59 protein-coding genes (2 of these 59 only partly in view) are annotated in these 56,233 nt (G+C 46.4%); 22 read left to right on the top strand and 37 right to left on the bottom strand.

Annotation, left to right across the window (positions count from 1 at the left end; translation table 11 throughout):
• Together ndhK and ndhC are read right to left on the bottom strand one after the other, a co-directional pair.
• Positions 1 to 492, bottom strand: partial view of a photosynthetic/respiratory NAD(P)H-quinone oxidoreductase subunit K gene (gene ndhK, locus J0L70_RS08860; protein WP_026148872.1) — the 5' portion only. 237 nt of this gene lie to the left of the window's left edge; the window shows 492 of its 729 coding nt (coding positions 1-492); its start codon is at positions 490 to 492; the stop codon falls past the left edge of the window.
• Positions 483 to 845: a photosynthetic/respiratory NAD(P)H-quinone oxidoreductase subunit C gene (gene ndhC, locus J0L70_RS08855; RefSeq protein ID WP_026148871.1), complete on the bottom strand. Its 363-nt coding sequence runs from the start codon at positions 843 to 845 to the stop codon at positions 483 to 485. Before ndhC ends, ndhK begins: the two co-directional genes overlap by 10 nt.
• 285 nt (positions 846 to 1,130) lie before the next feature.
• Here ndhC and J0L70_RS08850 point away from each other — a divergent pair, with 285 nt between their 5' ends.
• The 6 genes from J0L70_RS08850 to J0L70_RS08825 all read left to right on the top strand — a co-directional run bounded on the left by J0L70_RS08850 (position 1,131) and on the right by J0L70_RS08825 (position 3,438).
• Positions 1,131 to 1,505 (top strand): rubredoxin, encoded by a 375-nt coding sequence (locus J0L70_RS08850; RefSeq protein WP_017290026.1) that lies wholly within the window; start codon positions 1,131 to 1,133, stop codon positions 1,503 to 1,505.
• Positions 1,492 to 2,535, top strand: a complete 1,044-nt coding sequence (locus J0L70_RS08845) for a photosynthesis system II assembly factor Ycf48 (protein WP_017290025.1) — start codon at positions 1,492 to 1,494, stop codon at positions 2,533 to 2,535. The genes J0L70_RS08850 and J0L70_RS08845 overlap by 14 nt, the downstream gene beginning before the upstream one ends.
• Before the next feature lie 177 nt (positions 2,536 to 2,712).
• On the top strand, positions 2,713 to 2,973 hold the full coding sequence (gene psbE, locus J0L70_RS08840; RefSeq protein ID WP_017290024.1) for a cytochrome b559 subunit alpha: 261 nt from the start codon (positions 2,713 to 2,715) through the stop codon (positions 2,971 to 2,973).
• 27 nt (positions 2,974 to 3,000) lie between these two features.
• Positions 3,001 to 3,135: a cytochrome b559 subunit beta gene (gene psbF, locus J0L70_RS08835; protein ID WP_017290023.1), complete on the top strand. Its 135-nt coding sequence runs from the start codon at positions 3,001 to 3,003 to the stop codon at positions 3,133 to 3,135.
• A gap of 11 nt (positions 3,136 to 3,146) precedes the next feature.
• A complete protein-coding gene (psbL, locus tag J0L70_RS08830) occupies positions 3,147 to 3,275 on the top strand; it encodes a photosystem II reaction center protein PsbL (RefSeq protein WP_431191177.1) in 129 nt (42 codons plus the stop codon).
• Positions 3,276 to 3,318: 43 nt separating this feature from the next.
• Positions 3,319 to 3,438: a photosystem II reaction center protein J gene (locus J0L70_RS08825; protein WP_071596184.1), complete on the top strand. Its 120-nt coding sequence runs from the start codon at positions 3,319 to 3,321 to the stop codon at positions 3,436 to 3,438.
• Positions 3,439 to 3,513: 75 nt separating this feature from the next.
• On the opposite strand, the gene J0L70_RS08820 is transcribed toward J0L70_RS08825, so the two are convergent.
• From J0L70_RS08820 to J0L70_RS08795, 6 genes are all read right to left on the bottom strand, one after another.
• Positions 3,514 to 3,642, bottom strand: coding sequence for a photosystem I reaction center subunit VIII (locus J0L70_RS08820; RefSeq protein ID WP_017290022.1), 129 nt, complete (start codon positions 3,640 to 3,642; stop codon positions 3,514 to 3,516).
• Positions 3,643 to 3,812: 170 nt separating this feature from the next.
• Positions 3,813 to 5,762, bottom strand: coding sequence for a hypothetical protein (locus J0L70_RS08815; protein ID WP_287454110.1), 1,950 nt, complete (start codon positions 5,760 to 5,762; stop codon positions 3,813 to 3,815).
• 234 nt (positions 5,763 to 5,996) lie between these two features.
• Positions 5,997 to 6,467, bottom strand: coding sequence for a photosystem I reaction center protein subunit XI (locus tag J0L70_RS08810; protein ID WP_017290020.1), 471 nt, complete (start codon positions 6,465 to 6,467; stop codon positions 5,997 to 5,999).
• Between the two features lie 101 nt (positions 6,468 to 6,568).
• Entirely contained in the window at positions 6,569 to 8,335 is a 1,767-nt protein-coding gene (locus J0L70_RS08805) for a DUF885 domain-containing protein (RefSeq protein WP_287454109.1), read from the bottom strand.
• 32 nt (positions 8,336 to 8,367) lie between these two features.
• A complete protein-coding gene (locus J0L70_RS08800; RefSeq protein ID WP_287454108.1) occupies positions 8,368 to 8,982 on the bottom strand; it encodes a hypothetical protein in 615 nt (204 codons plus the stop codon).
• 5 nt (positions 8,983 to 8,987) lie between these two features.
• Positions 8,988 to 11,399, bottom strand: a complete 2,412-nt coding sequence (locus J0L70_RS08795) for an HAD-IC family P-type ATPase (protein WP_287454107.1) — start codon at positions 11,397 to 11,399, stop codon at positions 8,988 to 8,990.
• 186 nt (positions 11,400 to 11,585) lie between these two features.
• Between J0L70_RS08795 and J0L70_RS08790 the strand changes: the two genes are divergently transcribed.
• From J0L70_RS08790 to J0L70_RS08780, 3 genes are all read left to right on the top strand, one after another.
• Positions 11,586 to 11,768 carry a hypothetical protein gene (locus J0L70_RS08790; protein ID WP_287454106.1) on the top strand — a complete coding sequence of 61 codons (183 nt, stop codon included), beginning with the start codon at positions 11,586 to 11,588 and terminating at the stop codon, positions 11,766 to 11,768.
• A 370-nt stretch (positions 11,769 to 12,138) separates the two neighbouring features.
• Positions 12,139 to 12,744: a J domain-containing protein gene (locus J0L70_RS08785; protein ID WP_287454105.1), complete on the top strand. Its 606-nt coding sequence runs from the start codon at positions 12,139 to 12,141 to the stop codon at positions 12,742 to 12,744.
• A 2-nt stretch (positions 12,745 to 12,746) separates the two neighbouring features.
• On the top strand, positions 12,747 to 13,769 hold the full coding sequence (locus J0L70_RS08780; protein ID WP_287454104.1) for a hypothetical protein: 1,023 nt from the start codon (positions 12,747 to 12,749) through the stop codon (positions 13,767 to 13,769).
• Positions 13,770 to 13,837: 68 nt separating this feature from the next.
• Here J0L70_RS08780 and J0L70_RS08775 read toward each other — a convergent pair whose 3' ends face one another.
• The 6 genes from J0L70_RS08775 to J0L70_RS08750 form a co-directional block, all read right to left on the bottom strand.
• Positions 13,838 to 14,746 (bottom strand): AAA family ATPase, encoded by a 909-nt coding sequence (locus J0L70_RS08775; RefSeq protein WP_017290016.1) that lies wholly within the window; start codon positions 14,744 to 14,746, stop codon positions 13,838 to 13,840.
• 65 nt (positions 14,747 to 14,811) lie between these two features.
• Positions 14,812 to 15,213, bottom strand: a complete 402-nt coding sequence (locus tag J0L70_RS08770) for a ribosomal maturation YjgA family protein (RefSeq protein WP_287454103.1) — start codon at positions 15,211 to 15,213, stop codon at positions 14,812 to 14,814.
• Positions 15,214 to 15,218: 5 nt separating this feature from the next.
• A complete protein-coding gene (locus tag J0L70_RS08765) occupies positions 15,219 to 16,589 on the bottom strand; it encodes a cytochrome c biogenesis protein (RefSeq protein WP_287454102.1) in 1,371 nt (456 codons plus the stop codon).
• 3 nt (positions 16,590 to 16,592) lie between these two features.
• Positions 16,593 to 17,324, bottom strand: a complete 732-nt coding sequence (locus J0L70_RS08760; RefSeq protein ID WP_017290013.1) for a cytochrome c biogenesis protein CcdA — start codon at positions 17,322 to 17,324, stop codon at positions 16,593 to 16,595.
• 38 nt (positions 17,325 to 17,362) lie between these two features.
• Positions 17,363 to 18,568: an FtsW/RodA/SpoVE family cell cycle protein gene (locus tag J0L70_RS08755; RefSeq protein ID WP_287454099.1), complete on the bottom strand. Its 1,206-nt coding sequence runs from the start codon at positions 18,566 to 18,568 to the stop codon at positions 17,363 to 17,365.
• Complete coding sequence (locus J0L70_RS08750; protein ID WP_242044745.1) at positions 18,565 to 19,143, bottom strand: hypothetical protein; 579 nt, start codon at positions 19,141 to 19,143, stop codon at positions 18,565 to 18,567. The genes J0L70_RS08755 and J0L70_RS08750 overlap by 4 nt, the downstream gene beginning before the upstream one ends.
• Before the next feature lie 154 nt (positions 19,144 to 19,297).
• Here J0L70_RS08750 and J0L70_RS08745 point away from each other — a divergent pair, with 154 nt between their 5' ends.
• Positions 19,298 to 19,576 (top strand): hypothetical protein, encoded by a 279-nt coding sequence (locus tag J0L70_RS08745; RefSeq protein WP_287454098.1) that lies wholly within the window; start codon positions 19,298 to 19,300, stop codon positions 19,574 to 19,576.
• Positions 19,566 to 19,934: a type II toxin-antitoxin system PemK/MazF family toxin gene (locus tag J0L70_RS08740; protein ID WP_287454097.1), complete on the top strand. Its 369-nt coding sequence runs from the start codon at positions 19,566 to 19,568 to the stop codon at positions 19,932 to 19,934. Before J0L70_RS08745 ends, J0L70_RS08740 begins: the two co-directional genes overlap by 11 nt.
• Here J0L70_RS08740 and J0L70_RS08735 read toward each other — a convergent pair.
• Positions 19,923 to 21,179 (bottom strand): metallophosphoesterase family protein, encoded by a 1,257-nt coding sequence (locus tag J0L70_RS08735; protein WP_353736627.1) that lies wholly within the window; start codon positions 21,177 to 21,179, stop codon positions 19,923 to 19,925. The genes J0L70_RS08740 and J0L70_RS08735 overlap by 12 nt on opposite strands.
• 255 nt (positions 21,180 to 21,434) lie before the next feature.
• On the opposite strand from J0L70_RS08735, the gene J0L70_RS08730 reads away from it, so the two are divergent.
• Together J0L70_RS08730 and J0L70_RS08725 are read left to right on the top strand one after the other, a co-directional pair.
• Complete coding sequence (locus J0L70_RS08730) at positions 21,435 to 22,148, top strand: J domain-containing protein (RefSeq protein ID WP_017290007.1); 714 nt, start codon at positions 21,435 to 21,437, stop codon at positions 22,146 to 22,148.
• 267 nt (positions 22,149 to 22,415) lie between these two features.
• The gene (locus tag J0L70_RS08725) at positions 22,416 to 22,676 is read left to right on the top strand and encodes a DUF7219 family protein (RefSeq protein WP_017290006.1); all 261 of its coding nucleotides are present in this window, start codon (positions 22,416 to 22,418) and stop codon (positions 22,674 to 22,676) included.
• A gap of 68 nt (positions 22,677 to 22,744) precedes the next feature.
• Here J0L70_RS08725 and J0L70_RS08720 read toward each other — a convergent pair whose 3' ends face one another.
• The 3 genes from J0L70_RS08720 to J0L70_RS08710 all read right to left on the bottom strand — a co-directional run bounded on the left by J0L70_RS08720 (position 22,745) and on the right by J0L70_RS08710 (position 24,368).
• Positions 22,745 to 22,939, bottom strand: a complete 195-nt coding sequence (locus J0L70_RS08720) for a hypothetical protein (protein ID WP_017290005.1) — start codon at positions 22,937 to 22,939, stop codon at positions 22,745 to 22,747.
• A gap of 92 nt (positions 22,940 to 23,031) precedes the next feature.
• The gene (locus tag J0L70_RS08715) at positions 23,032 to 23,853 is read right to left on the bottom strand and encodes a creatininase family protein (protein ID WP_287454094.1); all 822 of its coding nucleotides are present in this window, start codon (positions 23,851 to 23,853) and stop codon (positions 23,032 to 23,034) included.
• On the bottom strand, positions 23,853 to 24,368 hold the full coding sequence (locus J0L70_RS08710; RefSeq protein ID WP_017290003.1) for a hypothetical protein: 516 nt from the start codon (positions 24,366 to 24,368) through the stop codon (positions 23,853 to 23,855). The genes J0L70_RS08715 and J0L70_RS08710 overlap by 1 nt, the downstream gene beginning before the upstream one ends.
• Positions 24,369 to 24,521: 153 nt before the next feature.
• Between J0L70_RS08710 and J0L70_RS08705 the strand changes: the two genes are divergently transcribed.
• Positions 24,522 to 25,301, top strand: a complete 780-nt coding sequence (locus J0L70_RS08705) for a photosystem II electron transport protein, Sll1252 family (protein WP_287454093.1) — start codon at positions 24,522 to 24,524, stop codon at positions 25,299 to 25,301.
• Here J0L70_RS08705 and J0L70_RS08700 read toward each other — a convergent pair.
• Both J0L70_RS08700 and J0L70_RS08695 read right to left on the bottom strand, forming a co-directional pair.
• Entirely contained in the window at positions 25,298 to 27,883 is a 2,586-nt protein-coding gene (locus J0L70_RS08700; RefSeq protein WP_268181143.1) for a chloride channel protein, read from the bottom strand. The two genes, J0L70_RS08705 and J0L70_RS08700, sit on opposite strands and share 4 nt — an antisense overlap.
• A gap of 15 nt (positions 27,884 to 27,898) precedes the next feature.
• Entirely contained in the window at positions 27,899 to 28,288 is a 390-nt protein-coding gene (locus J0L70_RS08695; RefSeq protein ID WP_017290000.1) for a Fur family transcriptional regulator, read from the bottom strand.
• A 102-nt stretch (positions 28,289 to 28,390) separates the two neighbouring features.
• Here J0L70_RS08695 and purS point away from each other — a divergent pair, with 102 nt between their 5' ends.
• The 4 genes from purS (at position 28,391) to J0L70_RS08675 (ending at position 32,567) form a co-directional block, all read left to right on the top strand.
• A complete protein-coding gene (purS, locus tag J0L70_RS08690) occupies positions 28,391 to 28,657 on the top strand; it encodes a phosphoribosylformylglycinamidine synthase subunit PurS (RefSeq protein ID WP_026148867.1) in 267 nt (88 codons plus the stop codon).
• Between the two features lie 9 nt (positions 28,658 to 28,666).
• The gene (purQ, locus tag J0L70_RS08685) at positions 28,667 to 29,365 is read left to right on the top strand and encodes a phosphoribosylformylglycinamidine synthase subunit PurQ (RefSeq protein WP_017289998.1); all 699 of its coding nucleotides are present in this window, start codon (positions 28,667 to 28,669) and stop codon (positions 29,363 to 29,365) included.
• Between the two features lie 479 nt (positions 29,366 to 29,844).
• Positions 29,845 to 30,927, top strand: coding sequence for a photosystem II q(b) protein (psbA, locus tag J0L70_RS08680; RefSeq protein ID WP_017289997.1), 1,083 nt, complete (start codon positions 29,845 to 29,847; stop codon positions 30,925 to 30,927).
• A 224-nt stretch (positions 30,928 to 31,151) separates the two neighbouring features.
• On the top strand, positions 31,152 to 32,567 hold the full coding sequence (locus J0L70_RS08675; protein ID WP_353736626.1) for an MFS transporter: 1,416 nt from the start codon (positions 31,152 to 31,154) through the stop codon (positions 32,565 to 32,567).
• A gap of 142 nt (positions 32,568 to 32,709) precedes the next feature.
• On the opposite strand, the gene J0L70_RS08670 is transcribed toward J0L70_RS08675, so the two are convergent.
• The 6 genes from J0L70_RS08670 to patD all read right to left on the bottom strand — a co-directional run bounded on the left by J0L70_RS08670 (position 32,710) and on the right by patD (position 43,641).
• Complete coding sequence (locus tag J0L70_RS08670) at positions 32,710 to 33,432, bottom strand: biotin--[acetyl-CoA-carboxylase] ligase (protein ID WP_287454092.1); 723 nt, start codon at positions 33,430 to 33,432, stop codon at positions 32,710 to 32,712.
• Positions 33,433 to 33,489: 57 nt separating this feature from the next.
• A complete protein-coding gene (locus J0L70_RS08665) occupies positions 33,490 to 34,830 on the bottom strand; it encodes a hybrid sensor histidine kinase/response regulator (RefSeq protein ID WP_190652156.1) in 1,341 nt (446 codons plus the stop codon).
• Positions 34,827 to 37,487: a hybrid sensor histidine kinase/response regulator gene (locus J0L70_RS08660; RefSeq protein WP_190652155.1), complete on the bottom strand. Its 2,661-nt coding sequence runs from the start codon at positions 37,485 to 37,487 to the stop codon at positions 34,827 to 34,829. Before J0L70_RS08660 ends, J0L70_RS08665 begins: the two co-directional genes overlap by 4 nt.
• 72 nt (positions 37,488 to 37,559) lie before the next feature.
• Entirely contained in the window at positions 37,560 to 41,783 is a 4,224-nt protein-coding gene (locus J0L70_RS08655) for a non-ribosomal peptide synthetase family protein (RefSeq protein WP_287454089.1), read from the bottom strand.
• 901 nt (positions 41,784 to 42,684) lie between these two features.
• The gene (locus tag J0L70_RS08650; RefSeq protein ID WP_287454088.1) at positions 42,685 to 43,281 is read right to left on the bottom strand and encodes a TFIIB-type zinc ribbon-containing protein; all 597 of its coding nucleotides are present in this window, start codon (positions 43,279 to 43,281) and stop codon (positions 42,685 to 42,687) included.
• Between the two features lie 9 nt (positions 43,282 to 43,290).
• Positions 43,291 to 43,641: a heterocyst frequency control protein PatD gene (gene patD, locus J0L70_RS08645; RefSeq protein WP_287454087.1), complete on the bottom strand. Its 351-nt coding sequence runs from the start codon at positions 43,639 to 43,641 to the stop codon at positions 43,291 to 43,293.
• 505 nt (positions 43,642 to 44,146) lie between these two features.
• Here patD and J0L70_RS08640 point away from each other — a divergent pair.
• Positions 44,147 to 46,393, top strand: a complete 2,247-nt coding sequence (locus J0L70_RS08640) for a RelA/SpoT family protein (RefSeq protein WP_017289989.1) — start codon at positions 44,147 to 44,149, stop codon at positions 46,391 to 46,393.
• A 52-nt stretch (positions 46,394 to 46,445) separates the two neighbouring features.
• On the opposite strand, the gene J0L70_RS08635 is transcribed toward J0L70_RS08640, so the two are convergent.
• From J0L70_RS08635 to J0L70_RS08610, 6 genes are all read right to left on the bottom strand, one after another.
• Positions 46,446 to 47,288 (bottom strand): shikimate dehydrogenase, encoded by an 843-nt coding sequence (locus J0L70_RS08635; RefSeq protein ID WP_287454086.1) that lies wholly within the window; start codon positions 47,286 to 47,288, stop codon positions 46,446 to 46,448.
• Entirely contained in the window at positions 47,269 to 47,664 is a 396-nt protein-coding gene (gene minE, locus J0L70_RS08630) for a cell division topological specificity factor MinE (RefSeq protein ID WP_017289987.1), read from the bottom strand. Before minE ends, J0L70_RS08635 begins: the two co-directional genes overlap by 20 nt.
• Before the next feature lie 53 nt (positions 47,665 to 47,717).
• Positions 47,718 to 48,518, bottom strand: a complete 801-nt coding sequence (minD, locus tag J0L70_RS08625; protein WP_017289986.1) for a septum site-determining protein MinD — start codon at positions 48,516 to 48,518, stop codon at positions 47,718 to 47,720.
• 204 nt (positions 48,519 to 48,722) lie between these two features.
• Complete coding sequence (locus J0L70_RS08620) at positions 48,723 to 49,580, bottom strand: DNA-formamidopyrimidine glycosylase (protein ID WP_287454085.1); 858 nt, start codon at positions 49,578 to 49,580, stop codon at positions 48,723 to 48,725.
• A gap of 103 nt (positions 49,581 to 49,683) precedes the next feature.
• Positions 49,684 to 49,926, bottom strand: coding sequence for a photosystem I reaction center subunit IV (locus J0L70_RS08615; protein WP_017289984.1), 243 nt, complete (start codon positions 49,924 to 49,926; stop codon positions 49,684 to 49,686).
• A gap of 165 nt (positions 49,927 to 50,091) precedes the next feature.
• Positions 50,092 to 50,802 (bottom strand): hypothetical protein, encoded by a 711-nt coding sequence (locus tag J0L70_RS08610; protein ID WP_287454083.1) that lies wholly within the window; start codon positions 50,800 to 50,802, stop codon positions 50,092 to 50,094.
• 215 nt (positions 50,803 to 51,017) lie between these two features.
• On the opposite strand from J0L70_RS08610, the gene J0L70_RS08605 reads away from it, so the two are divergent.
• Entirely contained in the window at positions 51,018 to 51,695 is a 678-nt protein-coding gene (locus J0L70_RS08605) for a GvpL/GvpF family gas vesicle protein (protein WP_051077820.1), read from the top strand.
• Between the two features lie 5 nt (positions 51,696 to 51,700).
• Here J0L70_RS08605 and J0L70_RS08600 read toward each other — a convergent pair whose 3' ends face one another.
• Both J0L70_RS08600 and J0L70_RS08595 read right to left on the bottom strand, forming a co-directional pair.
• A complete protein-coding gene (locus J0L70_RS08600; protein WP_287454081.1) occupies positions 51,701 to 52,051 on the bottom strand; it encodes a zinc ribbon domain-containing protein in 351 nt (116 codons plus the stop codon).
• 14 nt (positions 52,052 to 52,065) lie between these two features.
• The gene (locus J0L70_RS08595) at positions 52,066 to 52,383 is read right to left on the bottom strand and encodes a TIGR03792 family protein (RefSeq protein ID WP_287454080.1); all 318 of its coding nucleotides are present in this window, start codon (positions 52,381 to 52,383) and stop codon (positions 52,066 to 52,068) included.
• A gap of 75 nt (positions 52,384 to 52,458) precedes the next feature.
• Between J0L70_RS08595 and J0L70_RS08590 the strand changes: the two genes are divergently transcribed.
• Both J0L70_RS08590 and J0L70_RS08585 read left to right on the top strand, forming a co-directional pair.
• On the top strand, positions 52,459 to 53,328 hold the full coding sequence (locus tag J0L70_RS08590; RefSeq protein WP_287454078.1) for a TIGR02587 family membrane protein: 870 nt from the start codon (positions 52,459 to 52,461) through the stop codon (positions 53,326 to 53,328).
• Between the two features lie 9 nt (positions 53,329 to 53,337).
• On the top strand, positions 53,338 to 53,727 hold the full coding sequence (locus tag J0L70_RS08585) for a TIGR02588 family protein (RefSeq protein ID WP_268181168.1): 390 nt from the start codon (positions 53,338 to 53,340) through the stop codon (positions 53,725 to 53,727).
• 28 nt (positions 53,728 to 53,755) lie between these two features.
• Here the strand turns inward: J0L70_RS08585 and J0L70_RS08580 are convergent, their stop codons facing one another.
• From J0L70_RS08580 to J0L70_RS08570, 3 genes are all read right to left on the bottom strand, one after another.
• The gene (locus J0L70_RS08580; protein ID WP_287454076.1) at positions 53,756 to 54,781 is read right to left on the bottom strand and encodes a fatty acid desaturase family protein; all 1,026 of its coding nucleotides are present in this window, start codon (positions 54,779 to 54,781) and stop codon (positions 53,756 to 53,758) included.
• 69 nt (positions 54,782 to 54,850) lie between these two features.
• Positions 54,851 to 55,786 (bottom strand): cysteine synthase A, encoded by a 936-nt coding sequence (gene cysK / locus J0L70_RS08575; protein WP_287454074.1) that lies wholly within the window; start codon positions 55,784 to 55,786, stop codon positions 54,851 to 54,853.
• A 131-nt stretch (positions 55,787 to 55,917) separates the two neighbouring features.
• Positions 55,918 to 56,233 carry the 3' portion of a HupE/UreJ family protein gene (locus J0L70_RS08570; RefSeq protein ID WP_190652145.1) on the bottom strand. 374 nt of this gene lie beyond the right edge of the window, so only the last 316 of its 690 coding nucleotides appear in the window; its start codon lies off the right edge, out of view; it ends in the stop codon at positions 55,918 to 55,920.

Here is a 56,233-nt window from a genome sequence, read left to right as displayed (position 1 = left end):
CGCATCCACGATCGCTTCAGGACGAGGAGGACAACCGGGTAAATAAATATCTACCGGAATCAGTTTGTCAACGCCTCGCACTGCGGTCGGTGAGTCTACACTGAACATTCCACCCGTGATTGTGCAAGCGCCCATTGCGATCACATATTTCGGTTCAGGCATTTGTTCATAAAGACGAACGAGCGCCGGAGCCATTTTCATCGTGATCGTGCCAGCCGTAATAATCAAATCAGCTTGGCGGGGGGTCGATCGCGGAACCAATCCAAAGCGATCGAAGTCAAATCTTGAACCAATCAAAGCTGCAAATTCGATAAAGCAGCAAGCGGTTCCAAACAACAAAGGCCACAGACTCGAAAGTCTTGCCCAGTTATACAAATCGTCTACCGTCGTCAAAATGACATTTTCCGACAATTCTTGCGTCACACTAGGACGCTCGATCGGATTAATAATCGACCCGCCATTGAGCGAAGCCGCTTCTGGATTCATGACCATTCCAATGCTCCTTTGCGCCAAGCGTAGACGAGTCCAACAACTAGAATTGCAATGAAAATTAGGGCTTCAATAAACGCTAACAAGCCTAAACGATTGAAAGCGACCGCCCAGGGATACAAAAACACCGTTTCCACGTCGAAGATCACAAAGACCAAGGCAAACATGTAATAACGGATATTAAACTGAATCCAGGCTCCGCCCATTGGCTCCATTCCGGATTCGTACGTCGTACGGCGTTCAGGACCTCGACGGCTAGGGCGAACTAGCTTAGAAGCCAGAAGAGCCAGAACCGGAACTAAGCTGCAAATCAGCAAAAAGCCTAAAAGATATTCATAACCACTTAGGACATACACAGGTATTCGCCGCCTCTCGTTCTACAAAAATGGACTTCGCGCTTTACACTCTCATTATTATAGTGTGCTGCAATTTCTCATGGTGCGCTGAAATACTTACTAAATCAAGAACTTTCAGAGATCGCTTCTAAATCGAAGCCATCAAGAAAAATCTATCAGAATCAGATTCAACTCCCAGATCAGTATATGTGATACGCAATCCCTCGATCGACGTTCAGAATGATCGCAAAATGTCATAATAATTAACGTACATTTTAAGGTTTGGGTAACTCCCTGACGTTTGCCATGAGTACCGAATCTGTTGAACCCCAAGAGAATGCCGTCGAAACGCCTGCACCGCTTGAGCCAAAAGATATGGATCAACATGAGTGTGCGGCTTGTGGATATATCTATCAGCCGACCAAAGGCGACGATCGCTCAGGCATCGCTGCAGGTGTTGCATTTGAGGAATTGCCAATTACCTGGAAATGCCCAGTCTGTGGCGCTCCTAAGAAACGCTTTCAGAATATTGGTCCGCTCAATGCTCCGTCTGGATTTAAGCAAAATTTGGGATATGGGTTTGGGGTGAATACCTTAACACCGGGGCAGAAAAACCTGCTAATTTTCGGTGCGCTGATTGTTGGATTTATTTTCTTTTTAAGTCTTTATGGCTTACAGTAACGAACCCTTTTATTTATTGAGATCAAGTGCAATGTATCGGATTTTGAGAGCCTGGAAACAGTTTGTAATATTATTGGCAGTTGTCTTCCTGGCGACTGGATGTAAAGGGTTTTTGCCAGCGGTTGTGAATAATCCCTGGCAGGTGGTTCCGTTACCGATCGAAGAAAATATGCTCGATATTAGCTTCACCGGTGACAAGCAGCATGGCTGGATGGTCGGCACCAATACGGCATTGCTCGAAACTACAAATGGCGGAAAATCCTGGAAGCAAAAGATTCTGAATTTAGGTGAGCAGTCCTATCGTCTGACTTCAGTAAATTTTTCTGGAGATGATGGTTGGATTGCTGGACAGCCTTCGATTCTGCTGCATACGGGTGATGGCGGTAAGTCTTGGGCACGTCTGCCATTGAGCAGCAAGCTTCCTGGCTCTCCTGAGAAGATCGTTGCATTGGGCAAAGATACGGCTGAGATGACCACGGACGTTGGAGCAGTGTATCGCACAACGGACGGTGGTAAAAACTGGAAAGCTTTGGTGAAAGAAGCGTTTGGGGTGATGCGGAGTATCGATCGCACTCCCGACGGAAAATACCTTGCAGTATCTTCGACCGGAAACTTCTTCTCAACTTGGGAACCCGGTCAAGACATTTGGCAGCCTTTCAACCGGAATAGCTCACGCAAATTACAAAATATGGGATTTGCGCCAGATGGTCGGCTGTGGATGTTGGCAAGAGGCGGGCAGATTCAATTCACAAATTCAGCGAGTCCTGAAGACTGGTCAGAAGCACAGAATCCTGAATTCTCAACCAGTTGGGGTTTATTGGATCTCGGCTATCGCACACCGAATGAACTCTGGGTCGTCGGTGGCAGTGGCAACCTGTTAGCTAGCTTCGATGGCGGTAAATCTTGGCAAAAGGATCGCGATGTTGAGAACATTCCAGCGAACCTCTACAGGATTATGTTCTTTGACTCGAAGACAGGTTTCATTATGGGACAACGCGGCACGTTGTTGAAATATGAGCCGGTGGCTTAGAAATTAGGGGAATAGGGGAAGGAGTGAAGGGTGACTATTTTATAAACTCCCCCACTCCCTATCTCCCCAATTATGAGAAACACGGGATCAAATTTTAACGATCGACTTGTGAGGGCATCTCCCGTCCCGTATGATACAGATAAGGCTTTTGTTCGTTGACTTCTGGAGAGAGCAAACATGGCAGGTACTACTGGTGAGCGCCCGTTTGGCGACATTGTAACTAGCATTCGCTACTGGATTATTCACAGCATCACGATTCCGGCATTGTTCATTGCGGGATGGTTGTTTGTCAGTACGGGATTGGCGTATGACGTGTTTGGCACGCCTCGCCCGAACGAATACTATCCAACTGCACGTCAAGAGCAGCTTCCGATCGTCAGCAACCGCTCGGCTGCAAAACAGCAAGTGGATAAATTTGCTTCGCAAGTTGGAAAGTAGTTTTGAGTCAAAAAGGTTGAGAAAATTATGACAGGCAACACCCCGAACGAACCTATTTCATATCCGATTTTTACAGTCCGCTGGTTGGCAGTTCATACTTTGGCTGTGCCAGCAATCTTCTTCATTGGCGCGATCGCGTCGATGCAATTTATTCAACGATAGGAGTTTGAACCGTGGCAGGAATTAAAGGCGCTCCCAACCCTAACAAGCAGCCCGTTGAACTTAACCGGACTTCTCTGTATTTGGGGCTTTTGTTGATTTTTACGCTGGGAATTTTGTTCTCTAGCTATTTTTTCAATTAGTGTTTGATTGTTCAGATTGCTGTTTTAGTTAGGAGGTAAGACCGTGCAGACTGGTGGAAGAATTCCCCTGTGGCTTGTAGCAACTGTTGCAGGCTTGGGCGTGATCGGTGTAATGAGCTTGTTTTTCTATGGTTCTTATACCAGCATTGGCTCTTCGCTGTAAGTTCATTCAAAGATAAGAAAAAGCCGCCTAGTACTAGGCGGCTTTGTTTTGCTAATGCGTTTGGAACCAAGAGGCTTAGATGCCGCTTGGATCTTCACGTTCGATGTACAAGAACAACAAGCCCATGACAACCGTGGGAAGTAACCAGGTCACAACGGGAATGAGAATCCAAGGCAGATATGAAGCTGCATATGAACCTGTCATAAGAAAAGTTTCCTATTCGTTAGATGATTCCATTTGTGAATTTACATGCCTTGGGTAACGCTGAGCGCGTTGCTCTTAGAATTCTTAACATTAGAAGACGTTCTGACAGGGACAACTGCTTTTGGAAAAGCTCAATGGTTTCAGGTTAGGTTTGTCAGAGTTGGGCTGAGCTATAAGGAAATCGAGTCCGTATCGAGATCGTCGAGCCATAAGTCCGGCAGTTCTTCCGGGACAACTTGGCGAGTCACAATAACCTTGTGGCTTTCTCGATTCGTCATCACTTCAACGGCGATCGCTTCGATTTGAATTTCAACACACTCAAAGGGGACTTTGATTTCGGTGGTGGCTTCAAGGTTGCCATGTCCGTCCGGTTTGAAGTCGATGATCCAGCGTGAGGGTTCGATTAAGCTGCGATTTTGGCGATCGCTCACCCAGAGCTTGGCATAAATTTTCGGCACAATGTCTGGGAGTTTGAGGCGGACAGTCGTTGATTTTCCACCGATGAGTTCTGGTTCAGCAATCAGAACGATCGGATCGGGGACAGGCTCCGTTTCAGGCAGCAGCAGTGGATTACGGGCACGTTCAGATGCGATCGAGTGATTACGACGCGAAATAATCAGATCATTCAGAGGTAAAATCGGCTCGTCATCAACCACAAACTCATTGACGACCTCATCAGAACTAGGCTGAAGATTGAGTGTGGCAGTTTCGGGGATGGAATCTCGATCGTCTGCTTGAACTTTGAGGTCGCTGGCAGGTGCAGATTCTTCGAGCGGCGCGAGATAGAGATCTTCTACCTTAGGCGGTTCTGGCTCTTGAATCGGTTCTGGCTCTTGAATTGGGTCTGGTGTGACTTCAAGTGGGACAAATGCGCCAGAGAGCGGAATTTCTAGCTGAGTTCCATCGGTGTATTCCGGGTTCGCGACATCAGGCTGAATGCCAAAAGTAGGAAGGTCGAGCTTGCGGCGGACATACGGATTGGGTTGGTGCAGTTGCGGCGGCAAACTGGAAGATTCTTTGACCGTAAAGTTTGTGCCTTCAGATTCTTTGGCAGTTGTGACGAAATTCAGAAATGTGAGATTGAGCGGGGGATGTGCAGCAGTGGGGTGAGTCGTCGGGAGATCGAGCATGTCTTCTGCCATGTTGCGATCGCTTCGCTTCGCTTCGTGCATCGCATCGACTAGCTCATCTACAGCAGACATCAAACTAAAAGATTGGGTTGCTAACGCAGGATGACCTTCCACTCTGAGATCGTGCAGGGTGATCTCGCCCAAAATGACCTGAGTCTTGAGTTCAATCGGCAAGGTGACGCGATACTTCAACTGAAAGGGTAAAGCTTCGTTTTGAAGCATTTCGCGGGTTTCTAGAAGCATTTTCGAGCTTTGGGGATCACGCAGACAGATTCGCAGTTCTGCATGAGCGATTTCGGTCAATTCTTCAGACGCAATTTGCCCCGAGATCGTTAACGGTTCACCGCGATTAGCAATAAAGGTGTCTTGCACGAGCGCGATCGCCACAACAGAATCCGGCAACATCGGATTCTGTGGCACTCTGAAATCTTCATAAGGCGATTCTGAAACTAAGCCATATTCTCGTAAAATCTCGTCTGCGATCGTGCCGGATTCGGATTCGGCATCCTGCAGAATATCATCGATAGAAAGTAAATCAGCAGACGTTTCTTTGGGTTCTAACAGGTCGGATTCTAAAGCAGGGGCGACAAATTCGAGCGTGGCGTGCTCTGCGTCTTCCCAGTCAGGGTTCCAATCTTCGACGAGATCAGCCGCGATCGATAAAACTTTCAACTGCATTGACTGCACGGTTCCTGTTTCAGAGGTGCATTGAAACTCCCAGAAACCGGGAAGGAGGGTTGTGTAGGGAATGACTACCATCAGTCCTTTCTGGTTGGTCTGCTGAGTGCGAGTCTGAGTCCGGCGTTTGGGAGGAATTTCGTCGATCGCATCGTAGCGGACTCGGACTGAAACCGAGGTGTTTTTGAGTAGAGATTTTGCGGCGATGCGATACCGACCTTCGAGAATCTCGACATCGGCGGTGTCGAGCGGTAGCCAAGCGCGATCGCCATCTTGCTGAATTAAAAATTCCCAGGGTTGCATGTCAGGCATAGGTCGGTAAAGAGGCGTTCACCAGAATTTGCAGTTAACAGGGTATACCATGTCTGGCGGATTTTGGCGAATTTATTGCATTGATTTTAAGTGAGAGAGTGGGGAGTGGGGAGAAAGAGCAATCGCTTATCTTTTCAGGGCTGTAGGTAAGGCAGCACAAAAAAGCTCGATCGACAAAGGCGATCGAGCTAAATTGGCAAGATATTTCAGTACGGGTAGAAATCTAGTTAAACTCTAGTTAAATGCGCCCGTGAAGATTTTATCGATGATCGGGAAGTTCGATAGGAGCAAGAAAGCAACGGCTGCGCCACCGGTTGCTCCGACGAAGAATCCACCTGCAAATTGGCTCCAACCTTCAGAGGTTTGCAGCGAATCTGTTGCGGAGTCATTATCTCCTTGGAAAGTAGCTAAGCCATAGGTTGAAAGGCAAGCCGTTGCGATCAAAATCAATGCAATTGCAGAAATTAATCCGCCAACTGCTGCATGATCAGAGTCGCGCAGAGGACCTAGGAGCGTCCAAGGACCGACCAAAAAGTACCCATGTGCCATTCCGATTTCAAGACCGCGCAACAGGGGCGATAAGCCTTTCCGGTAAGCCGGGAGGTTACCGATGAAAGCGCGGGTGAAGCCAGAATCACTGATAGGGGTCGAGAGATGTCCTGTGAACGGATCGCCGTTGTAAGGTTTAATAAGCTCGTCAGCCATATCTTAATATTTCCTAATGATTCTGAAGAGAACAAAAAGAATTCGAGACCATTGTAAGTATGACGGGGGGCTGATCCTGACAAATGCTTCAGAAAAGTTCACTATCTGAGATAAGAAGGAAATGATTTGGTTTTTGCGGCTACAAATTGCTCTAACACGGTTTGGCGGAGTAACTGTTGCGGCATAAAACCTTGAGCCAAAATAAAATCGTGAAAAGCAGTTTGATTAAACTGCTGACCCATCTGTTTTTCGACTTCTTGACGAAGCTGCATGAGCTTCTGATAGCCGTAGAAATAAGAAGGCGCATGACCCGGAAGTTTCACCGTGTAACGATTAATTTCTTGCTGAGCAAAGAACTTTGAGAATCCAACATCTTCAGTCAGAATTCGCATGGCTTCGTCGATCGAGACTTTTCCGAGATGCAGTTCTGGCTCCAGAAATGCTCGTGCTGCTCGGAGTAACTGAAACTGGAGCGAAATAAATTGCCCCTCGATCGGCATAAATGGCAACGTAATGGCTTCTGCATATAGTGCCCATCCTTCATGATTTGCAGGATTGTAACCAAAGCGCGATCGCGCTTCTGACGTGCCTTTGTCCTGAATCGTCGTGAATTGTAAATCGTGTCCGGGTCTACCTTCATGTGCGGTCAGTGTCCAGGCAACGGCGGGATAGGTAAAGTCATCGTAAGCTCGCGGCTGTTTGTCAGGTTTTAGCAGTGGAACAATGAACACACCCGCAGTTTTTTGCGAGGATTTGGGCGGGAAATATTGGGGAACTGGGAAATTGGTGTTTTCTCGATCGTTGGTTAAGCGAATGGTCAGATTTCGTTTTGGCAATGTGACAAGCTTTTCTCGTCGAATGATCGCTTCAAGATCCTTTTGGCGTTGTTCATATTGAGGCAGAATCTTGTCTGCGGGTAATTGTTCTTTTTTCAAACTGCGAATGACTTCTCGATATCCTGTGGTTTGTAAGCCTTTTTGTTTCGCAACTTGAGCCGCGAGGACATCCATTTCTTGTTGGATGGATTCAAATGCAGTGTGAGCTTGCTTGAGCAGTTCATCGATCGAGATTTCAACGCCTCGTTCTTGTAATTCCAGTGCGTAAAGTTCCGGTGACAATCGAAAATCTAATCTTGATTTCGGTAAAATTTCTTGTCGGACAAAAGTTGTATATTCTGTGATTTGAGCTTTCAGCTTTGTATAACTTTCTTGATCGATTTTCTGTTGCTCTAAGCGTTTCTGAATTCGCTCTAGTTGAAAGGATGTATTCGATAAATCCTTCTCGATTTGCGACTTAGAGGGAAAGAAAATATTGGGACGAGACACAGATCCGCGCAGATTTTGAATGGCTAAAGTCGCGATCGCTGGTTTTCCCGTTTCGTCTCCATTCAATTGCTGCAATAGTTTCACGAGATCCGGTCTGCTCAAATCATCTAAGCTATTGTGAATCTCTTTAGCTAAATCGACATAAGGTAGGCGAAGTTGGCGATGGAATTCATCTGATTTCAATGATTCAGTTGCAGACTGGATCAGAATTTCTAAATCGAGTTTTACGGCAGGATCGCGTTCTTGTTTGAGCTTCGTCTGAAACCTTTGAAGGAGAGTATTGATGCCTTTCTCACGGCACTGTCCATAGTTTGAATCCAGTTGCAGCAGGGATTTGCTCAGGGCTAAATCGCTACATTGTTTGGCTGATTCGGCTTCGGTCAATAAATTTGTATTCTCGTTGCTACGCTTGATCCAATCGGGTTGTGCAGATGCGATCGCATCAACGACCGAATGAGACATGATCGCAAAGACAAAAGTCGCGATCGCCAACCATAACACTGTTTTACGTGAGACTCGCACGACACGACGAATAATCTTCACAATCTAAAATCAACCTCTAAAATCTAAGCGCGCTACTGTTTACACTGAAGCGAATCAAATACAGTCGAGGCTTTTTCTGCTGCCGTTTTGAGATCCTGTCCATTCGTCAGCAAATTCACAACATACCGACTATCTTCTAAATTCACACTAGCGCGATAAATCACGGTAGCTTGCTCAGGAGAATCGGGGTACTTCAACTGCCCTTCGCGAATCACAACTGAGGTAGACGTGCCACAGAGATTTTTGTTCTCCACCCGCACGGATTTAATCTTCAGTTCTTCCTCATCCGCACCCAGGGCAATGCTATCTAAAATGCGATCGACTTGCTTGCGTCCCGATTCTTGTTCGATGGGAACCCGTGCGACTAAGAGCTGAATGTCCGGCTCATCTCCTTCGCTGGCGATCAATGCCACTTTCGCCCCTGCAAGATTCACGCCCAATAAGCCCTGTGATGCTCCTGGCAGTGAATAACCCATAATATTGCTGGCGATCGCTTCTGCCCGTTGGGGGGTTGCCGCGTTGCTCAAAAACTTGAGCGCTAACCCTGTTAAACCAACTCCTAATGTGGCGATCGCGCCGAGTACGATCGCGACCGTTTCCCAAATCGAGACTTTGTACTGTGGAATTCTAGATGGTACTTCTCTCATGAGGGCTACTCCAAATCCACGCCTAAAAAGCGATCGAGAAACCGAGTTCGCCAAGCGAGTCGCACGATCAATCCCCACTCTAGCGCAACTAATCCTAGGAAGAGACAGTCCTGCACACTAATTTGAGAAAGCTCAAAAAACGTTCGGAGCGGCGGAATAAATAAAATGAGTAAATAAACAACCAGCAGCGCTAACGCAACCCAGGTATAGCGCCAATCTCCGCTCAGCGGTTCTCCTCCCACCCAAGCGGTTGTCGGTGGTTTTAAGAATGGGATTAACAGCAGTTCACAAAATACTAAAATTGTCACAAGTGCAGTCCGAGGAATATTGAATTCGATCTTAGTTAGACCAATATTCGGAGGTAAGTCTAAAGCAGCGCTGACTAAATAAAATAGATACACTGTCAGTGACACTAAAGTGATGGTAATTGTCGCAGGAATCACAAAATGGAGCATTGATCGGACTAAACTCCGTTTCTGGCATTCTCCCGGTTGCGCCCAGATTGGAATAAAAGTGGTTGGAATGCCAACTCCAATCAACGTGACGATCGCACTATGTTTGTTTAATAAGGGGAAGCTATCTGAGACAATCGCGATCGCAAAAATCAACAACGCGACACAACTCAATCGCACCATAAAGAGCTTAACGACATCTCGAATGCCATTCTGGATCCGTTGTCCTTCCAAAAAAGTATGCGGTAACGCTTCAAATGTATCTTTGAGCAACACAATGTCCGCAATGCTGCGAGTCGCTTTACTCCCGCTCTCCATTGCGATTCCGAGATTCGCCTGTTTCAGCGACAGCACATCATTCACACCGTCTCCAGTCATCGCGACATAAGAACCGCTGCGTCTCAGGCTGCGAACGAGTTGTGCTTTTTGCTGAGGTGTAATGCGCCCAAATACGTTGTAATTTCTTGCCGCCTGCACAAATTGAGCGTCATCCATTTGAGCCAGTTCTGCGCCTGAGATGACTCGAACCTCGTCGGTGAAGCCCGCCTGTTTTGCTAATGCTGCAACGGTTTGGGGATTGTCTCCTGAAATGATTTTGAGCGTGATGCCTGCTTTGACAAAGCCTTGTAGAGTTTCCTGTGCAGAAGGGCGAAGTTGATCCGAAAAACAGAGAATTCCTAAGGGTTTCAGAGGCGGAAGCGTCGTCTCTATCTCAAATTCTGTATGGGCAAACAAAACGACTCGAAATCCCTGATTTACCTGTTCATCGATATAGTTCAGAATTTCGTCTGTGACCGCGATCGACTTCATGAGGATTTCTGGTGCACCCATCACGTAGGTTCCGGGGAGATCTTCAAATGCGATCGCGCTCCATTTCCGCGCTGATGAAAAGGGAATCTCATTCCGAATCGGCTTTGCATATCCAGAACAGGCAATTAAAACAGCTTCACTCGTCCGATTTCCAGACGCAGTACTCGCTGCGAAATCCCCAATCAACCATTTCAGTTCTTCCTCAGGAATTCCTAATGGATGGAGAGAATGAAGTTCAATCTGATTCGTGGTCAATGTGCCCGTCTTATCTAAACACAAGACATCAATATTACTGAGTGACTCGACGGCATTCGTTTGCTGAATCAAAACATTTTGTCCTAACATCCGAATTGCACCCATGGCATATGCAAGCGTGATTGCTAATAACAATCCGGCTGGAATCAATCCAGCGATCACGGCAGCACGCTGCACAACTTCATTGAGAGTTTGCGATCGACTAATAAAACTAATGCCAACGAGCAACCATAAGAACGATGCTAAGAGTAACAGAATCCGAATGATGAGATTAATCTCAGCTTGCAGCGGCGTATACACTTGGCGAAATTCTCGCGCTCCCACTGTAAGCTGATAGGCAACCGTATCCGCTCCAACTTTCTGCGCCTCATAGCAAGCCGTTCCACTGACACAAAAGCTGCCCGAATAGACAGGTTTCTCTGCGACTTTTACGATCAGATCTGATTCTCCAGTCAACAAAGATTCATCAATTTCGACTCGCCCCTCTCCAACAATTTGTCCATCGACGAGGACTTGATCACCTGGGCGCAGCACCAGTACATCGCCGAGAACGATTGCACAGGGATCGATATTCACCTCCTGCCCGTTGCGAATCACGGTTGCATGAGGTCGATTCAGCAAGGCGATTTCGTCTAACTTTTGCTTTGCCCAAATTTCTTGCACGATTCCAATTACAACGCCGCTAAAAATAATCACCGCTACGAAGACGGCATCACTCGGGCGTTGTAGCAGAATGAAAACGCCGCTAATCGCAAAAAAGACGGCGTTAACAAAGGTAAACAGGTTTTCTTGCAGGATGCGTGCATACGATCGACTGGTTGGCAGTTTTACGTCGTTCGTGTTGCCTGCTAACTGTTGTTCTCGAACTTCTCGATCGCTTAATCCGGGGAGCATCGCCATGAATCACACATTGTCTCTATCAGGTGATGACCATTATCATAGATGCTCTTTCCCGGTTCAAATGATTCGTTGCAGATTGCGATCGCGCAATCCCAGATTCAGATCAATTTGTAGCTGAGGTAGTGATCAACTAGTCTCTAACTGTTTACGATCGAGAAACCTGGGATCAAATCGCTAGAGGCATTGATGGCTAACGACGATATTAAAGATCGACGTGCAAAGATTCTCAAAGGAGTTCAAGAAGGAATCTCTCAAGCACTTGAGCGGCATCGACGGTTGGGAGAATCGATCGCAGTTTGGCAAGATGGAAAAGTTGTGATTCTAGAAGCGGATCAGATTCCACAGCAATTAAAGACTCAATCAGACTAAGTTGTATAGGTTCATCGCTTTTTCTCAAAGCTGTGTCTCTCTGATACCGCAAGCAATCCTTACGTAAATATACTGGAATAGTATTCATACTGAAGTCTTCATGATAACTTCATCGTTTCTGAAATAAAGTGTTCGGAATTGAGCCATCTCTCTGTGTTTCATGTTCAAGACGATGGAATCGTGAAACGGAATCAACATTTGAATCAGTGATCGAAGCGATCATACGATCGAAGCCTTGCTCGCTCAAATCTTATCCAATCTCCGTGGCTTGATGAAGACATTACGATAACTCGCGATTTCATCCGGGTATTCTGGGAGCATCGTTCCCGATGCCTGCTTTACATTCATCGCTCGATACGGCTTAGAGATAATGGCAACGACAACCAAGAAGAAACCAGCAAAAGCGAGTAGTAAAGAGCAAACTGAGCTACAGCTTAATGACCTGATTCAGAACGAAATTTCTCGTCTTTCAGAACTTCAGAGCATCGATACGAAGACGCTTCGCGATTTTGCTCAGTTTGTGATTGATAACCACAAAAAGAAATCGAAACCACCTGCAAAAGTTAAGCCTTTAACTTTGACTCAAATTAAGCAGGCAGCTTACCAACATTTTGGAGTCAGCACGACAGCAGAATTAAAGAAATCTGGATTTTTCCAGATGGCAACTGATGGGATGGGCAAACTTGACCTCACCAAAAAAGAAGGATGGGAACAACTGTATCGTAAGTTTATCGGCGTTCTTCCTGGCGAAGATAGCGAGACTGGCTATGGTTGCATCAATGGGATCAATATTTTCAAGTACGACCTACCTTGGCGAATCTTTGGACTCGATCCGAAAACAGCACAAGTTGAAGCCATTAAGTCTGCCTATCGCAACCTCAGCAAGATCTATCACCCAGATAATCAGGAAACTGGCGATGCCAAAGTTTTCCATCGCTTGACCGTCTTCTATAACAGTTTGACGGAGAGTTTCTAGACATGGCAGAAATCTATATTCCCTCCAAAGAACTGATCGAAATGTTGAAGATTAGTTCTCAAGACCTGATCGATCTTGAAAAATTCTTTGATTCAATCCCTGATGATGAATGGGAGCTTGAAGAAGGCAAAGATTACAGAATTGTCTCTAAAAGTGGATTGCGCGAGTACACCTTTACAGGTGCTTATACAATTGCACGCTACGTGGAGACGCATCGTAAACAGAGCTTTTTCGATGTGTTAAAGGAATGGTTTTTACACACGAAACGCAATATTCGTCGTGCTTTTGTTCGCAAAAAAATTCTAGATAACTGCTCGTCACTCGTTAAACGCAACAATCGCTTCTTTCTCTCCAAAGCTGATGTGATTGCAATATTCGGCACAAATGCGTCTTATCTTTCCAAAATGGCGGAAGCGGCAAAGCGGACAGACACCTCGTTGATTGAGGGTGAGGACTATGAAAGTTTTGGGGATAAAAACGAGTTATACTACTCGCTTCCTGGAGTCATGAAGCTTGCAAAACAGTTTAGTACGACACTCACTCGCAAAAATCGGCGTGAGTGGTGTGACGATGTTGGTAAAGAGGCTCCGCCTTATGTTGCAAATACAATTGTGAATCTAATTCTCGATCGAGAAAAAGCGATTCAGAAAGCAAAAGATCAAGCTAAGAAGCGCGATAAGAAGATATGTCAGGTGACTGGAAAGAAGCCTGATAAAATTCATAACTTTAATCTTGCAGCACATCATCTATATGCGTCTCATGCATATCCTCATCTTGCAGATGTTGAGAACAACTTGATTACGATCTCTTGTGAAGTTCATGATCAGTTCCATCAGCATTTTATGGGAGGAACACATCAGCCTTGCACGATTGATGATTTTATCGATTTCGTTCATCAATACTATCCAACAAATTCCAAGCTACCTGCTTGGCTCGCAAAACAGAAGGTAGTTTTGGGGCAGCAGCAACCCATTGATGAGCGTAAGCCTCATGTGCTGTATCTTCCAGCAAGTAGAGTGCTATAGAACAATAAAGAGATCGAGAAATTTCTCGATCTTTTTATTCTGGAAGGCTGAGCAAAGCCAAAACGTTCTTATCCGATCGCGATCGACCCCAACAGCCGCGCCACAATCTCATGTGATCGTCTGCCGCTCGCTGCAATCATCCGATGGGCTAACACATGCGGTGCGATCGCTTTGACATCATCTGGAATGGCGTAATCTCTGCCTTCTAGAAATGCAAAGGCTTGAACTGCTTTCTGAAGCGCAACTGTTCCACGGGGGCTGACTCCGAGAAGGATTTCTTCATCGTGTCTCGTCGATCGCACAATGTTCAATAAATACTGCTGAAGCGAAGATTCCACTCGAACTAAAGCACACTGCTGTTGCAGTTCTCGAATCTCATCCAGCGTAATGCAAGGCGGCAACTCTTCAACGCGCCGTCCTGATTGCAACCGCTCCAGCATTTTCAATTCTTCTGCTTCCGTCGGATAGCCCAGAGAAAGCGACAACGCAAATCGATCCATTTGCGCTTCGGGGAGCGGAAATGTGCCCTGATATTCCACCGGATTCTGAGTTGCAATGACGAAAAACGGCTCTGGAACTTTGCGCGAGGTTCCATCGATCGTCACTTGATGTTCTTCCATTACTTCGAGCAATGCCGATTGAGTTCTGGGCGTGGCTCGGTTAATTTCATCGGCTAACAACACATTGGCAAAAATCGGACCTGCCATGAATTCAAATTCGCCCGTGCGCGGATTCCAAACGTTTGTCCCAGTCACATCGGTTGGTAGTAAATCGGGAGTACATTGCAACCGTTGGAACTTGCCTTGAATCGATTTCGCTAAAGACTTTGCCAGTAAAGTTTTTCCAACTCCAGGCACATCTTCAAGCAGCGCGTGACCTCCAGAAAGCAGCGCAACTAAAACGAGTTGAATCGCTTCTTCTTTACCGACGATCGCGGTTGCTAAGTGTTGCGTGAGTTGCTCAATTCGATCGCGCATAGGGGAAGCTCCATTAGAACCTGTTCATCATAGCCAGAGTTCCCCAGAGTGGCGATGATCGTAATCTAGACTCGCGATCGCGCAGGTTCTGATCGCAATTGCCGCACTCCACTCAGCAAAAGCCATCCTAAAAAACACCCGATCGCATAAGGCGGAAAATCCGACCACACAAAGGTATTTCCGAGGACTAAACGACCTGGCAATGTGGCACGAATCGCTTGTAGAAAAGGAGGTTGCCAAAGTTGCAGAAACTCAATCGCACAAGAAAAACAGAACACTGAGATCGCAGTTTTGGCGATCGAGAATTTTGGAAAGCAAAACTGCACGAGCGCCATCCAAAAAATCTGATAAGCCAAGCTGCCTGAAATATCTGTTATCCAACCAGGTAAAGCCGTCGTGAATCGCACGAAGTACCCTAGTGGAACAATTAAGATAATGGTCAGCAGCACCGCAAGACGGTAAGGCATAAAGTTTAAGTTTGGGCGAGTTGGGTTGGAGTCGATTCAGATTTACCCTGATCGATCGCTTCCAGAATGCCCAAAAATTCTCGTTCAAAGGTGACTTGAGCACGATTGGTTCTGCCTCCAATGTAGATGGCTCCATCTTTCTCTAATCCCCAAATCTGCGAGTGAGAAACATAGCTCATAATCACACCGAGCATCAGTAAGCCGAAGCCAAGATAGACAATAGGAATCCCTGGATCGGCTTTGATTTGCAGTCCAGTACTGCCGATCAGATCGACGATCGATAATTTCAATCCTTTCACATCAACCGCCATGCCTTTACGCACGGTTGCGATCAGCTTGCCATCCATGTCGTAGACCAGTAGCAAGCCTTGTAAATCTTTGGCAACGAGAGACACGCCATCACTCATATCGGGCTTCAACGGCAGCCAGGTTCCCCAAATTCGCCCGCTGCCCTGGTCGATTCTTGCCATCGGCGATTGCAGGACTGGGCTGTTGTTGAGTCGCACTTGAATTGCCGCGATCGACCAATCTGCCTGATAGAGCGTCACCCCTTTGTGTTTCAGGGGTTCATTGACGTGAATGGTTTTACGATCGACTTCTTTTCCGTCTCGATCGAGCACAGAAAGATCCGAGTAAAACTGATCGATCTCTCCAGTCGGCAAGTAATCAATCCAAAATCGATTGACTTTCACAGACCAATCTTTCGGAATCTGCGGAGCCGCCCAAATTCCCGCATCCGTTACGTTGTCAATCTGAAATGTGGCTCCACTGGGAACCATTTCTTGAGCAATAAAGCCCGTCATCGCACCGATAATGCCGCCTAGCAGAATTAGCAACATCGCGGCATGAACCACGATCGGCCCAATTCGCCCAACAATTCCTTTGTGCGCGTAAAGCTTGTCACCGTCTTGAAAAATTTTGTACTTGCGCTGTTCCAGCAGCGGTAAAAGCTGATCAATTCCAGCTTTGGGGAACTCAGCACTTAACGCAAATTTGCGAAACTGGCGCGGCTGACTGTAGAAATTCCAAGTTCGCGAAAACCAGCGCAGCGCAGGCAATTGGCGCGTAAATGTACAAGCGGTCAAACTCGCTCCAAACAGAATCAGTAACGCTAAATACCACCAAGTTCGATACACATGATCAAGTCCGGCTGTCAGCAGAACTTTCCAAGTGAGAAAGCCGAAGAGAGCAGGCTTTTCAGGGTAATTCGCTTGATAAAACTGAACGGATTGTCCTTGCTCAATGATTGTTCCAGCGATACTAAAAACCGCGATCGCGAGTAAAAGCACGATCGCTAATCTCAAATCGGCTAAAACGGGCAGCAATTCTTTTTTCAAATACCGCTTGGGAGCGTTCACTAATTCTGTAAAAGTCATCTTCTAAAACACAAATCGCGACATTAACGAAAACACACCAAATCCCACAAGCAACACACCACTTGTCGGCGTAATCCAACCCGACCAACGCCGCAACTCCAATAATTTCTTAATCGCTGCGGTGAATGTTCCGGCAATAATCAACGGCGCAACATATCCAGCCGTATAACACAGTAAAAGCGATCCACCCAGAATCGGATCTTTTGTCGTACTAATCCAAGCTAAAATTGTCGCCAAAACCGGGGTGCTACAAGGCGACGCGACTAAACCGAACATCACTCCTAATAGATACGATCGCACACCTGTCGGCAATTCTTCAGAGATCCAATCTGTTCCTCCAATCGTCGGCATCTGTAACGGCAACGCTTCTAATAAATTCAATCCCATGATGATCGCGACAACGCTAATCACGATCGGTAAACCTGTCCCAACCTGCCCATACACTCTGCCAAATAGCGTTGCTGCAATGCCCAGTCCTGCTAAAGTCGTCGCCAATCCTAGGGCAAACCAGGTGGATTGTGCCGCAGCCTGTACCCGAGATTTTGCTTCATACCCGCCGATATAGCCCACCGTAATCGGCAACATCGACAGCGTACAAGGCGTTAAACTCGTCAGCAAACCTGCCGCAAAAATTACCCCAATACTGACCGGAGTAATATGCGTCAATTGGCTAGAAACTAAGCGATCGGCAAATTGCGAAAGCTCATAAAGTTGAGTCTGGAACGTATCAAACATGGTTAAGCAATCCGAAGCGCCTTTCCCATTCTACCGACTTAGCGCGACGGTCTGGGTTTCATTCGTCGGGTTCTCGCTTCTGCAAATGAGACAACTTTGGGATTTTCGGAGATCGGGGACACGCTCGCTTCACTACTTTCTCGTGCGACCCGAATCAACAATGCTGCACAGACGAGACTAGAAATCATTGAACTCCCACCGTAACTAAACAACGGCAGAGGTAATCCAGTCGTCGGTAATGCACCAGTTGCTACGCCAATATTCAGCAAAGACTGACCAACCATAATCACCATGACCCCGATCGCGACCAATCGATGAATGGCATTTCGCGCTTGTTTTGCCACAATCAATGCCAAGGTCGCATAAGCAATCAGCATCACCATAAATGCGAAACACCCGATTAAACCAAACTCCTCAGCAAAGACTGCAAAAATGAAGTCGGTATACTGAATCGGCAAATAAAATAATTTCTGTTGAGAAAGCCCAAATCCTGTTCCGGCAAATCCTCCTGAGCCGATCGCTAACAAACTTTGGATGAGTTGATAGCCATCTTGCAAGGGATCAGACCAAGGATTGAGAAATGACATGACTCTGCGGCGTTGATACTCTCGAATACTAATACTCAAGGTCGCCAAAAATAGCCCTCCAACCGCTGTTCCGCCTAAATAGAGATAGGGTAATCCGGCAGCCAAAGCAACGAGCCATAATGCCATTCCACAAAGAGCAGTGGTACTGAGATTCGGCTGAAGGAGAATTCCGATCAGCATCAGCCCAAACAGTCCAATCCAAGTCAGTCGCACTCGCCAAGTCAGTCGTTCCCATTGTCCAAAAATTCGAGCGCTCTGCAAGACCAGAAATGGCTTAATCAACTCCGAAGGCTGAATCAAAAATGGACCGACTTCAAACCAACGCTGTCCTCCGTTTACTTCTCGCCCGATCACAGTTGTCAGAAAAATTCCGCCGAGCAGCGAGATAAATCCTAAACTTGAAACGCCCTGAATGTAGCGCAGGGGAGCGTGAATTAGGACGTTAAACAGAATCATGCCTAACGCGATCGCGATTAGTTGCCGTTTAAAGTAGTACAACCCATCGCCGATCGCGTCTCCGACAGGATATGAGGCACTAAACATTACCGCCAATCCTACAAACAACCACACAAAGGTCAGCCAGCGCAACAAGCGAGGCGTGACTGCCCAGTCCATTGCAGTTGTGTCAAAAAACGGAATGAAGTGCCGCCAGTTCATCGATTTGCTAACTCCGATCGCAATTTTTCCAAGTCATCGAGTAGAAACACCGTCAATTGTCCTGAGTAAGCTTTGCCGACATCGGTTTGAGCAATCTCAAGCCAGTAGGCAAATTGTTCTCCCTGCCGTAATTCTCCTTGCAAAGCGGCGATTTGAGGGTTTTGTTTTTGCACCGCTTCTTGAATTCGGGAGTCTGTGGGATAAGATTTGACGATCTTTGCTTGCTCAAAGTCGCGAGCGATTTCAAATCCGTAGATCGATCGCACGGATTCTCTGAGTCGAGCTAGGGTTACGCCATTTCGCATATCAAACAGAGAGAGAGTTTCACTGCGAATGATACGTCTTCCGGGGGCAAAGCGCGCCAATTGTCCCGGAGGATTTAACGACGCATGAAATGTAAACTGCTGCGCGGACGAATTAATGCGCCGCACTAAAAATTTTTCATTTTGGCTCGGTCGCACCGTGGAATTAGATTTCATCCATACGGCAGCTTCGTCGAGTGTTTGTCCTGGAATGGCTTGAGCCGGAGCCGCCATCAGCAATATTCCACTCAAGATTACGCCAATCTTTCTCATATGTTGACTCCAAAAAAGACAGGCTTATCATTCACCGTCCCGATGGTTTTCGAGTCAGATCATTGTAATGGAGTTGTTTGAGATTGGCGGATTTTTTGGAGAGGGTGTTTGTCGATCGCGCTTAAAATAGAAACAATTCAATCGATACAGAAATATGGCAGAACTCACACTGCAATTAGATCCAGCACTGCTCCAGAAAGTGAATCGCTGGGCAGAGAGTCGAGGAATGTCTGTGAATGAAGCAATCGCAGATTTAATTGGGCAGATTCCTGATTCGTCTTCAAAATCACTAGAACATCGAAGAGCATTTCTTCAATTGCCGATCGCAGAACGTCGTCGCATTTTGGCAGAGCAAGCAGATGCAATCGCGTTTCACTATGAACAAGATAGTGAGTGGAAAGAGCTACAGGCAGGAGACATCGTTGAATATTAGTCCGAAACGAGGGGAAGTGTGGCTGGTAAACTTCGATCCGACTGTGGGATCAGAGATTAAGAAGGTTCGCCCTGCAATCATTCTCAGCTCGGATCAGATTGGGCGATTACCCATCAAACTGATTGCACCAATTACAGATTGGAAGGACTATTTTGAGCAAAATCTTTGGCATGTTCAGATTCAGCCGGATGCTCAAAATGGTTTGTCTAAAGTTTCAGCGATCGACACCTTACAAATTCGAGGCGTTGATACACGACGATTCATTCGCAAATTAGGACAAGTGCCGGAAACGACGATGCAGGAGATTGGTGCAGCGATCGCAAGTTTGATCGAATTTCAAATCGAACTAAGTCCCTAAGAGTTCTTCGACAAACTGATACAGTTCAGCCGTTGCTCTCTCTTCTAACTGCATTTCTTTCAATCCGATCAATCCCTTTGCTAATTCGGGCGCGCGATTTTTATAGTGATTATGCGCTGTCAGCAAATCTGTGAAAATCTCTTGCTCAATCTGAGTCCGACTTGCATCTTCTGGAATTGGAGAGGCAAACTCCACGGACTCTGCCTCATATTTCAACAGGAAAATGAGTGCGTTACTAAGTTGCTGTAGCTCTTGTTGAAGTTTACGCACATCGAGATCTAAGCGATCGAATCCAACCTGTCCTTCAATTCGCAATTCCACCATGGGACGGGCATCGGGATTCAGTTCTTTGGATCGAATTGCTGATTGCACAAGTTCGATCGCATTTTCCTGAATCTGCTCTAAACTTTCCTGCCCGCGTGCTTTCAATTTCAATCGCACCCATCGCCGCTGCTGATAATCTTGTTTCAGTTGAGCATCAATGCCTTGTTCGCTCAGTTCAACAAGGAAAACACCGCGATCGTATTTTGCTTCTTCGACGCTATTTGTCTCAGTTGATCCAGGGTTAAAAATCCATCCCTGCTCAATGTAGCTTTTATGAATATGTCCTAAAGCCAGATAATCTACGCCTGCCTCTTTCAACGGCAGCAAATCGTTATACTTTAATGCACCTTGATATCGCGCAATCTGACCTTCTAGCCCTTGATGAAACAGCATTACGGTATGCCCTGGACTCGGCGGAAGCGCTTGCATGGCTTCTGACAATTGCAAAATTGCTCTCGGTGCAGATGCTCCATACCAACGCGAGCCTAAAACTCTCACCCCACAAGGCAAATCATAATATCCACCCGCAATGCCATCCCACGGTTCGTAAACAATGCGATCGTCTACTCGGTCAGGTTCTAGCAAAATGACCAATTCATCTTCAGCTAGATATTTCAGCCAACTGGTCACAGTTCCATAGGGGCGATTATCGTGATTTCCTTCGATCGCAATCGCTGGAATTCCAGCCGCTTTCAACATCTGAAAACAAATCTTCGCCTGATTGAGAATATTCGGCTGAATTACTCGATGCTCAAACAAATCGCCTGCAATGATCACAAAATCAACTTGAGTGTCGATCGCATATTTTTGCAGCGCATCCTCGAACGCCAAGTAAAAATCCTTCGTGCGTTCTTTGCTGTCGTAGCGATCGAACCCCAAATGAACATCAGCCAAATGTAAAAATCGCGGCATTGCATTCATCCATGAGCAGTAAGAACGAGTTTACTATTAAAACCCAAAAGCTGTAATTTGAGTCTCAGATTATCGCTGCAAGTCTTATGAGTCTAGCGATCGCAAAATGAGTGTAAAAACTGTAACTGCCGATGGAGTTTCGGATTTCTGAGAATGGCAGCTACAACTGGAACGATTGAGGCAATTGCATTTCCAGCAATTTTGATCTCAATCGATCTCGTGATCGACAGCTAGAGAGATAGCTCGGTGTCGCATAATAACGATATGGCTATCACTCTTACTCACTACCAAGTTCTTGACCTCCAACCAACCGCGACGCAAGCGGAGATTAAGCAAGCCTATCGGCGGTTGGCAAAGGAATTTCACCCCGATACCAATCGGGTCAGTTCGAGTCATGAAAAAATTTCTCGGATCAATGCAGCCTACGAAGTTTTAGGCGATCCCCAAAGACGGCGTTCTTACGATCAGCAGCTTCAGTATGCAGAGGTCGGCTACTCAGAAGCAGGTGTGCGATCGCGAAAAGAACGCACCGAAGCTGCGCAAGCTCACTATCGCAAGCAAAGACAAGCCGAGCAGCACGAAGACAATCAGTTAAAACTGTGGTTAAAAGCGCACACATCGATCAATCGTGTTCTGAATCAGATTATTCGTCCTTTAAAGTCTCAAATTAATGAACTCGCAGCCGATCCATTTGATGACGAGTTGATGGAAAACTTTCAAACGTACTTAGAAGAATGTCAAGAGTTGCTAGGCAAAGCGCAAAAAACATTTCAGTCTACTCCTAATCCCCCGAATGCCGCCGCTGCTGCAGCCAATCTCTATTACTGCTTGAATCAACTCAGCGATGGTATTGATGAATTATTCTACTTTACGAATAATTATGACGATCATCATCTTCGCAATGGGCGCGAACTGTTTCGGATTGCAGAAGGATTGCGTCGAGAAGCACAAGCTGCCGTCCGCGAAATTCCTCGTTAACTTCTACTTAACCTCAACGCTAACCTAAACGGCAGATGTAAATCGAGTCTGGGATTGACTAGGATTAATCTCAGTCGTGATCTGAGTTACAGAATCTTCATAAATGATTAGGTTAACATCTGATTAAGAGAGGTTAAACTGAAAATCTTGATAGATTCAGAGATCCTTTCTTCCTCTGTTGTAGGAGTTACTCGCACCGTGCAACCCAATGAGCTGAATCGCCCATTGAAGCGCAAGTTTAAATTTTGGCATTTGGAGATAAGAACGATGGCAGACCAACACAATTTCTTTTACCCCCGCAGTCGCTACCGGGGTCAAGTTAAACCGGAGAACTTGGTGTTTAATGCGAACTTGCAAGAATTTTCTCAGCGAGTGTCGTATATCTGCTGTCTAGAGACAGGCGGTAAGATGACGCCAGAAGAGTCTTATCAAGAAATTCGATCGCTGTGGAAACAGTTGAAGAAAAGCCGTAAGCAGCTTGGCATTTCAACCGGATCTTCTCCTGACTCCGGTGATATGGCAGTCTAGCACGATGCAATTGAGAGAAAACGCGATCTTCTCACTGAGAAGATCGCGTTTTACGTAGTTGAGTAGATTTAATAGCTATCTTCTCCGGGCACTTTGAAGGGATCTTTCTGACTGGGCAGTTGTTCGAGAGAAGCGTCTCGAATCGCTTGCCAGAGGGGGAGGGATTCTTCTTCAGTTTGCCAATCTGTTGCGTTGTAGCGTCTTACCGCTTCATCGACTTCCTGTAGCGTGTGGAGAACGGGTCTGACCTGTGCATCTGCCATACAACACCTCTATGTCTTCTAGAGATTTGGGTTTGACACCATTTTACTCGTCTTAGAAAAAACGATGTGACATGCGCTACAAATTCTCCAACTTATTGAAGTTTGTACGCATTCGGTAACGAAAATTCATAAATATCCGTAATGACTTGTATCCATCCCGTTACCAGTGCCGCTAAAAGACGATCGCCTTTTTCTTTAGATGCAGTTGTGGGATCTCCTAAAACGCCACTTTTACTCAGATCGCGAGTCATCCAAGCAAACGGAAGCGCCCCCTCCATACTCAGCACACCGTTTTGTGGTTCACCGAGCGGATATTCTGCGGCGGCGCGATCCATTTTGACCTGATCCGGCAAAATCGAGAGCAGCAAGCTCGTCTCGGCATCACCCGCATGAATTCCTAGCTCTAATTCTTTCGGCGTGAGCAGCTCGGTCGCGATCGCGCTAATGGTCGGAACTTTCCAGGTGAACAACGGGAAAACTGCAAAATCCTCGTACTGCTGATGCAAATCCCGTGCAGCAATTTCGAGAATTTGGGGCTGTCCTCCATGAGAATTCATGAACACGAGCTTACGAAATCCAGCTCGATAGATGCTTTCTGCAACTTCCATCAAAATTGCGAGTAAGGTCTGTGTACTCAGCGTAACCGTTCCTGGAAAGTGCCAATGCTCATTCGATTTGCCATAGTACAACGGCGGCAAAGCATAGGCTGGAATGCTTGGATCTAACTGCGCTAATGCTTTGCCAAGAACGGCGACACTGATCGCAGAATCAACGGCTAAAGGCAGATGTGCCCCGTGTTGTTCGATCGCACCCATCGGCTGCACAATCACGACATTCTCCTTATTAGGCATTGCTTGGATATCTGTCCAAGTGAGATAAGGAAAATAGCGATCGCTCGGGATAAACCCATGCATCATACAACCCCCGGTTCTGCATAGCCTTGCAGACTTTCAGGATCAAATGCTCTGAGACTGCGAGTAGCTTGCCGCACTAACACATCTGACCCGTTCACAACAATCAGATACTTTCCAGCATTGATGCGATTTCGATACGGCAAAGCATCTCCGCCACCGATGACTAAACCAACTCCGCCTCCGACAAAGACACTGCCCATCAGTCCTGACAGCGCACCTAAAACGCCAGCAATCAAAGGACTACCAATCTCACCTGCCCAAGCAAATGTATCTAATCCGGTAATCAGATTGAAGGCACTCCCGCCGACAAACCCAAACGGCACAAGCCAAGATGCCATCAATCGAACTTGCTTTCTTGCTTGTTCATTTGGATCGATCAATCCGTATTCATCAGCACTCTGATAGCCGCGACCCAAAATTGCTACTTTGTCCATCGGTAAGCCTTCTGTTTCTAAGGCTGAGTAGGCTGCTTCGGCTTGTATACGATCTTTCAAAACTGCAACGAGATAAGTCATTTTCTACCTTTTAAGATTGCTTCTGCGGTTCATTCTAAGACTGACATCATTGGCGAAGGATTTTGAGTCACTCCGCTCAATTGCCCAAATTTACATGAGTCTGATTGTCAGGTCTAAGTTCGATAAAATGGGATTTTCTAAGTCGATATTGTTATGTTACCAAGGGAAGACCTTCTGAAAGGGGTAGAAAATCGAGAGGCGATCGCGCGAGTGATTGATCAGGCTGAACAAGCGATCAAGACTTGGGAAGTGGTCACCAGTGACTTTCTTTCGCCTCCAGAACTCGCAGAGATTCAACGATCGTTTAGTCGGCTGACCGAAGTTCAGCTTCTCGCATGGGGTGGATATCCCCAGGCAGAACGGCAAAGACTCGCGATCGCTCGATCTGAAATTCCCTTAGATTCGTCTCAAGTTGAGCTGGTTGCCCTAGACATTGCTGGGAACTTCCTCTTCGATCCGGCAACGCATCGCGACTTTCTCGGTGCAATCTTAGGAACCGGAATTGTCCGCGATAAAGTTGGGGACATTATTGTGCTCGGAGAACGAGGAGCACAAGCGATCGTCACTCCTGAACTCGGAGAATTCTTGCAAACTGCTTTAACCCAAGTGCGATCGGTTCCGGTGAAAACTCAACCCATTCCGTTTGAGGAATTGAAGATCCGGGAGCCGAAAAAGAAAGAAATCACAACGGTTGAAGCTTCGATGCGATTAGATGCGATCGCGTCGGCTGGCTTTGGAATGTCCCGCAGTAAGATGGCAGACTTGATCACAGCAGGCGATGTGCGCGTTAACTGGAAAGAAATCACATCCTCTAGCTACTCGGTCAAAGCAGGAGATCTGATTGCGATTCGGGGAAAAGGGCGTGTTGAGGTTGGAGATGTGATGGTCACGAAGAAAGACCGTTACCGAGTTCAACTCACTCGTTTTGTTTAAGAGCTTGCACCCCGAACAAGGATGACCGTACAGTCACAGCGTTTGGCGATCGCTTCTGGAATATTTCCTTGGATCGCTTGCTGTAATAGCCCTTCACGCGTTGCTCCCAGCACAATCACATCACACTGATCTTTCTGTGCCAAATCGATTAGTGCGGTTGAAACCGCATTGGCGCAGACAGGCATTAATGCGATCGGGCAAGTTAAGCGATCGCCCAAAAATTCCATCGCTTCATTCAAGACATTGAGATCGGGTAGTTCGCGTTGCGGGTGATGCACTTGGCATAAACAAATTTCAGGCTGTTCTGCTAGTTTTGTCAGCGCAGGTAACAGCCGAATGGCTTGCCGAGAATTTGGACCACCCGCAGTCGGAACTAACCAGCGATCGAGGGCAGGGCGTTTTCCAAACTTGACAAGAACGACATTGCAGCTCGCTTGGCGAATCATCGTATCGACAACATTGCCAAAAATTCGACCTGGTGTAGAAGTTTCGCCATTCCAGCCCATGATTAAGAGGTCGATATGACGTTCTTTAATTGTTTCTAGAATTGCTTCTGAGATGTCATGCGTCACCCGCACTTGGGTATGAACGGGAATGTTCCATTGTTTGCCAAGCCGACCTGCTTTCTTTAATAATTTTCGACTGATTGCAGTTGAGACAGGCGTTTCGGCAGGTGTGTAATGACGCGCGATCGGAATTGCCTGTAAACATTCCAATTCATATCCTCGCTCTTGAGCAATGGCAGCCGCCATTTGCAGTAAACTTCCGGCAGTTTGAGGATTCGCGATCGGCACTAAAACTCGACCCTTTCCGGTTTCCGGCGCACGGGTTTGATAAACCACATACGATCGCTCTTTTTGAGATCCGAGATTGGTTAGCTTATCCGACTCCGCTCGAATAATATCGGCGCGAGTAATGATGCCGACTAATTTTTTACGATCAACAACAGGCAAGCGGCTAATTTTATAGCGATTGAGAAGATAGAGAACTTGGCTGAGTGGATCGTCAGGATGAACTGTGACCGGGCGCGCTGTCATAAACTCACTCAGCCGTTGCTGCTTATCTGCGATATTCGCTAAATCTGTTTGTGTGACAATTCCAACTAAAACGCCGTCTTCGATCACTGGAAAGCCGCGATGATGCGATCGCGAAAATGCTTGCATCGCTTCATCTAAACTAATCTGGCTCGACAACGTTTCGACTCGTGGCTGCATTAAATCTTTTGCTGTCAAACCGGATAATCGATTTTCGATTTCTAAATTTGCACTTAGGTGAATGCCATTAGAAGCCAGTAAGTGTTTATAAATTGATCCACTAAAAAGACTTTCTGCGACCAGATACGCACTCACAGAGCCAATCATCAGCGGCAATACAATCGTAAAATCTGTGGTTATCTCAAAGACAATGACGATTGCCGTAATGGGTCCACGAGTGACTGCACTAAAAAATGCTGCCATCCCAGTTAGAGCAGCCGTTGTTGTAAACGCTTGAGTCAGATCTAAACCGAGTGGAACTCCCATCGTTTCTAGACTTTGCGCGCCAAAGCTAATCAAAAAGCCCAAGGCAGATCCCAAAATGAGTGAGGGTGCAAATAGTCCTCCGGGTGCGCCTGACCCAAAAGCCAATAACGTGAGCACAAATTTAGTCATAAAAAGAACTGCCGTAATCCTCCAGCCTAATTCGCTTGTGAGCCAAACTTCTTGAAGACTGGCTGTGCTCCGCAGTGCATCAGGAAGGATGGCGATCACAAGTCCTGACACTCCTCCGGCAAAAGCAATCCGCAGCGGCAAACTCCACTTCAGCACTTTGCGATTCATCCTTACACTCAAAAGAATGCCGCGCATAAACAGCGATCCCAGCACGCCTGCCGATATTCCAACAATCAACAGAATTGGAATTGCCTGAACATTAAAGCTCGTCATCAACTCTAGCGAGGAAGATGCACCATTAAATCCATTGCCTCCTAACAACCTCGAAACCACTGCCCCGACAAATGACGCTAAAATTGCAGTCCCTAACGTCAGTCCAGACACATCTTGTAGCAATTCTTCGACGACAAATAAGACACCCGCGATCGGGGCATTAAATCCAGCGGCTAATCCCGCGGCGGCTCCGGCGGCAATTAATTGCCTACGATGCACAGGCGAAGTCGGAACCCAGTCACTCAACTGGGCAGCGATCGCGGCTCCAATCTGAACGGTCGGACCTTGCCGTCCCAAATTTAATCCCGATCCTAATGACAGTAAGGTTGTAACCAGTTTCGCGATCGCAACTCTTATTGTCAGCGCGCTTGAAACGCCACCCAAGGCAGCCTTCACTTGCGGAATGCCGCTGCCCGCTGCTTCTGGGGCAAACTGCTCGATCAACCATCCGGCGAGCAATCCGCCTACGAGTCCCACAAGAGGGAGTACCATCCAATCTGGATGATCGGTTGCGGCTGACAGTCGCCACTTGCCGAGCCAGTTCACACCTTGTTTTAAAACAACCGCTGCCACCCCTGACACTAATCCGATTAGACATGCCTCGAAGATGGCTAATCGTTTTTGAGAAATCGCACTGAGCCTGAATCTCGATTTCCACATATTTCATTCAAGTGTTCAACTCTCTTTCGCCTGACAGCGATCGCACATGCCAAAAAATTCCAACATGTGATAGTAAATCTTAAACCGATGTGATTGATTCAACTGCTTTTCTAAATCGTGAACCGGACACTCGTCGATCGCAATTGAGTTGCCACATTGTAAACAAGTCAAATGATGGCGATCCTCTTGAATCAAGCTATAGAGCGCTTCTCCATTCGCCAACGTTCTCACCTGTACCATTCCTTCGAGCTTCAATGCCTCTAATGCTCGGTACACCGTTGCCAAACCCAAACTCTGATCGCGATTTCGCAACTCAACATAAAGATCCTGAGCAGAAATCGGTCGGTTTAAATGCTTCAAAATATCGAGAATGCGATCTTGGCTGCGGGTTCGGTGGGATTTCATAGCAAAGAAAGAAGATCAGACCTTTAACATTGTACGTTTTGAGCCGTCGCAGTCTTAGAATAGATGAGCTTTGGAACCTTCTTCACGTTCAGGACAACGACTGTGACTCAAAAATTTCAGGCTCAGATCTATGTTACTCTCCGTCCGTCGGTCTTAGATCCGGCGGGAACAGCGGTACAGTCAGGACTCGCCCACATGGGATATACCAATGTGGAGCAGATCCGAATTGGTAAATATGTCGAATTATCGTTGACTGCCGAAAGTGAATCGGCAGCGCGATCGCAACTCGATACGATTTGTGACCAGCTATTGGCAAATCCGGTAATCGAAAATTACCGCATCGAATTGCAAGCTCTTGCAACCGTCTAGGAGAAAGCGATGAAGTTTGGAGTTTTGGTGTTCCCAGGATCGAATTGCGATCGCGATATTCTCTGGGTGACTCAAGGATTGTTGAATCAGCCGACTCGGATGATTTGGCATGAAGAAAGTGATCTGTCTGATATTGATGTAGTGGTCGTTCCGGGTGGATTTAGTTACGGAGACTATTTAAGATGTGGCGCGATCGCTCGGTTCTCTCCCGTGATGCGAGCGACGATCGACCATGCCAAGGCTGGAAAACTCGTCTTGGGGATTTGTAACGGATTTCAAGTGTTAACCGAAGCGGGATTACTGCCGGGTGCATTAGTGCGAAATCGGGATTTGCATTTTATTTGCGATCGCGTTCCGGTACGAGTCGAGCGAACAGATTTACCTTGGACACAGGGATATGAATCGGGGCAAGTGATTGAATTGCCGATCGCGCATGGAGAAGGAAGTTACTATGCAGATCCCGATACGCTGAAAGCACTCGAAGACAATGGGCAAGTTCTATTCCGTTACTCGGATGCAACGGGCAATATTACAACTGAGGGCAATCCAAATGGTTCGCTGAATAATATTGCAGGCATTTGCAATCAGCAGGGTAACGTTTTGGGCATGATGCCACACCCAGAGCGCGCTTCAGACCAAGCATTAGGACAAGTAGACGGACTTGCATTGTTTGAAGGAATTTTGAAAGCAGTGCCGACTCTTGTCTAACCCTTTTCAAACGAATTGTGACGTTCTACCGGAAGGCAAAATCTTGCCTTCTTTTTTATGGATAAGCCTTAAAACCCTTCACAAATCAGCTTTGCTTAAAAACCCTAAGCAAACTAACAGTATTACTCGAATTAAATTTAATAATTTGATCCAATTTCTGTAACTTGAGGTTCATGAAGATATTTAAACTAAATCTGTAAATTTATATTTCTGTCACTGCTGTAATAATACTAGACTAACGGATTAAAAGGCATCAATCTCATCGGATTTACTTTCCTTAATCAAATCCGAGGGCAACAATCCTGACTAAACAAACTTTTGTTTCAAGTCATGAACAAACATGAAATTTTTTGCCATAAAATTTCACACTTAAACACTAGAAAAATGAAGATAGATTTCCATAAGATGAGGTCAGGTAAATTGCGGATTTCAAAATTTACCAAAATTCATTTCTTGTACCTCCAGTAATTATTAAAACCATGACCACAACATTACAAAGACGCGAAAGCGGCAATGTGTGGGAGCGCTTCTGTAACTGGGTCACTTCGACCGACAACCGCATTTATGTAGGTTGGTTCGGCGTATTGATGATCCCTACCTTGCTCTCTGCAACCATCTGCTACATCATCGCCTTCGTCGCTGCTCCTCCTGTAGACATCGACGGCATCCGCGAACCTGTTGCAGGTTCCTTGCTCTACGGCAACAACATCATCTCTGGTGCAGTTGTTCCTTCCTCGAACGCAATTGGCTTGCACTTCTACCCAATCTGGGAAGCAGCATCCTTAGATGAGTGGTTGTACAACGGTGGTCCTTACCAACTCGTTGTATTCCACTTCTTGATCGGTGTCTTCTCTTACTTGGGACGTCAGTGGGAACTTTCCTACCGTCTCGGCATGCGTCCTTGGATCTGTGTTGCTTATAGCGCTCCGGTGTCTGCAGCAACCGCAGTCTTCTTGATCTACCCGATTGGACAAGGATCGTTCTCCGACGGTATGCCCCTCGGAATCTCTGGAACCTTCAACTTCATGATCGTGTTCCAAGCAGAGCACAACATCTTGATGCACCCGTTCCACATGTTGGGCGTAGCTGGTGTATTCGGTGGTAGCTTGTTCTCGGCAATGCACGGTTCGTTGGTAACTTCTTCCTTGGTACGTGAGACGACTGAAGTTGAGAGCCAAAACTACGGTTACAAGTTTGGACAAGAAGAAGAGACCTACAACATCGTTGCAGCACATGGCTACTTCGGACGGTTGATCTTCCAATACGCATCGTTCAACAACTCTCGCGCACTGCACTTCTTCTTGGGTGCATGGCCGGTCGTTTGTATCTGGTTCACCGCATTGGGCGTGTCCACGATGGCGTTCAACCTGAACGGATTCAACTTCAACCAATCGATCTTGGATTCTCAAGGTCGTGTGGTTTCGACTTGGGCAGACTTGATCAACCGTGCGAACCTGGGTATGGAAGTGATGCACGAGCGTAACGCTCACAACTTCCCGCTCGACTTGGCTGCAAGTGATGCAACTCCGGTTGCTGTTCAAGCACCTGCAATCAACGGCTAATCAAAAAAGTAGGGTTGAATCAACAACCCCACGGCATACCCCTTGATTACAAGCAATCCCTCAGCTATGGCTGGGGGATTGCTGCTTTAAAGATCAGTTTAACTTAACAAAAGTTGATTTACTACACAAACGATTTCTTTGAGTTTGAACTGGCACAGTCAGAAAATGACGCAGAAGAAAGACTGTGAGATGATGACTAACGTTCTCGCAATCCGCTGCATGTTGTGAATATTCAACCGTATCTTAAAGTGTTTCGGAGCCGAAAAATGGCGGCTCTGAGTTTGTTGGGCTTCTCATCTGGTCTGCCATTTCTGTTGACGGGGACGGGACGAGCGTTGCAGGCTTGGCTAAAGACGGCGGGGGTTTCGGATACGATGATTGGGCTGTTCGGGCTGGCGGCATTGCCTTATTCATTGAAGGTGTTTTGGGCACCGTTTCTCGATCGCTACATACCACCGCTGTTCGGCAGAAGACGGGGTTGGTTAATTTTGACGCAGATTGCACTGGTGGCAGCGATTTTGCTGTTGAGTCGGCAAGATCCGATGAGCCTGACACAACTGGGGGTCGCTTCGACTGAGGTTTGTGCAAGTTCAGCGGTCAAAGGTTTGTGTGAGTTTGGACAATCGTTTAAGACGCTGATTCCCAGTGCATTTTTTCAGATTGCTTTATTGGTCGCGTTTTTGAGTGCAACGCAGGATATTAGTGCCGATGCGTACCGCACGGATGTGCTCAATCCAGCCCAGATGGGAAGCGGGGCGGCTTTTTTTGTGACAGGGTATCGGATTGCGCTGGTGATTGCGGGTGGGATTGCGCTGATGATTGCAGATCCGAAGAATCCTGGGCATTGGGCATGGTCGCAGGTTTATCTGTTGATGGCAGGATTGATGGCGATCGGGATTATAGCTACAGTGTTCGCGCCGGAACCGAAAAACTACGCGCCACCCACAACAATGCAGGCAGCCATTATTCAGCCTTTTCAGGATTTTATTCGGCGGTTGGGTTGGGGACGGTTGTTGGCCGTTTTGGCATTTGTGGTGCTGTATCGGTATGGCGATGCTTTACTCAGTGTGATGGTTGTGCCGTTTTTGTTGGGAGCAAAGTATAGCCAGAGTGATATTGGAGCGATTCAGGGATTTTTGGGAATTTTGGCGACGATCGGGGGGACGATCGTGGGGGGTGGAATTTTTAGCAAGATTGGGGTGAATAAGTCGCTGTGGATTTTTGGGATTCTGCAAGCGTTGAGCAATGTGGCTTATTGGCTGCTGGCAATGTTGGGCAAGAGTGGAATCATGGTGTGGATTCCGATGTTGATTTTTGATCAGTCAATGTCGATCGGTTGGTATCAAACGGATTCGGGGCTGTTAGCGACGATTTTTATTGAAAATTTCTGTACAGGCTTAGGGACAGCGGGATTCCTTGGTTTTATGATGACGGTTTGTAATCCGCAGTTTTCGGCGACGCAATTTGCGCTGTTGTCGAGTTTGATGGCAGTGAGCCGCGATATTATGGCTTCTCCGGCGGGGGCTTTCTCGAAGTCGATGGGCTGGAGCAATTTCTTCTTGGCTACAATTTTGGCGGCGATTCCGGGGTTGTTGCTGCTCCCGTTTTTTGCGCCTTGGAATGAGAAGAATCCTGAGTGATGGCTTATCAATTCTTACAGTTGTGAGGGGATGTAAATGATGAATTCTGTTCCCTCTGGGAATTGAGAGTGATCAATGTCCTGTTAATCTTATGGCTGAAGCTTTTGACGTGCCTAGACATTGTGTCTTTCCAGCGAGCTTTTTATTTCCTTTGGTTTTCCCATTCGGACTTGTGAATTCTCAAAACTCGCCCCGATCGAAATGCTTCTATCCCGTTTGGTAATCGCATCAGGAGCCGTCCTTCTTCATCGATTCCTGCTGCTTCTCCAATTAAGATTTCATTGGAGGTTTGAAATTCAATGATTTGTCGATATAGAAAATCTTTAGCTCGAAGTTCTGGAAGTAATTCTGCTAAAGAGTGCTGACTGAATCGCAAGAGAGAGTCGCGCAAGTGAGTTAGTAATTCTTCTTCGTCTGGCACGGTTGCTGAAAGCTGGCTGAGACTAATGGCTTGAGTGACGAATTCTGGAACACTGATGCGATTTAATCCAACTCCGACGACGAGGCGCGCTTGATCTGCTTGCAGGCGTGATTCGCATAAAATTCCTGCTAGCTTTTGACCTGCTGCAAACACATCATTTGTCCATTTGAGTTGAAGCTTAATGGGCAGTAGGGATTCAATGGCTTGAATCACAGCAAGACCAGCAATGAGGCTGAATCCAGATAATTGCGTGACTGGTAAATCTAGTACAAAGCTGGCTGTGAGTATTCCAGGCTGTGAATGCCAGACGCGATCAAACTGTCCCCGTCCTGCGGTCTGCTCACGGGTAAATACTACATCCCCATGTTTTAACTGAGAAAGTTGTTCTAATGCCCAAGTATTCGTACTTTCGCAGCTTTCGAGCAGACATAGCCAATCATACACAAATTCATCAACCGATTAAAACACCTGTGATCATTGTAATCTCACTGTGTTCCCGCTCTATGCGGCAGAATCCCGCATTCCACAACTCAATAAGCGTTCGGAGTCCGATTCGGGCTGATGGATCGGAATTTCAATCCCAAATTCAGTTCCCTGCCCCAGAATCGATCGACAATACAAATTTCCGCCATGCTTGCCAACAACAATCTGATGGCTAATCGATAAACCTAATCCTGTCCCTTTGCCAACTTCTTTCGTTGTGAAAAATGGATTAAAAATCTTTTGTTGAATTGTTTCTGGAATACCTGCACCATTATCAATAATGCGAATTCTAACCGAATCTGCACCAGCAAGTTCAGTCTGAATCCGAATCTCAGGCTGGGCAATACGTTTACTTTCTAACTCATCGATCGCATTCGCTAGAAGATTCATTACGACTTGGTTGAGCTGTCCCGGAAAACAAACGACTTTGGGTATCTCACCGTATTCTCGCAACAATTTAATCTCGGGTTGTGTTGTCTGAACCTTCAAACGATGGCTCAAAATCATTAACGTATTTTCGATGCCTTCATGCAGATCGACGCATTTGCGTTCTGCCTCATCTAGTCGGGAAAAATTACGGAGCGATCGCACAATGTCGTGAATCCGATCTGCTCCAACTTGCATCGAATTGAGCAGCTTCGGGAGATCCACGGCAATGAAATCAAAATCGAGATCTTCGAGTGCAGACTGAATCACAGAATTCGGTTCAGGATACTGAGAGCGATAGAGATTTACAAGACTTAGCAAGTCTTCCACATACTGTTGAGCCGGAACAACATTGCCATAAATAAAGTTCACAGGATTGTTAATCTCATGCGCAACACCTGCAACCATTTGCCCTAAAGATGATAGTTTTTCTTGTTGAATGAGTTGTATCTGAGCCTGCTGTAGCTCAGCTGTACGCTGCTCAACTTTCTCTTCTAGTGTTTCATTAAATTGTTTCAGCACCTCATTTTGAACTTCGAGTTGTTGGCTCAGATGGCGCAATCGTAGATGCACTTTTACGCGCGCCAATACTTCCTCATGCTGAAAAGGTTTGGTAATATAATCGACTGCTCCAACGGCTAGCCCTTTTACTTTATGTTCAGTCTCAGATAAAGCGGTCATGAAAATCACAGGAATATCTTGGAAAATCGGATTCGCCTGCATTCGGCGGCAAGTTTCAAACCCATCAATTCCCGGCATCATGACATCTAATAAGACTAAAGCAGGTTGATGATACGCCATTTGCTCTAAGGCACTCTCGCCATCTAAAGCAACCGAAACTTGGAATCCCTCACTGGTGATCGCTTCGGATAGTACCTTGAGATTCGTCGGATTATCATCCACGATAAGAATACTTTGATCGGCAGACTTCATGATCTCTCCTTATCTACTAAGTGCTGTTCTAAAAATGTACGAATCTTTTTTAACTGGAAATCTTCTGCCCAAGTGCTGATCAAGTGACAGAACGGTTTCAGCATTGGATTAGCGCTCTCTAAGGTCTCAAGCTGTTGAGTTAGATCATTCAGCAAGCCCTTGCGAGCAAGGTCGTAGAGTCCGGATAATACAGATGGATCAGGCAGTTCCACTGCATCTGAAGTCGGTGATTCAGGCGGCTGAGCAAGTTCACTTTCTGATTTAGAGTCGTCGTAAATCCATTCAAGCTGAAGCAGTTGCTGAAGTAAATCAAACAGCACATAAGCTTCGATCGGCTTCGGCAGAAAAGCATCTGCGCCTGCATCTACGCTGATTTGGCGATCTTCTTCAAACACACTGGCCGAAGACATAATCGCTCTTAAATCCTGAAATTCTGACATTTTCCGAATCTGTATGAGCAGTTCGTCACCTTGCATCTCAGGCATCATCAGGTCTGTAATGAGGAGATCAGGATGAATTCGCAGTACTTCATTGAGTCCAGCTCTTCCGGTCTCTGCCTCAAAAATCTCAAATCCAATCGGTTCTAGTAGACTTCGCAGAACCAATCGATTTTCTTCCCGATCGTCAACGATGAGAATTTTGCGTCGGCTGCCAATCATACCGATAATCCGACTCGCGTTAAAGTCAGGAGTCTGTGGAACATTGTCGATCGCAGCGGCGAGTGGAATTTCAAACCAGAATCGGCTACCCTGACCCAATTGGCTTTCAACTTGGATAGTTCCGCCCATCAATTGCACGATCGTCTGACTGATGGTTAGACCTAGCCCAGTTCCTTCTGAGCGTTTCTCAACGCCTCCAACCTGCTCGAAAGGCAGGAAGATTTTTTGCAATTGCTCAGGAGTCATGCCTGATCCGGTATCTTCTACTTCAAACCTCAAATTATAAGGGCTACCTTCAGAGCAGGTAAGGACTGAAAATGTCACTTGCCCTTGTTCGGTAAACTTGATCGCGTTGCCTAATAAATTGATTAAGACTTGTCGAAGTCGCTTTTCGTCTGCATGAACATACTTGGGCAGTGTACTTTGAAACTGATATCGAAACTCAATGCCACGTTGTTCTGCCCGAATGCTGCACATCTCGACTACACTCTGCAAGAAAGAAGAGAGTGAAAAGTCAACTGAGTTCAACTCCATTTTGCGCGCTTCGATCTTTGACAGATCTAAAACATCATTGATGAGGGTGAGCAAATGAGTTGCACATTGGTGAATCACGCCAATTCCACGTTGCTCTTTAATATCGAGACGCGTTGATCGCTGTAAAATCTGGGTATATCCCAAAATCCCGTTGAGCGGCGTTCGCAGTTCGTGGCTCATATTTGCCAAAAATTCGCTCTTGGCGCGATTCGCACTATCTGCAAGTTCTTTGGCGTGCTTTAATTCAGACGTTCTTGCCTCAACTCGGAGTTCTAATTCTTCAAATGATTCGTTGATCTGAGCCGCCATTCGTTGAAACGCAGATTCTAGAACTTCTAGTTCGTCCGCATGCTGGATGCTCGAAGTTGAAGTCTCAGTTTCTGTCAGCTCTCTATTTAAGCGCGAAAGGCGCTGAGCATCGGCTTCTGCAAGTTGGTTACACCCTACTAGAATGGGTTCTAATCGGGAATTAAGACGGCGCACAAACAGAAAAACGACGATCGCTAAAACAGTTCCTGCACCGACTGCCCCACCGACTGTAATTGATAAAACAGGCAGTAAGATAATTGATCGAGGAACAGAAGCGAGCATCGTCCAGTTTGTGCCGCGTACCCGCTCATACGCCCAATACGAACCTTCAGCTTGTAAAATCCCAGCTTGTTGCCCCTGAATTTGTTGCCAGACTCGATCGAGTTCTGGCACATCTTTATGGGATGCCAGTTTTTTTGCTTTCGCTTGATCGGGTGGATAAGTCAGAAGATTACCTTTCTCACTTAAAATCGCGAAGTAGCCTCCTCCACTCTTGACTGAAGTATATAGCTGTTCACTCAGCACAGATACGTTAATGTCCAGCCCTGTGACCCCGATTGCCCGATTTTGGTCATCAAAGATGAAGCTCGAAAATGTCGTTAGCGTTTGACCATACCAAAGGTAGGGTTCTAGCCAAATGTCCTGCCCAGCCCGAATGACATCTTTGTAGTAAGCTTTGTTGGGATAGTCGTCATCTTGAAAGAGATCGGCAAACCGGATGTGTTGATTTGGAGCGGGAAGTAATTGACCAATTTGACCGGGTGCTTTCTGATCAACGTAGAAGTAAGGCCAGTACCATTGACGATCAGGCACAACCTGATTAGAAAGTTGCCCAAACCCGAAAGCCATTGTTAAGGGTGAACGTCGTTGGAAGAGTTCAAAGACAAGCTGCTTATAGGCATCTGCGTCTTTTACTCCAAGATTGTGAAGCGTGCGAACACTAGCTTCTAAATCTTCAGTCGATTGTTCAACTTTGGCTAACTGGGATTCAATCGATCGAACTTGTGTTTTGAGACGGCTTTGAATCTCGCTTTCAGCATTCTTCTCCAAAGTCCTATAAAAGAAGTAGGACATGCCGCCCAGTCCAATCAATGCACCGCTCAAAACATAGATAAATAAGTTCGATCCAATTGAGTGTCGCAATGCTTTTTTCATAGTCAAGGTGAGAATGCTTACCACAATATTCCCTAATTCAACTCATAAACATTCCGGAGTCGGGAACACCTACTAGGTAGGTGTTTTCGAAAATGATGGCGATTCAGTTGCGAGGTTTGGAATCCAGCGCACTGAGGAGTGGGACTGGTTTTGAGTTAGGAATTTAGTCCGATCGAAATAGTCAAAGTAAGTTTTCAACAACTGAGTGTTACTAGCAGGGCAGACAATGGAAGTCCCTCGCAAGCCTTGGAGAGTAGATTGACAATCGAAATGTTGGTTACTCAACAGCGACGTTTCTAAATAAGTTTGATGGACGTCTGAGCGTTCATTGAAAAGGGCAGCGAGTGGAGCTAGCGCATTCTCTTCTGAGAGATCTCTCAGAAGAGACAGCCAGCGATCGTAGGGGATTTCTTCAATCTCGTAGCCGAATTGCTGGAGGTCATGGACGAGTTGCCCAAGCTGTGAAGAATTGGGATTGGTCAGGTGAAAAACTTGTCCGCATTCGGTCGATTGTTGTGCGAGATGCACGATCGCCTTACTCACATAATCGACTGGAACCATTGAAATGGGTCGGTCAAGAATCGGGGCAGTTTTCAGTTGAATGATGCCTTTTAAGAACCGACATAGTAAATCAGTGACGGGTGATACGCCCGTTTCGCTATGTCCAGAGATCATTCCTGGACGATAGATATTTACTGGAATTCCGCGATCGCGGGCTGTCTGTAGCAGTCTTTCTGCGACCCATTTTGTTTGAGCGTAGCCGCGATAAAGTTCATGACCGTGAGTGAGGGGAGTCTGTTCAAAGATAGGCTGATCCTGGAAATAGGCTGGCGATTGGAACACATCCAACGTGGAAACAAAGTGAACAGATTTGAGTTTGACCCAGCTTGCCAGTCTCAAAATCTCTTCTGTCCCTCCAACATTGCTGGCTCGCAGTGCAGAGTATGGATAAGCAAGATTAATTAACGCACCGCTGTGATAGATAACTTCTGTTTGACTTGCTAGGGTCAGAAACTCAGATTCTGAGAGTCCAAGATAGGGCTGGGTCAAATCGCCGATGACTGGAATAATGCGATCACTGAGTTCCTGATTCCAAATTAAGTACCGTTCTAGATTCGCCTGAATTCGAGCGAATCCATCTCTGGCATTGGAAGCGCGAACTAAACAGTAGAGCTTAGCAGAAGTTTGCTGGAGGAGTTCATAGAGCAAGAATGCGCCTAGAAAGCCTGTTGCACCTGTGAGAAAGATTCCAGTTGGAGTCGTTGGGATGAATTCTGTTTCAGGCTTGATTTTGGGATCTAGCTGAGTTTCAGCCTCTAAGTCGAGTAGACTGTGGGGCTGGCTGATATCCAAGGACTGAATTTGGGCGATCGCATTGAGCAATCCTTTGATAGTTGGATCTTTGAATAAATAAAACAACGGAATTTCAACATCAAAAGTTGCTTTGACCTGTGCTAGAAGCTGAACTGCCAACAGCGAATGTCCACCAACGTCAAAGAAATTGTCCTCAATGCCAATCGCATCGGTTTCTAGAACCTCCGCCCAAATTGCTGCCATTTGCTGCTCTTGAGGAGTTTTGGGAGCAGATGAACTGCGTTCTGCATGCACAGTTTTGGGTTCTGGCAACGCACGACGGTCAATTTTTCCATTTGGCGTGAGTGGAAGTTTTTCTAGCCACACAAATACTGACGGAATCATGTAGCTGGGCAGTTTATCGCGAAGAAATTGGCGAAGTTGTAGCGTGAGTTGAGGTTTCTCAATGACCTGAAGTGGAGAATTCGTATAAGCTTCTGGAATCGGAAATACTGCACTTGGAAATTGACAGATTTCAGATTGATAAATCCAAGCCTCGTAGAATCCAGGCTGGTCTGAACACATCAGCTTAACTTTGTAGCCGAATGCTCGGCTGATTAAGTCTTCCGGATGAATCCCAGAATATGTTTGGGGGGCTGTAAGCAACTGCTCAATCGTGGCAGAATCCTGTGCATTTTTGAGCAGTTCTACTGCTTGTAAGTCTGCTTGTAGGCGAGCATCTGGAATTCCAGTAATCCTGAGCGGCATTTTTCCAAAATGCGATCGCAGCGTTGCTAAGCTGACTCGATCTCGCACCCAATCCAATTGATGAAATTGAGAGATACTAGGCTGTTCGGACTCAAGGTGTAAGGTGACATCATACCGAAATCGGTTCAGTTCAGAGTCAGATCGACCTCGTTTTAGCTCGATTTCAGCAGTCTTGAGGTGGGGAATACGCTGAACAAGATTCTGGAAAAATGCAGGATCAATGACTAATTCTTTTTCTTGAATGATGCGATCGTATACTCTCGATCGAAGTTGCGTCACCGAGTCAACAGGTTGCCTAAGCTGAACTGACGTGTGGAATGTTTCGAGTAAAGGCAAACTACGCACATCGCCAATAAAGATGCGTCCCCCAGGTTGCAGAAGTTTTACTGCTTTCTCAATCACTGTTGTCAAGTATTGTGCATTTGGAAAATACTGCACAACAGAATTGATAATAATGGTGTCAAAGCTTTCTAAATCGTCAATTTCATGAGCAGCACATTGAGCAACGGTCACATGTGCCCGTCTGCCCAATTGGTTGAGTTCTTGGCGTTGAATATACTTCACGGCTTCTGAAGTCACATCAATTCCGTGATAGCGATCGCAGTGCTGAGCTAAGCGGAATAAAAGTAGACCTGTTCCACACCCAATTTCTAGAATTCGTTTTGGACGGAGTGCCAAAATGCGATCGATCGTCAAATTAAGCCATTCCTGCATGACTTGTGCGTCTGTTCGTAATCCCGTGTAGCTATCTATCCAGCCTTGGAGATTAAACGTACTATCTTCGACTGGAGTCGTCTGTTGATAGGCATGATCCCATACGGTTTTCCAGTGCTCAACTTGCTGAAATTGCAGTGTTTTTTCTTCGCTTTCTTTTGAGACGATGTAAGCAATTAAGCGCTGATTTCCAGAACTATCTTCTTTTGCGATGACTGCTGTTTCTTGCACGATCGAGGATTGACTAATGGCAGCTTCGACCTCGCCGAGTTCAACTCGGTAGCCCCGGATTTTTGCTTGATGGTCAATGCGACCAATAAACTCGATTGTGCCATCTGCTCGATACCGCGCTAAGTCTCCAGTTCGATACAATCGATCTCCGGTTCTGGTGCTAAATGGATCAGCAATGAATTTTTCGTCATTGAGTTCTGGACGCTTATAGTAACCTCTTGCAACTCCCTCACCACCGATACACAATTCGCCCGCCACACCGACCGGGACTGGAATAATTGGATCAGTTTTTCGTCGCGATTTCGTCTCGATGAGATAGATTTGCGTGTTGGCAATGGGATGTCCAATGGGAACGGACTCAGTGCCAGGTTCTACTCGATGTAGTGCAGACCAGATCGTTGTCTCAGTTGGACCGTACAGGTTCCAAAGCGACGCACCTTTGTCTAAGAGTTGATTGGCAAGCGATCGAGTCATTGCTTCGCCGCCACAGAGCATCTTCAGGGTTGGACGACCTTGCCAACCGGATTGCAAGAGAAGTCGCCAAGTTGCTGGAGTTGCCTGCATGATGGTTGCCTCGAAAGTATCGAGGAGTTGAATCAGACGTTGCCCATCTGCTGTGATCTGAGCCGGGACAATATTGACGCAAGCTCCAACGATTAGCGGCAAAAAGAGTTCTAAAACTGCGATGTCGAAGGAGATCGTCGTAACCGCAAGCAAACGATCGTCAGATGAAATCCCCGGCTCTTGCTGCATCGAAAGCAGAAAATTTACAACTCCTCGATGAGTAATCTGTACCCCTTTCGGGTTGCCTGTAGAGCCAGAAGTATAGATCACATAAGCAAGGTGATCAGAATGACCTGTGATTTCTAGGTTGTGAGTTGGTTGCTGCGAGATAGTTGCCCAGTCTGCGTCAATATCGAGAGTTTGGCAGTTTGAGAAAGATGCCAGATGAGATTGGGTAATGACGATCGAGAGTTCTGAGTTCTCTACAATAAACGTCAGACGTTCAGCAGGATAGTTCGGATCAAGGGGGATGTAGGTTCCGCCAGCCTTGAGAATGCCGAGCATGACGATCAGCATTTTCAGCGATCGCTCAACACAAATACCCACGAATGTTTCTGGCGCTACCCCAACTGACCTTAAGTAATGTGCGAGTTGGTTGGCACGCTGATTCAGTTCTTGGTAAGTGATTGTTTCTTCATCAAAGATGGCAGCGATCTCATACGGAGATCGAATGACTTGAGATTCAACCAATTGGTGAATGAGACAATCTTGAAGAGCAGTGCGCATATGTTTTCTGTAAAGTTGAAGAAAGTAGGGAGACTATCGCATCTTTCCTACAACGAGAATTCCCGAACTCAAATTAATAAAGACTCAACTCTTTGAGATTTATAGAATCAAGTCATAGATCAAAAAAATATAAAAATCACTCAGTTTTCCGGAATTTACTTGAGGCTGGGAGATATTAAACTGGGTTGTGTCAAAATCTGCCTCTGCAGATTTTGGATAGGCTCTAAACTATATATTTCCCAGCCCATAGAATAATTAGTCAGGGATATCTAAAATTAGGAAATGTACTCAGAAGCAAAGCTGAGTAGGGCAGCTAAGAATACTGAACAGACAGAGGAAGATACGCTCAACTCAGAGATACGGTACACCGCATGGATAATTGAAGCACTTAGGTAAAATCAAGGCTGATACTTAAAGAATCTGTATAATTCAAGGTCTTCTTTTCAGCGAATATTCAGAGCCTGACTTAAAGATAGTGATCAACTTATGCATTTTTTCTACTTAACAATCTGCGCTAATTAAGTAAAATGCCACTATCTTAATTAAGATGCATTTCTTTTAGTGCTAGTAGCACTTCCTGCTTTGATTTTGTTTGAGGCTTTTCACTTGAGTTAATAGATGAAATTCTTTAATTTTAAATTTCTAAAACTTGTGAAATTTCAAATTGAATCGACTTTAATATGCTTTAGCTTGAAAAGAAGCATGCTTTATTCTAACTATGCAAGTGCTAATTGTAAGAACACTAATTAATGTCGATCTAAAGTAGTCGATCTCATAGTTTAGATTTCTCTCAAGTTTTAGATGAGGGGAGCAAGAACTATCATTTCTAGCATCTCTCTCCCCTCTCTACCCGCTCCACAACATAAATGCAATTGACGACTAGAGCCATCATCCCTTATGGTCAACTCTTTCTCTTCGCCCGCTCTAATTCCTGGGTAAAATTCTCAAATCGTCGCATCAAATATGCAACCCCAAAATCCCCGTGCGAATGCTTCTCCAACTCTTCTGCCAACGCAAACACTCGGTGTGCTAAATCCTCTCCCAAGCGATCGATAGTCGCCTGCTTCTCGATCGCCAAATGCTCTCGCTCTCTCGACAAAACCTGCCACTCGCTTGAAAATAGTTGCTCGATCGCAATATTCAAGCCCATCGTTTCCAGTGCAGCCCATTCTCCGCGATCGCACCAAATTCCTCCACAACTCAAACACCGCTCTACATAAAACGGATTTTTCATCCCCACTTTGACCCGCGCCAAATAACAGCCACACTCAGGGCAAAAAGCTGCCTTCGCATCATGAGGCGATGGAGTAAATGCGACATCTAATGTTTTTGGGATCAAGTTTGCAACCGTTTTCGGTCGTTCGCGTTCTGCTTGCCACACCTGATAATTTTCCAGTGGAATCCACGCTCCCTGACACTCTGGGCATTCCTTCACCTCTAACGACTCAGCCAATCGCCCATCGTTTAGCGTAATTTTCCGTTCTTTAGGACACTGCATCACGCGACCTCAAATTCCATCCGACTCCAAAAGTACAGTGCAGTAGTTCATTAGTAAAGTCACTCGATCGCGAATCTGTCCAACCCGACCTTGCACCGTCTCTGGCTGTCGTGCTGTTTTGAGAAACATCGCATCCATTCCTAACAGCCTCATCTGTTTATTGATTTCAACCAAAACTGAATGGATTCGGTAGACATCCGATTGGATGGATTGAATTTCTTCTGAAAAGATTTTTTGAAGTGACTGCCACGTTTGAGCAAAGATTTGTCGATCGAATTCGGAAGAGTTTAACAATTGATTGAGCGATCCTAATCCAGTGTGAAACGCACGAAATAAATGTACTTGGTTCTCTGTTAACATATCTAAACTTTTTCAATTCAGTATAAAAACGGGGATCACTTACCCCACAAGACTTACGCAAAATCTTGTTTTCGTAGAATGCGATAAACCTCAGTGTAAATTCGAGCTAAAACCGAAGACATCGTGTAGAGTACAGACTCATAACTGTGAGAATTCACTGGGTTAGATTCGATCAAAAATTTTCAATTCTAGCGAGGATCTTTGGGAAGAAACGTATCGCCATTGATAAAATGAACGGTACGTGCGATCGTCTTAACCAAGTTTAAGGCAGACTCTCAATCTTCCTCCGGCATCGATCTCTGAACAACTTCTTCAAGTCCAAGTGACTTGAACAGGCTGTTTTACAGTTTATCGATTGCTCATTTTAACTTTGTTGTCTAGCAGATGGGCAGGTTCCTCATGCTAGACTCTTTCTCTATTACTTCTAAACTTTGTATAGGGCGATACGTTTTATTCAATTTCATAAATTCACAATCTGAAACTGCACTCTAGTCACGCGAAACACATGAATGTAGCGGCATCTCTACCCACCATTGATTTTGCTTTACCGGATTGGTTACGGGAGTGTTTTCTCGACCCTTCAGACGACGATCCGAGTCTAGTTTGCCGCGCGTTCGAGTTTGCCTACAAACTACACGAAGGGCAAACCCGCGCTTCTGGAGAACCTTATATTGCTCATCCAGTTGCGGTAGCAGGGATTCTCCGGGATCTCGGTGGCAGTGGCGTCATGATTGCAGCGGGCTTTCTTCATGATGTCGTTGAAGACACAGACGTTACCGTCGAAGAAATTGAAGAACGCTTTGGCTCAGAAGTGCGATGTTTGGTCGAAGGCGTAACCAAGCTTTCAAAACTCAATATTTCTAGTAAAACAGAGCGACAAGCTGAAAATTTCCGCCGCATGTTCTTAGCCATGGCGCAAGACATTCGCGTGATTGTGGTGAAGCTTGCCGATCGCTTGCATAATATGCGGACGCTCGAACATCTTGCTCCGGAGAAGCAACGCCGCATTTCCCTCGAAACTCGCGAAATCTTTGCACCGCTCGCGAATCGATTGGGGATTGGGAACATCAAGTGGGAACTTGAAGATCTCGCCTTTAAGTATCTCGAAACCGAGGGCTATCGAGAAATCCAGCAATTAGTATCCGAGAAACGAGCCGATCGTGAATCTCGCCTGAGTGAAGTTGCAGCCGCATTTAAGAAACGACTGGAAGAAGTGGGTGTGCGCTGTGTCGAAGTGAGCGGACGACCGAAACACTTGTACGGCATTTATCAAAAGATGCAGCGTCAGCAAAAAGGCTATGACGAAATTTATGATGTCGCTGCAATTCGGATCATTGTCGAGAGCAATGATGAATGTTATCGTGCCCTCGCGATCGTACATGACACATTTCGTCCGATTCCTGGACGCTTCAAAGATTACATTGGTTTACCCAAACCGAACCGATATCAATCGTTGCATACGGTTGTGATTGGTGAAACGGGTCAGCCTTTAGAAGTTCAGATCCGCACCCTAGAAATGCATCATGTTGCAGAATATGGGATCGCGGCTCACTGGAAATATAAAGAGTCGGGTGGTTCTACGTCGCAACTGACGAAAACCGATGAGAAGTTTACCTGGCTACGTCAGCTACTCGATTGGCAAAAAGACCTCAAAGACGCGCAAGAATATCTCGATGGCATCAAAGACAATTTATTTGATGGCGATGTCTTTGTCTTTACGCCCAAAGGTGAGGTCGTTTCACTCAGTCCACGATCGACTCCGGTAGATTTTGCGTATCGGATTCACACCGAAGTGGGAAATCACTGTGCAGGTGCGAGAGTCAATGGTCGAATGGTTCAACTCGATACGCCGCTGCAGATGGGCGATATTGTTGAAATCATTACGCAAAAGAATGCCCGTCCTAGTTTGGATTGGTTGAATTTTGTCGTGACAGCAGGCGCAAGAAATCGAATTCGGCAGGCTTATAAGCGATCGCATCATGATGAGAATGTCTTGCGCGGTCGAGAAATGCTGGAGAAAGAACTCGGCAAAAATGGCTTTGAAGCTTTAATGAAATCGGCTCCGATGCTGACAGCGGCTGAGCGATGTAACTATCACAATGTTGAGGATTTCGTTGCCGCAGTCGGTTATGGCGAAATCACTCTCAACCTGGCACTCAACCGGATTCGCGATGCCGTCAAAGCTCAGCAGTCTCTTGCTAATCCCGCTCCTGCTCCCTCGGATAGCTTGAATAGTGGTGTGATTCCGCTCCCGTCTGCACCGCGATCGCTTCCGGCTCCCACGACAAAACATCCGATCGCAGGTGTTGAAGATCTACTGCACCATATGGCGGGATGTTGTAACCCAATTCCTGGAGAGCCGATTATTGGCGTGGTCACTCGTAGTAATCGCGGGATTTCCATTCACCGTCAAGGCTGTCCGAATGTGGATTCGATTCCGGGTGATCGCTTAGTGCCACTGAGTTGGAATCCGGTCGAACCTGCGAAGGGACGCGCTCAAACTTATCCAATTGATATTCAAATTGAAGTGATCGATCGCGTTGGAGTCCTCAAAGATATTCTGTCTCGCTTAACGGATAACAATATCAACGTCCGCAATGCCCAAGTCAAAACCTTCCCGGATCAAACGGCGGTAATTGATTTGGGTATTGATATTTGTGATCATGCTCAGCTTGAACGTACGTTTGCTCAGATTAAGAAAATGACAGACGTGCTGAATATGCGACGGGTGAGCCAGCTAGAAGAAGCTTAGTTGGGGATTCAACTGCGCTCAATTCACGGATTGAGCGCGTTAATCGCAGTCCCTAGCTTGAATGAGCTAACCCCAAATGGTTCTGTAAAGCTTGTCGCATCACCTCGACGGGAACCTCTTGCTGCGTCCAGATTTCTAATGCTGCTGCACCTTGCTGAACGAGCATCTCTAATCCGTCGATCGCGGTTGCTCCCTGTTGCTGTGCCTGTTTTAAAAATCGCGTCGGATTCGGCACATAGATGAGATCATATGCGATCGCATTTTCTTGAATCCGTTCTGCTTGGTGATCCGTGATGGGAGAATCATCAAAATTCGGCGACATGCCGATCGGCGTTGTATTGACAATCAAATCGGCATGAGGCAACAGATCAGAAAGCTGATCCCAAGTGTGCGTCTTCAAAGCGCTTAAGTTCCAAGCTGCCTGAAATTCCTGAAGTTTACTGCGTCCCACTACATGAATTTCAGAACATCCTAACTCAGCACATCCGGCAACAACTGCCCGCGCCGCACCTCCATTTCCTAGGACAACTGCAACCGAGGGGGCGTGAGATCGCAAGGGCGCAAGAAATCCTGTGATATCGGTATTTGTTCCAATCCAGCCCGATTCCCCTTTCCACACGGTATTCACCGCGCCAATGGCTTTTGCTGCATCCGTAATTTCAGACAGCAGAGGAATGATTGCCTGCTTATGCGGAATCGTAATACTAAACCCTTGCAAATCGATCGCGGCAAAACCTGCGATCGCAAGTTTCAAATCTCGAACTCGAAATGGAACATAGATAAAATCTAAGCCCATCTTCTCGATCGCAGCATTGTGCATGATTGGGGAGAGAGAATGCTCGATCGGATCGCCAATCACCCCCAGAAGTTTCGTTTTACCCGTTATTTGCTTCATTCTCAGGCTTGAGCAAATCGAGTTGCTTATGATCAGAGTCTTCTTCAGTTAACGTTGCTTCAGTCAGCGTCAAATCTGGAACAGCCATTGCCATTTCTTCGGGAGTCGGATCTGGAATAGGACGAATTCGACGAATCGGCAAATTTGCGATCAGCGAAGTCGATCGCTGATGATTTTCGAGTTGGAACTCCGTACCCTCATCCAATTCCACATATCGCGAAACGACATCTAGAATTTCCTTACGTAATTCTTCAACTAAATGCGGCGGCAAATCTGCTCGATCGTGGGCGAGGACTAGCTTCAATCGCCGTTTGACATCATTGCGGCTATTGTCGAACCCGCGAGGAAATATTCGTTCTAGAAATTCAGTGATCATTGGCTAAAGATGCAAACGGGATAAGCGAACAAGGACGGCCCAAAACACAGGCGCTATTTTTTCTTAAATTTACCGAAGAGACGTGAAAAGAAGCCTTCGGGTGGAGCTTCGAGACTCATCAAGGGTACTCGTTCTCCCTCCAGACGACGCACAATATTGTCAAAAGCAGTCGCTGCCTGTGAGGGTGTTTCTGATAATACCAGCGGCTCACCTTTATTCGTTGAGACGATCACTTTTTCATCATCTGGGACGACGCCGAGCAATTGCACTGCCAGAATTTCCTGCACGTCTTCGACTGACATCATGTCGTTGGCTTGTACCATGCCTGGTCTGATCCGGTTGACAATGAGGTTAATCCGTTTGATGCCACTCGCTTCGAGCAGTCCAATCACGCGATCGCCATCTCGAACCGCCGCAATTTCCGGGGTCGTAACAATAATTGCTTCACGCGCAGCCGCGATCGCGTTTTGGAATCCCATTTCAATCCCCGCGGGACAGTCGATCAAGATATATTCATACACCCGTGCTAATGCATTCACCAGTTGCCGCATTTGATCCGGAGTCACGGCTTCTTTGGTGCGGTTTTGAGCCGCCGGAAGTAAGACCAAATTCTGAAAGCGTTTATCTTTGACTAAGGCTTGTTCGAGGCGGCATTGACCTGCCAAAACTTCGACCGCAGTATAGACAACCCGATTTTCCAGTCCCAGTAACAAGTCTAGATTTCTCAACCCAAAGTCAGCATCAATGACCGCCACTTTGCGTCGCCGTTTTGCAAGTGCCATGCCGAGATTGGCAGTTGTGGTGGTTTTGCCGACTCCACCTTTTCCGGAGGTAATTACGATGATACGCGCCATTAATTAAGATCAGCTTTTGAAAGGAACGGAGTTTGCCGATTACAGGTTTTATAGGATATCAGAATTCGGCATTTTTCTAAGCTCGAATTCTAAATTCATCGCAAAATAGAAAATCTTTCCGATTTTACGATCGCTTCAGCATAGCGCAAGCCAAAAAAGCAACATCGCTTCTCTACAAAGATTTACCGCTTTTGTGAATCATCGTTACGGTTTGCGAACCGCCTGAGAAAACGGCGGCTGGCAGTTCGGACAAAAATGTGCCGATCTCCCGGCTAATTTGACTCGCTCGATTGGGGTTTCACAGGTTCGGCAGCGATCGCCCTCTCGCCCATATACCCAAGCGATGCCGCCATAGTTACCATTCACACCCGATACATCTCGAAAGTCACTAAAACTCGTGCCGCGCGCGGCAATGCTATCTGTGAGCACTCGGATCACGTTGGCTCGCAGTCGTTGGGCTTGCCGAGGATTGAGATCAGCACAGAGCGTTTCTGGGTGAATTCCACTTAAAAATAAGGCTTCATCGGCGTAGATATTGCCGACTCCTGCGACAAGCATTTGATCGAGTAGAGCCGTTTTAATTGAGCGTTTTCGCCCCTGCAACTGCGCGTAAAAGTACTCGTCTGAAAATTCCGCCGAAAAGGGTTCGTGACCCAATCGTTGCAAGCCTGTAATGATGGTTTTGGGGTCTTGTTCCCCGATGACATGCCAGATTTGCCCAAACGTGCGCTGATCGACAAAGCGTAATTCTCGATCGTGCTCAAAAAAGAATCTTACGCGCGTGTGTTTCTGTAAGGGTTCAGCTTGATTCATCCACAAAAGCTGCCCGGTCATTCGCAAATGCACGCCTAACCAACCGACCGGATCGAGTTTGGCAAGCAGATATTTTCCGTAGCGATGCCATTCTCGGATGGATAATCCGATCAGACCGTCGATGAATTCAGACGATGAAGGATGAGCGATCGTGCGATCGAGTAACACGGCTCCGCCTTGGATCGGTTGATGGAGCGTCACCTGATTGAGTCCTAATCGCACAGTTTCGACTTCAGGCAGTTCTGGCACAGAAAACTCACGGGGAATAAAAAATCGGGCAAGAACAAACAGAAGAAACGTTCTTGCCCGATTTATTGTATCAATTACAAAGCCGCGATTTCTCGCCCTTTGCTTATTTTGCCGCAGCTTTAGGAGCTTTCTTGGGTGCTTCGACTTCTTCAAGTTCGCTAAGAGCGAAGTTGTTGGTATTGACACCGCTGGCAGTACCGCTGTATCCGGTATAGTTCACCTTGTCAAAACGGACGATCACTGGATATTTGATACCGCTTTGGTCGATCGACGCAACTGTGCCGATGTCGCGATACCAGTAGGACTCTTTGCGCAAAATGCGGACTTTAGAACCACGTTGAACCATGATTGTTCTTTTCCCTTTATTTTGAAAATTAACGGACTCAGTGTGGCGATCAAATGCAAGAGCGGATGATGCCAGATTTGCCACACGATGGTCAATTTTCCCCAATTTACTACGCTATCTGAACGGTTCAGCGATTGGCTTCACAGGTTGAAACATTCTGAAACATTAGCGCGATCGCGAATCGGCAGATTGAGGGGAGAAATTTGCCGGGCTAGGCACGATCGAGAACTGTAATGCCTCGGGGAATGCGGGCTGCACTTGGGCTAATCGCTGCCGCGACGAGTGCACTAGACTGAGAACTTCGCCCTTTGTCGTGACTGATCCTGTGGAAGGACTGGGTGCAGATGGAGATAGCCCGGTCTTCATCGTCCGAGGATTGAGAGGTTGAGTCACTTTCGCGGTGACGACGGGAGCGCTCATGAGCTTTGCTTGACGATCGACTTGCGATCGCATTGTCGTGAAGTCATGCGTCGATTGGTGCAGCGCGCAATATACTTGCACTTGTTCTAAGCTTGCGCCGTCGGTTCCTGCGACTTCTCCAAGTTCTGCAGGGGGTGAGCAAAGGAAATCCGGCTTGGGATAATTGGATTTGAGAAAGCGCTCAACCGCAGAAATATGGAGCAAAATTTGTCCACCGATCGTTTTGAGACGCGTTGCTTCGGGAGTCGCTGCAGAGCGTTCCACACGATCGAGCAATCTGACTTGGTCTTGGGTCAATCGATGCGCTTCTCGCCAATAATCACGCGTTGCATCCTCAATGGGTGCGTTAGAGCGGGTACTTGCTCCGGCAAATGGTGCACTGAGCAAAAAACCAGCTGATGCTAGCCCGATCAAAAGAACATACCGCATATTTCTCCGTCCCGCTTTATCTGCCACAGGTACGATTTTCCTGTTTATCCAATTCATTCAACACTGAGAAAGGGTGGCTCTGCCGATCTACATCCGTATCTTTACGGGATTTTTAATTTTAGAGTTGTAGCATCTTTTGTAAATTTCAAGCCGCATCCTAATTTTCAAATTTTCGTATGCACTTCCGTGGGATTCTTTGTCGATCGCATAGACTCAGGATGGAGCATCGATCAAGCCTCGCAATGTATACCTACGCTTTCTTTAAAACACCAAGTTCGTCCCTACAGTTGAGTGAAGGGATCGCCGGAAGACTGGAAATCATTACGATTCAGGGTTTGTCTGCTTTAGTAGAACCAGATTTCGAGTTTGAGACGATCGAGAAGGATGATACGCAATTAGTCCAAGCTGTTTTGACGCACGATCGCGTGATCTGCGATTTGTTTTGGCAGGTGACAATTCTCCCGCTGCGATTTGGGACGCAGTTTTTATCGCGCGATCGCTTACTCAAACACTTATCAAAGAATGCAACCCAATATTTAGACAAGCTGAATCAGCTTGAAGGAAAAGCAGAGTATCGATTGAAATTAACGCCGATCGAGATCGAGTTACCGAATGATCCAGAGATGAACGGCAAACTAAAGGGACGAGAGTATTTTGAGGCGAAGCGACAGCATTTCCAGTTACAACTCGATCAGCAGGAATTGCAGCGGCAGGAATTTCAACGAATTCTGACTGAGATCGAACAGATTTATCCCGATACGATGCTGAAGGCGGGGTCTGATGGAGTGGAGAAACTCTATTTATTAGTAAATAAGCAAGAAGAGATGGAGTTATATCAGCATTTGGATGAATGGCAGCAGCAGTATCCGCATTGGGAATTGGGTTTAGGTGAGGCGTTACCGCCTTATCACTTTGTCTAACCTGTCTAACGTTTTGCCAAAACCAAACCGAGACTTAAAACGATTAACGCAATTAATGCGATCCAACCCGCATTACGACGAAGCCAGACTCCGGGCTGCATCTCATATCGAGTGGGTGTACTCAGGATCGGCACGGTAATGTTGTGGTACATGGTACATTCCCGTGCATCTGGGCGCTGTGGATAGTTACAAGAATCATCTGCGTCATAAATGCAGGTTTTACACAGCGATTCAGTTCCGGTAGCACGGTGTAGGACAATACCGGGATGTCCATAGGCTTTGAGCGGTGTGCGACAGCGTGAACAGGCGATCGCGTTAGAGGGCATCGATTGACCACAACGAGGACAATTTGGCATGACTATCGGTAGCTTTACTTCACGGAATGTGCGTTAAATTTACGAACCTGATATTCTTTTTGCTCTAAAAATGGGAAGCTTTGTCCCATCGCTTTGACAAACCGTTCTTCAGTCTCTTCTAAGACCGAAGCCGGAACATTCTTCCACGCATCCTTTGTTTCCCAATGAATGACCATGGTTAATTCCGATTCATCCTGAGGATTCAACCAGATTTCTTTTCCAACATAGCCCGGATACTTTGAAAGTGTCGCTGTCCAAATCTCGGCATCTTTTTGAATATAAGTTTCTCTTAGCTCGATCGGAACTTTCACTTTCAACCATTCAATCACCATAGTTCTACCTGCAGAGGAATGACGTTAATCTGCTCAATCGACTAGCTTAGATTCTAACGCTTTCGGATAAGGCTAATGCTGAGGATGCAGGTTGAGGAGCAGTGGAAAACTGAGCTTATAGATTTAGTACGGGGTGCATCGGGCGGCTTCTTATTTGGAATTCCATTACTTTACACCATGGAAGTTTGGTGGATTGGCTCATATGTTAGTCCCGTGAGAATGCTATTCGCACTGGGATTCACTTTCTTAATTGTCTTTCTGCTGAATCAAACATCAGGGTTCAGAAATGATACGACGACACAAACCTTTGATGCGTTGAAAGATTCAGTTGAAGCTTTAGCGATCGGGATTGTCTGTAGTGGCTTAACGCTGGTTCTACTGCAAGAAATTACATTCAATGTGTCACTTTCAGGAGCCTTAGGAAAGCTGATCTATGAAAGTGTGCCTTTTACGCTTGGGGTCGCCTTGGCGAATCAATTTTTAGGCAAAGATCAATCGCGATTAGGAACCGATTCCAATCCCAAACAAGGTTCCAATCCCAAACAAGGTAGTGCAACTCTATCAGATATTTCAGCCACTTTGATTGGCGCGCTGATCATTGCATTTAACATTGCGCCAACCGATGAAATTCCGATGCTCGCTTCGGCTGCAACTGGAGGCTGGCTACTCGCAATGATGGCAGCTTCTTTGGTGATTTCCTATTGCATTGTGTTCGCAGCAGGATTTGGTCGGCAAGCTCAACGATATCAGCATCAGGGGGTGTTTCAGCGCCCGTTCGGAGAAACGATCGCTGCTTATTTAGTCTCTCTGTTTGCTGCCATGTTAATGCTAGTATTTTTCCAAAAGCTGCACTTCGATGATCCGTGGCAGCTTTGGTTGAGATACACGATCTTATTAGGACTGCCTGCTGCGGTGGGGGGAGCGGCAGGACGGTTAGCAGCTTAGGAGGATGAGATGACAGACCGGAAACCCAGAACGATCGCGGAGTGGGTGACATTTGGGATTGCCAGTTCGATATTGAGCGCGATCGCGGGACTTGTGATCTATGTTTGGGCTTCTGAGCGCCACGAGCCGCCTGCGATTTCAATCGAACAGAATCAAGAGATTCGGCAAACTCAGGGTAAGTTCTATGTTCCGTTTGCGGTGACGAATACAGGTGGAGAAACTGTAGAGTCGCTGCAAGTGATTGCAGAATTGAGAGTGAACAATCAGATTGTTGAAGCAGGCGATCAACAGATTGATTTTTTGTCGAAAGATGAGAAGGAAGAAGGCGCATTTGTGTTTCAGCGCGATCCGCGTTTGGGAGAATTAACCGTAAGAGTGACAGGTTATAAAATCCCGTAAAAAAGTACTGTGCTGTTGAAATCCAAACTTAGGACGGAACGACTAAAAAAGAAACTTCTGTTGCTCCATAAAATTTGTCGAACTGAAGATTGCCGTGTTGCGTCAAGACTTCTCCTTGTCCACTGTAGATGCGCGAGACGCGAAAGCGATGATAGTTCCTGAGGAGCGATCGCAAAATGAGGTAATGGCTCTGACTATCTGAATAAAGTTGTCGATCGAGCTTGGGCAAAGAATACCAGGGACACGTCATATCTGCATGATGAGCATTGTGATACCCAAAATTGAGCAGGATTAGATTCAGCCAGGGATATTGATGAGAGACGATATTAGAAAAAGTGTTCGCTTGCTCATAGATATTGGCTTCCTCGCGAGAAATGTTTTGAAACTTTTGAGGTAAGGGAACTCCTACAGGTAGCGATTCATAAGTATGTTGAAACGCATCCATTAACCGTAGGATGTGAATCATGCTGATATAAGCAACTAAATATAGAAGTAGCGCTTTGAGAGAAATCGCCCCGAGTACAGCAAAGAGAGCGCTGCGAATCAAAAAAATCGAGACAACCCGAATGCGATCGTGTCTGCGCTCAAATTGCCTAAAAGGAGCAAGTATCAAACGAATTCGCAAGAAGAATGCGAGCGAGGGAATGTAGAGCCACTCGCTTGCCAGAAAAGTAAATCTAAGGAGCGATGGTAGCGAGTCAAGAAATGCAACGAGATTGAATCGGCAATAGTCAATGCGATCGGTATGATGAGCAATGTGCATCTTCATTAACTCAGAGAATCGCACATAGCAACTTCCATTCAGCCACAGCATCACATTGCCTCCAAACGCATTCCAGCGCAGATGCGAGAAAACGTTAGCGTGCATAAACTCATGTGCAAGATAGGTTGCTAACGTTAAACTGTGAGTGAGAAGTAACACGCCAACAATGTTCAGCCAACTAGCAGGCAGTAAGAGAAGCCCAATTCCTGTACTATAACTGCTCAATGTATAAAAGATAGCGAGTCCATTCCAAAACAGCTTTAGGGAATGTAAATCTCGTTTTAAGTACATTGTTCTAGACACCATACTTGAACTCAATTCCTCTTGATGACTTTAGGTTAGGTCAATCTGTTCGATGAGTTACCCATCCTGAAATAAAACTGTACTCAGGTATCGCTCTCCAAAGCTTGGCTGAATGAAGACAATTAACTTCCCGGCATTCTCTGGACGCTTTGCTAGCTGAATTGCTGCACTCAAGTTCGCCCCCGCAGAAATGCCTGACAATAATCCTTCTTCGCGAGCTAAGCGACGACTATAGTAAATCGCATCCTCATCCTTAATTTGTATGACTTCATCAATCAGTTCAAGTCGCATCACATCCGGCACAAATCCTGCTCCAATCCCTTGAATCTTGTGCATTCCTGCTTGCCCACCGGATAGCACAGGACTATTTTTTGGCTCGACTGCGATCGCTTGAATCTCTGGTTTCTTCTGTTTGAGGGTTTCCGCTAATCCCGTAATCGTGCCGCCTGTCCCCACACCTGCAACCACGATATCAACCTGTCCATCGGTATCTGCCCAAATCTCCTCGGCAGTTGTTTCTCGATGAATTCTAGGATTAGCCGGGTTTTTAAATTGATTCAACATAAACGCATTGGGAATCGTCGCAACTAATTCCATGGCTCGATCGACGGCTCCCTGGCTAAATAGATGACCGGGTGTAAGTTCTAACTCCGCTCCGTAAGCTTTTAACATTGCCCGTCTTTCCATGCTCATTGTATCTGGCATGGCAACAATCAAGCGATATCCTTTAGCAGCGGCAACCATTGCAAGCGCAATTCCAGTATTGCCTGTCGTTGGCTCGACTAAAACCGTTTTACCGGGTTCAATCAGACCTGCGGCTTCTGCCGCTTCAACCATGCTGATCCCAATGCGATCTTTGATAGAAGCGGCGGGATTCATCCCTTCTAGCTTCGCCACAATCTGTGCGATGCACCCTTCTGTTTGAGGAATGCGCTTGAGTCGGACGAGGGGAGTCCGACCAATAAGATCAGTGACATCATCGGCAATTCGCATGATTTTATCTCTGCAACTTGAACGGAAATTGCTAGCGGATTAGTCAACAATCATACTCCACTCAATGATGAGATTGAGTGGAGGTGCTGCGCTCTTATTTCTGAAAGTCGTTTTACAAGGATTTCGCTGAGTTACCCTTTGGGTAATGGGACAAGGACATCGATAATTTGGGAAAACAGAAACGTGATACCAATTCCACAAATTACAAATCCAGTAGAGCGTAAGCTAGCAGAAACCTGTGATTGCTCAAGCAAACGTTTCCCTAACTTAAAGACAACCAGGACTACCCCCAACTGAATACAAGTAAAGCCGAGCAAATAGGCGAGCATCGGAGTCATCTGTGCTCCAAAAATTGCCTCGCCATAAGCATAGCCATGACAGACTCCTGCGATCGCACTCAGTCCAAAGACTGTTGTACTATTTAGGTCGTCTTTTCGAGTCAGCAAG

Origin of the sequence: Leptolyngbya sp. UWPOB_LEPTO1 (genome assembly GCF_017302695.1) — a bacterium.
GTDB lineage: Bacteria > Cyanobacteriota > Cyanobacteriia > Leptolyngbyales > Leptolyngbyaceae > Leptolyngbya > Leptolyngbya boryana.
Note: the sequence above shows the minus strand (reverse complement) of the source record. Positions and strands in the feature narration are given on the sequence as shown.

What these genes read in the sequence shown, in the direction of transcription:
- patD (WP_287454087.1), bottom strand. Translation starts at nt 43,641, where the DNA reads ATGTTAACAGAGAACCAAGTACATTTATTTCGTGCGTTTCACACTGGA.
- J0L70_RS08810 (WP_017290020.1), bottom strand. Translation starts at nt 6,467, where the DNA reads ATGGCTGACGAGCTTATTAAACCTTACAACGGCGATCCGTTCACAGGA.
- J0L70_RS08775 (WP_017290016.1), bottom strand. Translation starts at nt 14,746, where the DNA reads ATGCGCGATCGAATTGAGCAACTCACGCAACACTTAGCAACCGCGATC.
- J0L70_RS08580 (WP_287454076.1), bottom strand. Translation starts at nt 54,781, where the DNA reads ATGTACTTAAAACGAGATTTACATTCCCTAAAGCTGTTTTGGAATGGA.
- J0L70_RS08715 (WP_287454094.1), bottom strand. Translation starts at nt 23,853, where the DNA reads ATGCATGGGTTTATCCCGAGCGATCGCTATTTTCCTTATCTCACTTGG.
- J0L70_RS08790 (WP_287454106.1), top strand. Translation starts at nt 11,586, where the DNA reads ATGGCTAACGACGATATTAAAGATCGACGTGCAAAGATTCTCAAAGGA.
- J0L70_RS08665 (WP_190652156.1), bottom strand. Translation starts at nt 34,830, where the DNA reads ATGAAGTCTGCCGATCAAAGTATTCTTATCGTGGATGATAATCCGACG.
- minD (WP_017289986.1), bottom strand. Translation starts at nt 48,518, where the DNA reads ATGGCGCGTATCATCGTAATTACCTCCGGAAAAGGTGGAGTCGGCAAA.
- J0L70_RS08725 (WP_017290006.1), top strand. Translation starts at nt 22,416, where the DNA reads ATGGCAGACCAACACAATTTCTTTTACCCCCGCAGTCGCTACCGGGGT.
- J0L70_RS08755 (WP_287454099.1), bottom strand. Translation starts at nt 18,568, where the DNA reads ATGAACTGGCGGCACTTCATTCCGTTTTTTGACACAACTGCAATGGAC.
- J0L70_RS08695 (WP_017290000.1), bottom strand. Translation starts at nt 28,288, where the DNA reads ATGAAATCCCACCGAACCCGCAGCCAAGATCGCATTCTCGATATTTTG.
- J0L70_RS08600 (WP_287454081.1), bottom strand. Translation starts at nt 52,051, where the DNA reads ATGCCAAATTGTCCTCGTTGTGGTCAATCGATGCCCTCTAACGCGATC.
- J0L70_RS08850 (WP_017290026.1), top strand. Translation starts at nt 1,131, where the DNA reads ATGAGTACCGAATCTGTTGAACCCCAAGAGAATGCCGTCGAAACGCCT.
- J0L70_RS08780 (WP_287454104.1), top strand. Translation starts at nt 12,747, where the DNA reads ATGGCAGAAATCTATATTCCCTCCAAAGAACTGATCGAAATGTTGAAG.
- J0L70_RS08590 (WP_287454078.1), top strand. Translation starts at nt 52,459, where the DNA reads ATGCTGAGGATGCAGGTTGAGGAGCAGTGGAAAACTGAGCTTATAGAT.
- J0L70_RS08750 (WP_242044745.1), bottom strand. Translation starts at nt 19,143, where the DNA reads ATGAGAAAGATTGGCGTAATCTTGAGTGGAATATTGCTGATGGCGGCT.
- J0L70_RS08735 (WP_353736627.1), bottom strand. Translation starts at nt 21,179, where the DNA reads ATGAATGCAATGCCGCGATTTTTACATTTGGCTGATGTTCATTTGGGG.
- J0L70_RS08585 (WP_268181168.1), top strand. Translation starts at nt 53,338, where the DNA reads ATGACAGACCGGAAACCCAGAACGATCGCGGAGTGGGTGACATTTGGG.
- psbA (WP_017289997.1), top strand. Translation starts at nt 29,845, where the DNA reads ATGACCACAACATTACAAAGACGCGAAAGCGGCAATGTGTGGGAGCGC.
- J0L70_RS08635 (WP_287454086.1), bottom strand. Translation starts at nt 47,288, where the DNA reads ATGAAGCAAATAACGGGTAAAACGAAACTTCTGGGGGTGATTGGCGAT.
- J0L70_RS08785 (WP_287454105.1), top strand. Translation starts at nt 12,139, where the DNA reads ATGGCAACGACAACCAAGAAGAAACCAGCAAAAGCGAGTAGTAAAGAG.
- J0L70_RS08820 (WP_017290022.1), bottom strand. Translation starts at nt 3,642, where the DNA reads ATGACAGGTTCATATGCAGCTTCATATCTGCCTTGGATTCTCATTCCC.
- psbE (WP_017290024.1), top strand. Translation starts at nt 2,713, where the DNA reads ATGGCAGGTACTACTGGTGAGCGCCCGTTTGGCGACATTGTAACTAGC.
- J0L70_RS08650 (WP_287454088.1), bottom strand. Translation starts at nt 43,281, where the DNA reads ATGCAGTGTCCTAAAGAACGGAAAATTACGCTAAACGATGGGCGATTG.
- J0L70_RS08815 (WP_287454110.1), bottom strand. Translation starts at nt 5,762, where the DNA reads ATGCCTGACATGCAACCCTGGGAATTTTTAATTCAGCAAGATGGCGAT.
- J0L70_RS08765 (WP_287454102.1), bottom strand. Translation starts at nt 16,589, where the DNA reads ATGACTTTTACAGAATTAGTGAACGCTCCCAAGCGGTATTTGAAAAAA.
- J0L70_RS08660 (WP_190652155.1), bottom strand. Translation starts at nt 37,487, where the DNA reads ATGAAAAAAGCATTGCGACACTCAATTGGATCGAACTTATTTATCTAT.
- purQ (WP_017289998.1), top strand. Translation starts at nt 28,667, where the DNA reads ATGAAGTTTGGAGTTTTGGTGTTCCCAGGATCGAATTGCGATCGCGAT.
- J0L70_RS08760 (WP_017290013.1), bottom strand. Translation starts at nt 17,324, where the DNA reads ATGTTTGATACGTTCCAGACTCAACTTTATGAGCTTTCGCAATTTGCC.
- psbF (WP_017290023.1), top strand. Translation starts at nt 3,001, where the DNA reads ATGACAGGCAACACCCCGAACGAACCTATTTCATATCCGATTTTTACA.
- J0L70_RS08595 (WP_287454080.1), bottom strand. Translation starts at nt 52,383, where the DNA reads ATGGTGATTGAATGGTTGAAAGTGAAAGTTCCGATCGAGCTAAGAGAA.
- J0L70_RS08730 (WP_017290007.1), top strand. Translation starts at nt 21,435, where the DNA reads ATGGCTATCACTCTTACTCACTACCAAGTTCTTGACCTCCAACCAACC.
- J0L70_RS08605 (WP_051077820.1), top strand. Translation starts at nt 51,018, where the DNA reads ATGTATACCTACGCTTTCTTTAAAACACCAAGTTCGTCCCTACAGTTG.
- J0L70_RS08615 (WP_017289984.1), bottom strand. Translation starts at nt 49,926, where the DNA reads ATGGTTCAACGTGGTTCTAAAGTCCGCATTTTGCGCAAAGAGTCCTAC.
- J0L70_RS08845 (WP_017290025.1), top strand. Translation starts at nt 1,492, where the DNA reads ATGGCTTACAGTAACGAACCCTTTTATTTATTGAGATCAAGTGCAATG.
- J0L70_RS08640 (WP_017289989.1), top strand. Translation starts at nt 44,147, where the DNA reads ATGAATGTAGCGGCATCTCTACCCACCATTGATTTTGCTTTACCGGAT.
- J0L70_RS08720 (WP_017290005.1), bottom strand. Translation starts at nt 22,939, where the DNA reads ATGGCAGATGCACAGGTCAGACCCGTTCTCCACACGCTACAGGAAGTC.
- J0L70_RS08795 (WP_287454107.1), bottom strand. Translation starts at nt 11,399, where the DNA reads ATGGCGATGCTCCCCGGATTAAGCGATCGAGAAGTTCGAGAACAACAG.
- minE (WP_017289987.1), bottom strand. Translation starts at nt 47,664, where the DNA reads ATGATCACTGAATTTCTAGAACGAATATTTCCTCGCGGGTTCGACAAT.
- cysK (WP_287454074.1), bottom strand. Translation starts at nt 55,786, where the DNA reads ATGCGAATTGCCGATGATGTCACTGATCTTATTGGTCGGACTCCCCTC.
- J0L70_RS08800 (WP_287454108.1), bottom strand. Translation starts at nt 8,982, where the DNA reads ATGAGAGAAGTACCATCTAGAATTCCACAGTACAAAGTCTCGATTTGG.
- J0L70_RS08770 (WP_287454103.1), bottom strand. Translation starts at nt 15,213, where the DNA reads ATGCCTTACCGTCTTGCGGTGCTGCTGACCATTATCTTAATTGTTCCA.
- J0L70_RS08655 (WP_287454089.1), bottom strand. Translation starts at nt 41,783, where the DNA reads ATGCGCACTGCTCTTCAAGATTGTCTCATTCACCAATTGGTTGAATCT.
- J0L70_RS08710 (WP_017290003.1), bottom strand. Translation starts at nt 24,368, where the DNA reads ATGACTTATCTCGTTGCAGTTTTGAAAGATCGTATACAAGCCGAAGCA.
- J0L70_RS08700 (WP_268181143.1), bottom strand. Translation starts at nt 27,883, where the DNA reads ATGTGGAAATCGAGATTCAGGCTCAGTGCGATTTCTCAAAAACGATTA.
- J0L70_RS08705 (WP_287454093.1), top strand. Translation starts at nt 24,522, where the DNA reads ATGTTACCAAGGGAAGACCTTCTGAAAGGGGTAGAAAATCGAGAGGCG.
- J0L70_RS08745 (WP_287454098.1), top strand. Translation starts at nt 19,298, where the DNA reads ATGGCAGAACTCACACTGCAATTAGATCCAGCACTGCTCCAGAAAGTG.